The organism is Flavobacterium sp. N3904, assembly GCF_025947305.1.
In the GTDB taxonomy this organism is placed as follows: Bacteria; Bacteroidota; Bacteroidia; order Flavobacteriales; family Flavobacteriaceae; genus Flavobacterium.
In genome coordinates, this window is sequence record NZ_CP110009.1 from 980,418 (window position 1) to 1,038,088 (window position 57,671).

Below are 57,671 nucleotides of genomic sequence, written 5' to 3' on the forward strand. Positions count from 1 at the left end.
CGCCGCCAAGAGTAAAATCTTTGGCGATTCCGCAATCAATCCCAAAATAAAAAGGAACACCCCAGCCTGAAGATCCCAATCCTGCATTCAATTGAACTCGACCTGGTTCAAGAGGACTTTGTGCAAAAACACCAATTGACATAAAACCTAAAGCGACTACTAGAATATTTTTTTTCATGTGAAGTTACTATTTGTTTGTTAATGGGACATAACATCGACACTCGTATTTATCACATCGATTATAGATAATTGGTCTTACATGATTTTCAATTGTATCCACAAGGTTCGGGATGAAATCATGGCGATTATATGATTTTTTCTTTACTAATCACAATACAAACCTACTCCTTTTAGAAAAATTCCATTTTACACTTTTATATTTTTTACTTTCATAATTATCACTTTATACACCGAAAAAGGTTAGAAAATTATTTTTACTACTTTGACCAACAAATCCTTTATGGTTTCTTTTAAAAGAGTCAACTTAACTGTTCTGTTAAAATTCTACTAATTCGAAAAATCAAATTCGATTGCGTCACCAAAGACAAATTTGCAATCCAGTTTGAGAGAATATTGTCCATAAAAAAACCACCTGATAGACTCAGATGGTTTCAATTAACCTTTAATTCTTTAAGGTTTATATTTTATAAGTGATACCAAATTTGGCTGTATTTACAGAGCTACCTCCACCTAATTCAAGATTGACACCAAAATGATTATTGAAGAATACGCGACCACCCACTTGAACTCCAACATTTAAAGGGTCGTAACCTGGATTATAGTCTTTGTTGTCATAATTCCAAATATAACCTGTAACATTAGCACCAGCATAGAAATCAAATTTACTTGGCATATCCAATAATCTATTGAAATGGTAATTTCCATTTGCTCCAATACCTACTGCAGAGTTATGGTTATTGTAGTAATTGTTACCATTGTTGTGATAGTCTTCATTATTTGTTAAAAAAGAAACTTGAGCTCCAAGTGTAACATCTCTTACAAGTCCATAATCGACACCAAAATAAAAGGGAATAAAACCCCTGTCTGAAAATCCAAGACCAGCATTCAGTTGAACACCGCCTTCTTCAAGGGGAGCTTGCGCAAAAACACCATTTGATATACAAACAAAAGCGACTAGTAAAATGATTTTTTTCATGATTTTTTTTATTTATTTAATAGTACAAACGTACCATTTTTTAAATAATTGTTTATTGTAGTTTTATTTTTTTTTGTTTCATAATTATTGGTTTTTGATAATAAAACGATTCGGAAATTAGTTTGGTGACAATTAGAATATAAATTGAATTATTGTAAAATCAAAAAAAACAGCTCAAAACAAACTTTCTCCCGTTGTTAGCAAACATTTCCTTAAATTTGCTTCCATTATTATTAAAGTCGGGATTTAAAAATCAAACTATGTTACAAATCGCATTTATTAGAGAGAATCAGGAGAAAGTAATCAACGCTTTGGCAAAAAGGAATATGGATGCCAAATCAATCGTTGAAGAAGTGGTACAATTGGATGAAAAACGTCGCGCTACACAAGTAGAGCTTGACGGCATTTTATCTGAATCTAATAAATTATCCAAAGATATTGGAGATTTGATGAAAGCGGGAGAGAAATCGAAAGCGGCAATTCTTAAAGAGAAAACAGTTCTGTTAAAAGAAAAAAGCAAAGTTCTAGCCGAAAACGCTGTTGTTTTAGCCAATGAACTAACCGAAAAATTATATACTTTACCTAACCTCCCAGCCGATATTGTTCCTGTTGGAAAAACGCCAGAAGATAACCTGAACGTTTTTGAAGAAGGTGATATTCCGGTTTTGCATGAAGGCGCACAGCCACACTGGGAATTGGTAAAAAAATACGACATCATCGATTTTGAATTGGGTGTGAAAATTACAGGAGCCGGTTTTCCCGTTTATAAAGGAAAAGGGGCTCGTTTGCAACGCGCTTTAATCAATTATTTCTTAGACAAAAACACAGATGCAGGTTACAAAGAAATGCAGGTTCCGCATTTGGTAAACGAAGCATCAGCTTACGGAACTGGGCAATTACCCGACAAAGAAGGGCAAATGTACCACGACGCTACTGATGATTTGTATTTGATTCCGACGGCTGAGGTTCCGGTAACCAATATCTTTAGAGATGTTATTTTATCCGAAAATGAATTGCCAGTTAAATACACAGGTTATACACCTTGTTTTCGTCGTGAAGCAGGTTCTTATGGAGCGCATGTACGCGGATTGAACCGTTTGCATCAGTTTGATAAAGTAGAAATTGTTCGTGTAGAGCATCCCGACAATTCGTATGCTGCATTAGATAATATGGTAGAACATGTGAAAAGCATTTTGCAGGAATTGAAATTACCGTATCGAATTTTACGCCTTTGCGGCGGTGATATGGGATTTACATCGGCATTGACGTATGATTTTGAAGTATATTCTACAGCGCAGGAGCGTTGGTTGGAAATTTCATCCGTGTCTAATTTTGAGACTTTTCAGGCCAATCGTTTGAAATTGCGTTTCAAAGACAAGGACGGAAAAAACCAATTGGCACATACTCTTAACGGAAGCTCATTGGCATTGCCAAGAGTTCTTGCCGGAATTTTAGAAAATTACCAAACTCCAGAAGGAATTGTAATTCCAGAGGTTTTACGTTCTTACTGCGGTTTTGATATTATAGATTAATTTAGTTTTCTCAAAAAAGTAGAAACTTTTTAAACCATTAAGAAATTTAGAAGCCTTCCGCTTCATCAACATAATTTCTTAATGGTTTTAGAATTTTTATTTAAAATGTTTCATTATCGACTGATTCAATATAATCACTTTTACAAATGATTGCATTATGAATAAACTTTTCCTTTATATCGCGCTTTTATTTTCTCTGATTGCCTTTTCCCAAAACGAGCAATTAGCGCAATATTATTATGAAAAAGGAGATTTTGACAAGGCATTGGTCAGTTATCAGGAATTATCAGACGGGATGCCAACCAATCCTTTTTATTTTCAACGAAAGATAGACTGTCTGCAGCAATTGAAACAGTTTGACACTGTCGAAAAATCCATTCTGGAAAGAATAGCAAAATACAAACAAGCCACACTTTTGGTCGAATTAGGATACAATTTTCAACTGCAAAAAAATGAAGCTAAAGCCAAAAAATACTACGACGAAGCAATAGAAAGAATTCGAAAAAGTCCAAACGAAGTCTATGGTGTTTCCAATTCCTTTGAGAAAAAAGTATTGCTAGAATATGCATTAAAATCCTATCAAGTTGCCAGCGAAATGGTTGCTACTTTCAATTTCAATTACCAAATGGCATTGCTTTATGGTCAATTGGGTGACACCGACAAAATGATAACCACTTTTCTGGATGAAACGGTTGCGAATCCTCAAAACTCGATGTTGATTCAAAGTCAATTGGCCCGCTACATGTCTATTGATGGAGATTCAAAATTCAATGAAAGTTTACGAAAAGCTCTTATTCTCAGAGTTCAAAAAAGTCAGGATGTTTTTTGGAATCACTATTTGAGCTGGTTTTATATGCAACAAAAAGAATTCGGAAAAGCATTTATTCAAGAGAAAGCCATTTATAAAAGAAACCCGGAATCTCTTTCGAATATTATAAGTTTGAGCCAAATGGCTATTGAAGAGGATGATTATGAAGTCGCCAAAGAAGTTTTGAATTATGTGCTGGAAAACACGACCGATGTTGAACTGATCGTTCAGGCCAATACCTATTTGATGAAAATGAAAATCGAAAAGGCGCAAGAAAAAGATTTTGTTGCCATCAATTCTCAATTTGACGGCTTGTTGAAGCAATATGGTGTAACTCCTATTACGGTATCTTTGCAGTTGATGCAAGCGCAGTTTGTTGCTTTCAAAATGAAAAATCCTGTTGAGGGAAAAGCAATTGTCAAGCGGGCGATGGAGCTACAACTGAATCCGTACGATCAGGCGCAATGCAAAATGGAGTTGGCCGATATTTTGCTTTCGGAAGAAAAATTCAATCAGGCATTGCTTTATTATTCCCAAATTGAGGAAGATCTGAAAAATGATGTGTTGTCACACGAAGCGAGTCTAAAAGCAGCAAAGACCAGCTATTTCAAAACCGATTTTGAATGGGCTTTGAAACAGTTCAAAGAATTAAAATCGGCCAGTACACAACTGATTGCCAATGATGCGTTGGAATATTTTTTATTAATCAATGATAATACCGTTGCTGATTCGACACAAACCGCTTTGAAACAATTTGCCAAAGGAGATTACCTTTTGTATCAAAACAGAAATCAGGAGGCAATAACGCAGTTTCAGTCGATTCTGAAAAATTTCAAAGGGCAAGAAATTGAAGGGGTAACTTTGCTACGGTTAGGTCGTTTGTATGAAAAACTGGGAGATTACACTTTGGCTTTGACACAATACCAAGATATAATTGACCATCACAGCGACGGAATTTATATAGACGAAGCCTTGTATTACTCGGCAGACCTATACAACAAGCAATTGCAGCAACCCGACAAAGCAAAGGTATTGTACGAAAAAATCATCTTCAGCCATCAGGACAGTATTTATTTTGTTGATGCGAGGAGGAAATTCAGGGAATTGCGAGGAGATACCAATTTGTAGAAGTGAAGTTGAATCGGTTAACCGTTTATTCGTTTAATCGAATCGGTTAAACAAATAAACAGTAAAACAAATCAACAGTAATATGATTATATACAACGTTACCACAAACATACACGAGAGCGTACACGACCAATGGATGATCTGGATGCAGCACAAACACATTCCGGAAATGCTGGCTTGTGGAAAATTTACTGCTGCCAAGTTTGTTCGGGTTTTGATTGAAGAAGAAATGGGCGGAGTTACCTATTCGGTTCAATATACAACTGACAGCAAAGAAACATTAGAAAAATATTATCAGGAAGATGCTCCCAGATTGAGGGAAGAAGGACTGAAATTGTTTGGCGACAAAATGCTGGCTTTCAGAACTGAATTGGAAGTGATAAGTGAGCATTAACAAATAGATTATTCGATTTTTAGATGGTTCGAAAGCTCGAAAAATCTATTGATTATTTAGTATTAAAGATTGCATCCGCATCTGCGATATAATAACCCTCAAATAAAGCGAGATTGCTTCGTGCCTCGCAATGAAACCATGGAAAAAGTAACAGCAAAAAAACACCTCGGACAACATTTCTTAAAAGATGAAAACGTAGCAAAAGACATCGCCGATACTTTGAATTTAGAAGGATATGAAGATGTATTGGAAATAGGACCTGGAATGGGTGTTTTGACCAAGTATTTGTTGGAAAAACCAATCAATACTTATGTTATCGAAATTGATACCGAATCGGTCGCCTATTTGGGTGTCCATTATGATAAATTGCAAGACAGAATCATCTCAAAGGATTTTCTCAAATACAATATCAACGAAGTGTTTGAAGGAAAACAATTCGCGATAATTGGTAATTTTCCGTACAATATTTCGACCCAAATTGTTTTCAAAGCATTGGAATACCGCAATCAGATTCCAGAATTTGCTGGAATGTTCCAGAAAGAAGTAGCACAGCGCATCTGCGAAAAGAAAGGAACCAAAGCCTACGGCATTCTTTCGGTTTTGGTACAGGCTTTTTATGATGCCGAATATTTGTTTACCGTAGATGAAAATGTATTTATCCCACCCCCAAAAGTAAAATCGGGAGTGTTGCGTTTGCGCAGGAAAGAAGACTTTAGTTTGCCTTGTGGAGAAAAATTATTTTTTACGGTAGTAAAAACGGCTTTTCAACAACGCAGAAAGACCTTGCGTAACAGTTTAAAAACCTTAAATTTGTCGGATAATCTGAGAGAAGATGAAGTTTTGAACCTTCGCCCAGAGCAATTAGACTATAAAGAATTTATAGCATTGACCCAAAAAATAGAAGCCGATGGAGTTTAAAATCAGTAAAGAGCTAATTAAGCAAATAGCTCAACTCATCCAAGCAAAGAATAATCAGGAATTGGAAATTTTGTTGAATGATATGCATCACGCCGATTTTGCAGAAATTCTTGACGAAATTGATATAGATGAAGCGACTTATATTTTCAAGGTATTAGATAGTGAAAAGACGGCCGAAATCCTTCTGGAATTGGAAGACGATTTACGGGAAAATATATTAAAACGCCTTTCGGCAAAAGAGATTGCTGAAGAGCTCGATGAATTGGAAACCAACGATGCAGCTGATATTATCGGAGAACTTTCGAAAGAAAAGAAAGCCGAGGTAATATCAGAATTGCAGGATGTTGAGCATGCCAAAGGAATTGTTGATTTACTTCGTTATGACGAGGATACCGCAGGGGGAATTATGCACAAAGAGTTGGTTAAAGTCAATGAAAATTGGAATGTACTCACTTGCGTAAAAGAAATGCGTATTCAGGCCGAAAACATCTCCAGAGTTCACTCGATTTATGTTGTAGATGATGAAGACCGATTGAAAGGGCGATTGTCACTTAAGGATTTGTTGAGCACCTCTACAAGAACACCAATTAGTGATGTTTATATTAAGAAACTCCACTTTGTGGATGTTGAAACTCCCGATGTTGATGTGGCGAGAATTATGGAAAAGTACGATTTGGAAGCCATTCCCGTTGTTGATGAATTAGGCCGTTTAGTAGGCCGAATCACGATTGATGACGTAATCGATGTCATCAAAGATGAAATTGAAAAGAGAGATACCGAAGACATTCAGAAATTTGGGGGGTTAGAGGCACTTGATTTGCCTTATGTACAAACCCGTCTTTTCGAAATGGTAAAAAAAAGAGCCACATGGCTTGTTGTACTCTTTTTGGGAGAAATGTTTACCGCTTCGGCAATGGGTTTTTTTGAAGGTGAAATCAACAAGGCAATAGTTCTTACGTTGTTTATTCCATTGATTATTTCCAGCGGAGGAAACTCAGGGTCACAAGCAGCAACTTTAATAATTCGTGCCATGGCCCTAAAAGAACTAACGTTACGAGACTGGTGGTATGTGATGAAAAAAGAAATTGCCTCTGGTTTTTTATTGGGTTCTATTCTCGGAATAGTTGGTTTTATACGAATCTTGATTTGGCAAACATTACACTTTCATGATTATGGGGTGTATTGGTTTTTTATTGCAATGACCGTTTCTGTTTCTTTGGTCTTTATCGTTTTGTGGGGTACACTTTCCGGCTCCATGATTCCGTTTGTATTAAAAAAATTAAAACTAGATCCAGCAACTTCATCTGCTCCTTTCGTAGCCACTTTGGTGGATGTGACAGGATTAATAATCTACTTTTCGATAGCCATGTTTTTCTTAAGCGGGAAATTATTATAAAACCAATACGGTTTTTAGCGTCATTATCTATTTTGCGGTAAACAAATTAATCTTAAGATTTTTGCTGTCAATAAAATTGAAATTTAACAATTATCCCGAATTTATTTATATTAAAAAATAATAAATTCGGGATTTTTCGTGTACTTTGTAACCTGATAATTTCTGGTCCACTTGCGACAGAATCTAAAATCAGCAGGAATCCCTTTTTGGTATTCTTTATGCTATTAACCAACCAAAGAATAAAAAAAACCGAAAATGAAAGTACACATTATAGGCGGCGGAAACCTTGGCGCTTCTATCGCAATAGGAATAGCAAAATTTACATCCCACAATAAGGTTACGGTAACCCGTCGCAACATAGCCCCTATTTCGCATCTGAAAGAATTGGGAATTACCGTTACCACAGACAATACCAGCAACATTCAGGAAGCCGATGTGATTATACTAACGATAAAACCCTATCAGGTAGATACCGTTTTGGCCGAGATCTTACCTGCAATTACAAACAAAGTCATCGCATCGGCGGTAAGCGGACTTTCGATAGAAAATTTACAAAACAAAATAGGCGACAGTCACAGCGCGGTGCGTATTATGCCCAATATTGCGGCACAATTTGGCGCATCGGCTACGTGTATCGCTTTTAACGAAAAAAGCAAAGACAAAGCCCAAGAAACCGTAGTGCTCTTTAAAGAATTGGGAACTGCCCCTATCATCGACGAAAAACTGATGGATGCAGCAACGGTATTGGCCGCAAGCGGAACTGCTTTTGCGCTCCGTTATATCCGCGCTTCGATGCAGGCGGGAATCGAAATTGGTTTTGACTGGCAAACCGCACTCGCCATATCGGCACAAACCGTAAAAGGCGCCGCCGAAATGCTGCTCGAAGAAAAAGGCCATCCGGAACAATTGATAGACAGGGTAACCACGCCGCAAGGCTGCACGATAGCCGGATTAAACGAAATGGAACTACATGGCTTCAGTTCTTCGTTGATCAAGGGAATCAAGACTTCACTCAAACAAATTAAGGGGTAAAGAATATTTTGGGCGTGCCACCATAAAGAAAATGGGCCAATTCATCGTTATGGTGAGTCGGCCCATTTTCTTTATGCTGTCGGGCTATCCGCGCTACTGTGGTAGCTAGCTTTTATCCCTCACGCAGTTTGCAAGACCTTCAGTAAAAAGAGAAATTTGATCTTAAGAACCAAAATGCATTTAGTGATTGGTGTTGTTAAATATGTATATTTGATTCTCTTAATTTCAAAACGCTTGTATTTGCTTAACAATCAAAAAAAATGAAACAAATAACCGTATTCTGTGGTTCGAGTTCTGGAACCGAAGAAAGCTATACTTCGCAGGCAGTCTTGCTTGGACAAACAATGGCCAAACGAAATATTGCATTGGTTTATGGAGGCGCCAACGTAGGCCTTATGGGAGCCGTAGCCGATGGTGTTTTGAACGAAGGTGGAAAAGTAATTGGTGTACTACCCACCTTTTTGAGGTCAAAAGAAATAGCCCACAAACAACTTACCGAATTGATTCTGGTCGACACCATGCACGAACGGAAAACCAAAATGAATGACCTTTGCGACGGAGTGATTGCCCTGCCGGGCGGTTTCGGAACGCTAGATGAACTTTTTGAAATGCTGACTTGGGCACAACTCGGATTGCATAAAAAACCAATTGCCATTTTGAACATTGATGGCTATTATGACGCTTTGCTTGTTTTTGTACAAACCATGGTCGACAAAGGTCTTTTGAAGGAAGTAAACCAGCAAATGCTATTGGTAAGCGACACAATTGACGAACTTCTGGACAAAATGGAAAATTATGTAGCGCCAACTGTGGGCAAATGGATTAACAAAGAAGACATTTAAAAATAAATTGCCAATTGATTTATCTACAAAAACGAACCTACACCACTTTTACAAACAAATTGCTCGCAATTTTATTTGATATCGTCATTTCGACTCCATTTACCTTAATTTTTAATGATAAATCAAATGCTTCCTTGAAAATAACTTCAATTTTGGAGCCCAACCCTATTTGCTGTTTGTCTAAGTATTTCAAAAAATCGGAAGAATTGTCTTTCACGCCCACGCATACACCCATTTGATTGGCCAATAACTCCGACAGTAATTGTTTTTCTATCGTAATCATTCGCCCTTGCGCATCGGGAATAGGATCTCCATGCGGGTCCTCGGTAGGATTGCCAAGAAAATTATCGAGTTTGTTAATGAGTTTTTCAGATTTGATGTGTTCCAGTTGTTCAGCAATATCATGTACTTCATCCCAGGAAAAACCAAGCTTTTCGACCAAAAAAACTTCCCATAAACGATGCTTTCTAACGATCATTTTGGCGGCAAGTTTTCCTTTTTCGGTCAAGGAAACCCCTTGGTATTTTTTATAATCTACCAAATCTTTTTCCGCCAACTTTTTTAGCATATCGGTTACCGAAGACGCTTTGGTTTCCATCATTTCGGCAATGGCATTCGTGCTTACTTCGCTATCATGACGGGTGGTAAGATGGTATATTGATTTCAGGTAATTTTCTTCAGAGAAAGTCATTTGATTGCAGATTTTAGAATGCAGATTTTAGATTTAGGAAAGAGAAACCTAAGTCGTATGAATCATTATTTAATACAAAATTTAGTTTTTTACAATCAGTAAAGGTATAGATATCTTATGTCTCAATCGGTCTACAGTTGTACCAAACAACAAATCCTTCATACCAGTATGACCATGAGTTCCCATTATGAGAATATCAAAATCACCTTTGTTTACCAATTTCGGAATTACTTTATTTGGCCTACCAAAACCTAATACTGTTTTTACATGAAATCCTTTTTCGCGGAACATTAATTTATATTCTAGTAGCAGCTTTTCGTCAATCGTGGTCTCATGATCGTCTATTTGTTTCCCGTACATCATTGCCCCAACAGATTCTACCACGTGTATAAAAGTATATTTTGCCTCTTTTCCGCCCATTTTGAAAGCGTAATTAATGGCATTTTCATCGGCAAACGAAAAATCGACCGTAATGGCAATGTTCTTATTGTCCTGAACAGGCGTTTCGGTAAATTTTAGGTTCATATCATGTGGTGAATGGTTTTCTATATTCAATCTGGCTTTGGAGAAAAATGGTTTTATAACGATATAAAGCAATAAAAGTAAAAAACTACAAGCCAAAGGAACTACTGTCAACCAAAGAACGGTAGGATTCTCTGAAGTTTCAAGCCAATCTTGAATCTCGGAATAAACCAATTTAGCGTTGAGCGAAACAATAATTATAGCGATTAACCAAGCCGTAACCTGAGTTACTTTGCCAATGTGAAATCCTTTCATTTTTGATTTATCACTCACAAAATGAATCAACGGAATAATAGCAAATCCCAGTTGCAAACTCAAAATAACTTGACTCAAAATCAACAATTTTCCGGTAACACTTTCGCCATAAATCAAAATCACGATGACCGCAGGAACGATAGCAATCAATCGGGTAATAATTCTACGAACCCAAGGTTGAATACGTAAATTAAGATAGCCTTCCATAACAATCTGACCTGCCAATGTACCTGTTACAGTAGAACTTTGTCCGGCAGCAATTAAGGCCACTGCAAACAAAATAGGCGCCCATTTGGTCCCTAATAATGGTTGAAGAAAACGATAGGCATCTTGAATTTCGGCCACTTCATGCATACCGTTTTTGTAAAATGTGGCTGCAGCCAAAATTAAAATAGCGGCATTTACAAAAAAGGCAAGGTTTAAAGCTATTGTAGAATCGATAAAATTGTATTTCAAAGCTTGTCTGATTCCAGCATCAGTCCGACTGAATTTTCTGGTTTGCACCAAAGAGGAATGTAGGTACAAATTGTGAGGCATTACAGTGGCTCCGATGATTCCGATGGCAATATAAAGAGCCGTTTCGTTTGGTATAGACGGAATCAGGCCGTACAAAACCTTTCCCATTTCGGGTTGTGCAAATATCATTTCGAATATAAACGACAACCCAATAATCATTACCAGTGCAATGATAAAAGCTTCCATTTTGCGGATGCCTTTATTAATTAAAAACAGCAATAAAAAAGTATCCAAAACAGTTATAATTACAGCTTGGATTAATGGAATATCAAATAATAAATTGATCCCGATAGCCATTCCCAAAACTTCGGCCAGATCACAAGCAGCAATAGCAATTTCGGCAAGAAAATAAAGTATATAATTGATAAAAGGCGAATAGGTTTCCCTAGAGGCTTGCGCCAAATCACGTTGAGTGACAATTCCCAATCGGGCACTTAAACTTTGCAGTAGTAATGCCATTAAGTTACTCATCAATAATACCCACAAAAGAGAATACCCAAACTGACTCCCTCCTGCAATATCTGTAGCCCAATTTCCGGGATCCATATAGCCCACACTTACCAGATAGGCTGGCCCAAAAAAAGCTAATATTTTCCTAAATACAGTAGTTTTATTTTGCGTTGAAACCGATTGGTTTACTTCTTCTAAAGATTTACTCATTTTAATAATTTAAAAAACAAATATATAAAAACAATTTTATATTAATGAAATTATTTTTTTAGTTTTGTCTAAAATTTAATTTAATACATTCGAAATGAAAAAAATAATAGTACTATTGACCTTGGTTTTAATCCACAGCTATTGTAAAGGGCAGGATTTACCTTCGATCCAAACCGATAGACCCGACCAAACCGAATGCCCATTCATCGTACCGCAAAATTACTTTCAATTGGAAAATGGTCTTTCGTTTGAACAAATAGATGCAAATACCAATCAAATTGTTGCTCCAACAATTTTGACCCGTTTTGGAATTAACGACCATTTTGAACTACGGCTAACTACAGAATACATTGTAAACACAGAAATATCGAATACAGTTTCGGGAATTAGTCCGATTTATGTAGGTTTTAAAACCCGTCTGTTTGAAGAAAAAGGAATCATTCCAGTTACCTCTTTTATTGGTCAGATTATGTTGCCAAAAATGGCTTCCCGACAATTTCAAACTACCAATTATGCTCCAGAATTTAGATTTACAATGCAGCACACATTGAGCAGTAAACAGACTTTAAGCTATAACATGGGCGCCGAATGGGATGGAGAAACGCCTGCTGCCACTTTTTTGTATACGCTGACAACCGGTTATTCCTTTACGGAAAAAATAGGAGGTTATATTGAATTCTATGGATTCTTCCCTCAATTTGAAAAACCAGACAATCGATTTGATGCAGGGTTTACTTATTTAATAAATCCAAACCAGCAATTGGATCTTTCGGGAGGAATCAGTTTGTCTAAAACTTCTCCCGACTATTATGTTTCTGTTGGTTATTCCTTCCGATTCAAAATATAAATTATTGCTTTAAATTGTCTATTTTTGAAAATGATTTCAGCCCAAAGCCAACATTACGACTATATTTTTACCGGTACAGGTTTGGCCGCTTTGATGACAGTGTATAAAATGGTTTTATCAAAAAAATTTGATGATAAACACCTTTTACTGCTGGATCCAAATCTCAAAAAAACCAATGACAGAACTTGGTGTTTCTGGGAAGAAAACACAACCCTTTGGGAGAAAAGCATTTCAAAAAAATGGGATAATGCTCTATTTATTAACGGAAATTATAATCGTAATTTAACGTTAAAACCTTATAAATATAATCAAATTCGAGGATTGGACTTTTACAGACTGATTTTTGATGTGCTGGAAAAACAAAAGAATATTACCATTATAAACGAAGAAGTAATCCACATCAACGAACTCGAGAATCATGTTTTTGTAGCAACTCCATCGCAGAGTTTTACTTCTGAACGGGTGCTTAATAGTGTGTACGATAAAAATACTGTAGAAAATCAACAACGTTATCCAGTCTTACAACAGCATTTCATTGGCTGGTTTATTCAAAGCGAAGAAGCTGTTTTCAATCCAGATCAGGCAACCTTTATGGACTTTTCTGTAGCCCAAAAAGGGAATACGCGATTTATGTATGTTTTGCCAACAACAACCAACGAAGCTTTGATAGAATACACCTTGTTTTCTCAGTCTCTTTTGGAACAATCTGAATACGAATTGGAAATTGCAAAATACATTCAGAAACTGGGCATTCGTAACTATAAAATTATCGAAAAAGAACAAGGCAGCATCCCGATGACCTGCTATCCTTTTTGGAAAAAAAACACAAAAAGAGTACTCAATATAGGAACTGCCGGCGGATGGACCAAATCCAGCACAGGCTATACTTTTAAAAATTCGGACAAAAAATCGACGGCCTTGGTTTCTTTTCTACAAACAAAAAATGACTTTAAAAGCTTTCATAAAACAACAAAATTCTGGTTTTATGATTTGTTGTTACTCGATATTTTGGACAGGAACAACGAATTGGGTTCCCAAATTTTTTCTTCCTTATTTAAGAAAGGGAATCCAGCATTAATTTTTAAATTCCTTGATGAAGAAACGACCTTTCTCGAAGATTTAAAAGTAATTTGGAAATGTCCAAAAACAATTTTTATAAAGGCTTTGTTCCGAGTCCTTTTTCGACAAAAAAAATAACAATCAAACTATAACAAAACTTTATACAACAAATAAAATTCTTGATTTTAAACTTTGTAACTTTGCACAACTTAAAAAAGAAAATAGTTAAACTATCTTAAATAAAAATATTATGTATCCAGAAGAAATGGTAAAACCGATGCAAGCTGAATTGACAGATGCTGGTTTTCAAGAATTACACACTGCAGCCGCTGTAGAAAGTGCTATTAAAGCAGAAGGAACAACCCTTGTTGTAGTGAATTCTGTTTGTGGTTGTGCTGCCAGAAATGCACGTCCAGGAGCAAAAATGAGTTTAGACAATGACAAAACGCCTTCCAATCTAGTAACTGTTTTTGCAGGCGTAGACAGAGAAGCTGTTGAAGCAGCAAGAGTATTTATGTTTCCTTTTCCTCCATCATCTCCGAGTATTGCTTTATTCAAAGACGGAGAATTGGTTCACATGCTAGAGCGTCATCATATAGAAGGCCGTCCAGCCGAAACTATTGCCGATAACTTAAAAGAAGCTTTCAACGAATATTGCTAAATTTTAGAAATTAATACAAAAAGGCCCGAAAAATAATTTTTCGGGCCTTTTTAATTATAACAGCATCAGGTTATTTTGCACTTCTAAGTTTCCACAGCGTTTCTATAAACACATCTACATCCTGACAAGTATTATAAAAAGCTAAGGATGGCCGAAAGGTAACTCCTATTCTTCTTAAAATAGGTTGTGCACAATGATGTTCGGTGCGCACTGCAAATTTTGATTTTTATTGTTGTTGCATACTGTTGAGTTGTTTGTGAAGTGTGATTATTGGATTCTGGTTCAATCGCATGAATCCCATTTCTGGTCGATCAAGAGCCAAAATCAACCACATCACAGAGGCAAAAATAATAGATATAAAAATGGCAAGAAGGTTGTTTTTTTTCCCGGTAATTCCAAACTGATAACCCAATATCAGCATAGAGAATAATGTAATGATAAATAAAACCCATAAAATTGGGACTGGAATACGATATTCAAAAGTAAGCGTTATTCTTTGATTGTATATATCAATCAAATCATTTATAGACCCCATGTATAACGAATAAGCTTCTGAACTTCTGTCTTGTGCTCCCAATGCCTCAGAATAACTCCAAAGTGAACCTAATATTGCTTGAGATCTTATTTTGAGATATTCCACTTTTTCCGGAGTAACATCATTAACTATACCCACTCGCAAATTTGTGTATTCAACTAAAAGTTTTCTGGAATTAGAACGATACGGTTCTGGAATTAATCCTGCTCTTAAATAAGCTGTTCTAATAGTTGTGACCTCATTGAGCAAAAGTTCTTTACGCGAATTGTAACGATTGTCAACAATCTGAAAAGTAAAGGCAAGCATAAAAGCCAATAAACCTAACGATGTTCCTACTACAGAACCAACTGGTGAATCATTAACTTTTCCCGATTTTGATTTTAAAAACAATCCATAACATTGCCCAATAAGAATAGGAATCAGGATGCATAGAAATGGGACTAAAAACATCCCTAAGGTCTGAATTATAATATTGTCTAGCATAGTTCAATATAAATTGATTCGATTTATTTGAAAACAAAATATTAAAATTGAGGCGATTAAATTTACACTTTTTTATAAACAAAATAAAGAAGCAGCAGAATTAAATATTGAATACAGCTGCAATTATGTCAAAAAAATTTACCCTCGATTTAAAATACTTTATCATCGTCTCATTTTACTTAAATTTATATGGGTCGCCTATAACAAAAAAACCACACAAATTGCGTGGTTTTATAATTTGTAATTGATTTTTAATTCCAGCCTCCGCCCAACGCTTTATACAATTTGACCATTGAACTTAATTGTCTTTCCGACAATTGAGAAAGATCCAATTGAGCATCAAATAGGGCTCGCTCAACATCCAAAACCTCAAGATAGGAAACATAACCATTGTCATATCGGGCTGATGATAATTTATAGTTAATTAGGGCTGCATCAACTTGTTTCTTCCGAGCAATCCATTCTTCTTTATACATTTTTACATCTTGCAAAGCTTGTTCTACTTCGGTAACAGCAACTAAGTATGTTTTTTGGTAAGCAAATTTATACTCTTCGGCTTGTTGTCTGTAAATTTCAACTCTGCGCTTGTTCTTACCGAAAGCAAAAAGAGGTCCTGCAACTCCCGCATAAGCGTTTTGTGCGTAGGAACTCCCCAAAAACAAATTGCTCAAATTGGCACTGGCAAAACCAGCAATAGCTCCGATATTGAAAGCAGGATAGCGCATCGCCTGTGCTTCGCCTATTCTTTCATTGGATGCCATATAAAGATATTCGGCTCCCTTAACATCGGGTCTGTTTTCCAATAATGAAGAAGGTACTGATACCGGCACCTGACTTACAATTTGTAATTCGGTGTTTGATTTACCTCTTGGAATTTCAGAAGGCAATTGTCCTGTCAATATAGAAATTGTATTTTCCTGGTAGGTAATCTCTCTTTTAATTCTTGGAATAGATGCTTCGGCAATGGCAACTTGTTGCTCTATTTGTACTTTATCAACTTCGGAAACATATCCGGCTTTGAATCTTTCATTAATAATGTCAAATGATTTTTGTCTGGTTTCTAGTGTATGTTGTGCGATTTGCAGCTGATTGTCATAATTTCGCAACTGAAAATAAGCTATTGCAATATTACTCACAATATCTGAAAGTACCACTTTACGTGCTTCCTCGGTGCCCAAAAGTTCATCTTGCACTGCTTTGCTCTCGTGGCGGTATTTACCCCAAAAATCAAGCTCCCAAGACATGCTAGCAGCAACATTTGAAGGATTCAATTGCATTTCTTTGCTGTTTACAGTACCTTGATATTGAAATGAAGGAAACAAATCAGCTTTTGTAAAACCGTATTTGGCCGTAATTTGGTCGATTCTGGCTACCGCAATTTTCAAATCATAATTATTTTGGAGTCCTTTATTAATCAACCCTTTTAGTACATCGTCATTAAACAAATCAAACCATTTTACATTAGTTACCGCAGCAGAGGTATCCGCATTTGCGCCCTGATATTTAAATGCAGTTGCTTTTTGCTCTTCGGGTCTTGCGTATTTTGGCCCAACCATACATCCCATTGGAAATAAAGCGAGTGCTAAAATAACGACACTTATTTTATATTTATTCATCATGATGTGTAGTATTAGTTTCAATATTATTTTCAGCGAGTACTACCTCATTTTTCTTCTTTCCGATACCTTCAATCATCACATATAAACCCGGAACGATTAAAACTCCAAGAACTGTGGCTATTAACATTCCACTGAATACAGCCATTCCCATTACAATACGAGCTTGTGAACCAGCACCAGTAGCGGATAATAACGGCACAACACCAAGAATAAAGGCAAAAGCGGTCATTAATATTGGTCGAAAACGAAGCTTGGCAGCTGTCATTGCGGCTTCATAAAGCGGGGTGCCCTTTTCATTTTCTTCTTTGGCAAATTCAACAATAAGAATGGCGTTCTTGGCGACTAGCCCAATAAGTAATACCAGTCCAATCTGTGCAAATACGTTGTTTACATAAGCATCACTTACAAATCTTGCCAAAAATAATCCCGCAAATGCACCAAATACGGCCAAAGGCGCCCCAAGCAGTACACTAAATGGCAATTCCCAGCTTTCGTATTGTGCAGCAAGTATTAAAAACACAAAAACCAATGCCATTAAAAATACAGAACTTCCTCCCGGCGAATGTTTTTCCTGATATGAAAGGTTGATATAATCGTAACTCATATCGGCAGGTAATGTTTCCTTGGCGACTTCTTCCAATGCATCCAAAGCTTGTGCGCTACTGTATCCATTATTAGGACTTCCTCCAATTTCAGCAGATCGGAATAAATTCAATCTGTTAGTAAAATCAGGTCCAGTAACTTTTGTAGCCGTAACCAAGGATGATATGGGCAACATATCGCCATGGTTGTTTTTTATATAAATCAAATTCAAGTTTTCGGGCTTGACACGGTCAACCGCTTCTCCTTGTAAAAATACTTTATACTGACGTCCGAAACGGTTAAAATCATTCACATAAGTTCCTCCCAAAAATGCGCCTAATGCTTCGGTAACTTTCGAAACAGGCACGCCTAATTTCATTGCTTTTTCATTATCAATCTCTAACTTTATTTGGGGTGTTGCAACATTAAAAGTAGTATAAATCTTTTTTATCTCAGGTCTTTTTTGAGCAGCTGCAATAAAGGCTTGTGTTTGTTGAGCCAAATATTGTGGTGTATTACCTCCTCTATCTTGTAACATTAAACTAAATCCTTCTGACGCTCCTAACCCTTGAATTGCTGGTGGCCCAAAAGCAAATGCTGTAGCATTTGTAATTTGAGTAGAAAGTTTAGCATTTAATTTATTAACTAATTCTTTTGCTGTTATGCTTCGCTCTTCCCAAGGTTTTAACGAAATAAAAACAAATGCATTGTTAGGCTGATTCGAATTGGTAAGCATACTAAATCCATTTATTGTAGTATAAGACAGAATGGATTCTTCTTCTTTTAAAATACCATCCACTTTTTTAGAAATTTCTTCAGTACGTTGAATTGAAGAAGCGGGAGGTAATTGTATATTCAATAGTACATACCCTTGGTCTTCTTCGGGTATAAATCCTAAAGGTATTTTCTTGCCCAAGAATACTACTGCAAGCAAAATAACTGCAAGTAATGCTACTATACGCATTGATTTTTTGGCAAAAAATGTGGCTCCTTTTAAGTAACCGCCAGTAACTTTTTCGAAAATCCTGTTGAAACCTGCAAAAAATTTAGCCAACCATCCTGTTTGTTCTTCGACTGGTTTTGTAGGTTTTAATAACATTGCGCACAAAGCAGGACTTAGTGACAAGGCACTAAATGCCGAGAAAGCCACCGAGACCGCAATGGTTATTGCAAACTGTTGATAAAAACGTCCCGTAATTCCAGGAGTCATCGCCACAGGGATGAATACTGCGCATAAAATTAAAGCTATTGCAATTACAGGCCCTGAAACTTCTTTCATTGCTTGTATGGTTGCTTCTTTTGGTGTTTTACCCTTTTCGATATGATGTACCACGGCTTCTACAACAACGATGGCATCATCGACGACAATTCCAATTGCCAAAACTAATCCTAATAATGAAAGTGTGTTTATAGAGAATCCTAACAATGGAAAAACGGCAATTGTACCTATTAACGAAACTGGAACTGTAATTAACGGAATTAAAGTAGCTCGCCAATTTTGTAAAAAGATGAATACCACAAGAATAACCAAAAGGATGGCTTCAAAAAGTGTGTGAACAATATCATCAACACCGGCAGTAATGGCAAGTGTAGTATCCAATGATTCTTGATATTCTATGTCTTTTGGAAACTTTTCTGCCATTTCCTTCATGGCTGCTTTTGCTAATTCAGCCACTTCAAGTGCATTACTTCCCGGCATTTGAAATATTGTAATTGCAGCACTAGGCGAGCCATTTCTGCGAGCATTCGTACTATAATTTTCTGTTCCTAATTCGATACGAGAGATATCACTTAGTAAAACTTGAGAACCATCTTCCTTGCTTCGAACGACTATGTCTCCAAATTGTTTTTCAGTAACCAACCGATCCTGAAGCGTAACTCCATAAGTAAACTCTGTACCTTTAGGTGCTGGTTCAGCTCCAAATTTCCCGCCTGGGCTAATCATGTTTTGGGCGTTCAAGGCATTTTTCACCTCTTCAACGGTAACACCCAATTTACTCATTACACCTGCTTTCAACCAAATCCTCATAGAATAATCACTTCCCCAAAGCGTAACTTCTCCAACGCCCTTAATACGTGCCAATCTATCCACAATATTGATACTGGCATAATTATTCAAAAACTTAGCATCATATTTTGGATTTTTAGATGTGATTGTAAATAACATCATCGGAAAAGATAGCGATTTTTTTACCACTACCCCTTGTTGCTTTACACTTGGTGGCATAAAAGGTGCTGACTGCGCTTGACGGTTTTGGGTAAGCATATTGGCATTATCCAAGTTGGTTCCCACATCAAATGTAACTTCGATAGTAAGTGCTCCATCCGAAGTGTTGGTGGATTTCATGTACAACATATTCTCTACACCGTTTACCTTTTGTTCAATAGGAGTCGCAACGGCCTGCTCCACATTCAAAGCATTAGCACCGGTAAAACTAGTCGTGATTTTTACAACCGGCGGATTGATGTCCGGATATTGTGAAATTGGTGTTTTTTGTAATGCCAGTAATCCGAGTATTACTATTATGATACTGATTACCATGGCTACAATTGGTCTTCTAACAAAAAATTCTCCCATAATGATGTTTCTAAATTATTTTTAGTTAGCGCTGATTATTGTTGAGCTTTACCTGGAATCCACTCAGTAATCTTTGGAGTTATAACGCTTCCACTTTTCAATAAGGATGTACCCCCCAATGCAATTTTATCCTCTGCTGTTAATCCATCCGTAACAATATATCCATCTTTGTAAGAAGGTCCGATTTGTATAATTTTCATCTGCACTTTATTGTCTTTATCCAAAACATAAACCTGGCTGATCCCCTGCATTTCTATAACGGCTCTTTGTGGAATTATTAATGCATTTTTACGAATATCCGTTACCAAAAGAATTTTTACATATTGACCAGGACGAATCAATCTGTCAGGATTAGGAAATGAAGCTTCAAATGTTACAGCACCTGTGGTTGGATCAATTTGTCTGTCTGCAAAACTTATTTTTCCTGCTTGTGGGTAAACAGATCCATCTGACAACAACAATGAGACTAATTCTCCAGACCCTTTTAAACTAGAATTATCCTTTTTTATTTCTCTAAAAATTCGAAGAAATTCTTGCTCACTCATAGTAAAACGCACCCTTACATTTCCTATATCGGATATGGTATTCAGTACTGTTGATGATCCAGGCTGCACATAATCACCAACTCTTACTTTTGAAATGCCAATTAATCCAGAAATCGGAGCGATAATTCTGCAATATCCCAATTCTATTTTTGCGTTTTCAAGAGTTGCCTTAGAAGCTTCTATTCTTGCAATTGAAGCATTATAAGTTGACTTTGCGGCTATTAATTCACGTTGACTTACAGCGTTAATTTTAGCCAAAGGTTCAATCATTTCAAAATCAGATTTTGATTTTGCCAAACGTGCTTGTGACTCTGCCAAATCCCCTTTTGCGATATTAACTTTTTCTTGATAGGGTAGCGGATCTATAGTATAAAGCAGCTGTCCCTTCGTTACTGCATTTCCCTCTTTAAAATTGAGACTTTCTATCAAACCATCAACTCTGGGATTAATTTGAATATCGGATTGACCAAAAGATTGTCCAGTATATTCAGACTCAAGCTTCACATCTTCTTGCAAAACCTCAGCTACTGAAATTTCAAGTGTTTTGATTTCAGGTGCTGATTCCTTTTTACAAGAGAACCAAACAGTTGACAATATAAATAAAACAATAAGGGTTATAAATTTTCTTAGCGTATTCATCAATTTTGATTTAATAGTTAATACGCTAATTTAATATTTTTTACATTATTATTATAATTAAAAGTTAAAAAATATCTTTATATTCGTTATACAAATGTTAATATTCTAAATACCTTTAGAGTTCATTGTTTTTTGGGCTCAAATTCATCTTTCTATCGCTTAATAACATATAAATTTAAAATTTGAAGTAAATTTCTTCTTTTAAATTTTGAATCACAGTAATCATTTAGTAATTAAAAAGTAATAATTATGTCAAAAAACAATAATAAAGACGCAAATAATTTTGAAGAAAAAGCACGTGACTTGAGTAATGTGAGCAAAAAAGAGCTTGTTAAAAGAGCCAAGAATTTCTCAAAACAATATTGTGTTGGTAAAAACGAAGATTTTCGACTTAAGGACTATGAAACAAAAGCCAGTTTTAATTTAGGCCCAGAAGGAAAACCGTTAGTCAATGAAACACTGCAAATAGGTGTTGATGCGCTGGCTGCCCTGCAAGACATATTGTATGCACAAGACAAATGGTCACTTTTGATCATTTTTCAGGCAATGGATGCTGCAGGAAAAGATGGTGCCATCAAACATGTAATGTCTGGTGTAAATCCACAAGGTTGTCAAGTCTCTTCATTTAAAGCTCCAAGCCCCGAAGATTTAGATCATGATTATCTGTGGCGTTGTCAAAAACATTTGCCAGAACGAGGACGCATTGGAATTTTCAATCGTTCCTACTACGAAGAAGTTTTGGTAGTACGGGTTCATGAAGCTATTTTAAAAGGACAAAAACTTCCGGAGAAATTGATTACCAAAGATATTTGGGAAGACCGTTTTCAGGATATCCGAAATTTTGAAAAATATTTAAATAGAAATGGAACAATTGTCATAAAGTTTTTTCTAAACGTTTCCAAAGACGAACAAAAAAAACGTTTTATCGAAAGGGTAGACGATCCAGACAAAAACTGGAAATTTAGCGCCGCCGATGCCAAAGAACGTGGTTATTGGAATGATTACATGCACGCTTACGAAGAGTTAATCAAAAACACCTCAACCGAAAAATCACCTTGGTATGTCATTCCTGCCGACAATAAATCGTATGCCCGAATCGCCATCGCTTCAGCCATTATTACTGCTTTAGATGAAATGGACTTGGAATATCCTACTGTAAGTGCTGCCAAAATAGCCGAATTGAATGCCGTTAAAAAAGCATTACTTGAAGAGAAAGACTAATATACTTTATTCTGTTTTGAATGATGATTTCAAAAATTTTTCCTATCAGTGTCTGGATTGCAGCATACAATACCAAAACCTTAAAAAGTGACTTTATTGCCGGAATTACCTTGGCTGCCTATGGAATTCCGGTATCGCTCGCTTATGCAACTCTCGCTGGGCTTCCTCCTCAATACGGAATTTATGGTTATCTGATTGGCGGTTTATTTTATGCACTATTGGGTACAAGCAAGCAATTAGCCATTGGTCCCACATCGGCAATTTCCTTACTTATAGGAACAACCATTGCTGATATGGCCCATGGAGATGTACAGCGTTGGGCCGATATTGCCTCGCTCACTGCCTTAGTTTTTGCAGGAATGGCAATACTTGCTTATCTATTAAGGTTGAGTGGGATTATCAATTTTATCAGCGAAACCGTTTTGGTTGGTTTCAAAGCGGGTGCTGCCATAACCATTGGTTTAACCCAGTTACCCAAACTATTTGGCATAAAAGGAGGCGGTGACAATTTTCTAGATCGCGTACTTACACTTATTCAACAACTACCAGACACCAATATCGCTGTATTTACTTTTGGCATTACCGCCATTTTCATACTAATTGTTGGCGAAAAAAAAGCGCCTGGTCGACCCATAGCTATACTTGTTGTAATACTTTCGATTTTAATTATTTCGACAACATCATTAGGCCTACAAGGGTTTAAAACAGTTGGAGTTATACCTACAGGGCTACCTGAATTTCATTTGCCTTCACTACGAATAAGTGATGTAGACGGAGTACTTCCGCTCGCAATGGCTTGTTTTCTATTATCCTATATCGAAAGCGTATCGGCGGGAAGAACATTGGCGCAAAAAAATGGATACAACATTGACCCTCGACAAGAATTACTGGCGCTTGGTATTGCCAATGCTGCCGTGGCGTTAGGCCAAGGATATCCTGTTGCAGGAGGCTTGTCACAATCTGCTGTAAACGATACAGCTGGAGCCAAAACACCATTATCTTTAGTATTTACATCAGCAGCAATTGCCATCTGCCTGTTGTTTTTAACCGGATTTCTCCAAAATTTGCCAACCGTAGTTTTGGCCGCTATTGTATTGGTAGCCATAAGAGGCCTTTTTGACGTAGTAGAATTAAAACACCTTTATAAGATCAACAAACAGGAATTTTACGTTGCCATGATTGCCCTTGTAGGGGTTCTCATTTGGGGAATCTTAACAGGTGTTTTGCTGGCTGCCATCGTTACTTTGCTGTTATTAATCAAAGCAACTTCAAAACCCACTGTCGCTTTCTTGGGCAGAATTCCCGGGACCAAACGCTATACCGACATTGCCAGACATCCAGACAACGAAAATATAGAAGGCGTATTGATTGTTCGAATCGAATCGGCGATTTTGTATTTTAATTCCGAATTTATAAAAGAACAACTATGGCTCAAAATCAATAGCGAATCTGACTCCTTAAAAAACGTAATATTGGACCTAAATTCCTCTCCCCGAATCGATATTGCCGGAGCTCGTTTTTTGAAACAGCTTTTTATCGATTTGAAAGCCAAAAATATTTCATTAAAAATTGCCGAAGCCCGTTCCGAAGTTCGCGACACATTACGTTCAGAAAATCTGGAAGCACTTTTGGGTCACATTAGCCGTTCTGTTTCGGTAGATGATTTAGTAGTTGAAGCGACAAAAAAATAAGCAAGAGCCAGTTTCTGTAAATCTTAACCAAAATTGGTAAATCACAAAAAAACCGCAAATTAGAACCCAAAAACTCTAAAAATTTACTAAATTTGCGCCCGATTTCGGATGCGTTATTTCGAAATTAACCTATATTTTTCCCAACTTAAATTAGTTTATAGCATGCAACTGTACAACACTTTAAGCGCAGAGGAAAGAGCCACTATGATTGACGATGCCGGAAAGCAACGTCTCACATTGTCTTTTTATGCCTACGCGCAAATTCAAAATCCAACACAATTTCGTAACGAATTATTTCTAGCTTGGAACCCTCTTGAGGTTCTGGGAAGAATTTATGTTGCCCACGAAGGTATCAATGCCCAACTTTCGCTTCCGGCAGATCATTTCTACGAATTCAAAAATACTATTGAACAATACGATTTTATGAAAGGAATCCGTTTGAACATTGCTGTAGAGCATGACGACCATTCCTTTTTGAAACTCACCGTAAAAGTCCGCGACAAAATCGTAGCCGATGGATTGGTTGACGAAACTTTTGACGTAACCAATATCGGAATTCACCTAAAAGCACAGGAATTCAACGATTTACTCGAAGATCCAAATACGATTGTGGTTGATATGCGCAACCATTACGAGTCCGAAATTGGTCATTTCACCAAAGCTATCAGACCCGATGTGGATACTTTTAGAGAATCATTACCAATCATCGAAGAGCAATTGGCCGAGCACAAACAAGACAAAAAACTATTGATGTATTGCACTGGTGGTATTCGTTGCGAAAAAGCCAGCGCTTACTTCAAACACAAAGGTTTCGAAAATGTCTATCAACTCGAAGGCGGTATTATCGAATACACCCGCCAAGTAAAAGCTGAAGGTCTTGAAAGCAAATTCATTGGTAAAAACTTTGTATTTGACCACCGCTTGGGCGAAAGAATTACAGACGACATCGTTTCGCAATGCCATCAATGTGGCGCACCTTGTGATGTACATACCAATTGTGCCAATGAAGGTTGTCATTTACTTTTCATCCAATGTGAATCCTGTAAAGAAAAAATGTATGGCTGTTGCTCCACCGAATGTGTAACGGTAATCCATCTTCCGGAAGAAGAACAAAAAGCCATTCGTAGAGGCATTAAAAACGGAAATAAAATCTTTAAAAAAGGAAAATCTGAGGTCTTGACGTTCAAGAACAATCAAGATCCTTTGGCAAATGTTCCTAATCTTAGCGATTTAGTGAAATCAAAAACTGTAGCTAAAAGAGAGCCCAAAATAAAAAAACAATACGTTGGAAAAGGAACCCACTTTTTTCCAAAACCAAGTATTGCCCAATTTTTGATTGAAGAAAATGAAATCAACGTTGGGGACAAAATCTTAATCAAAGGTTCAACAACCGGAGAGCAACAATTGATTATTGAAGAAATGTTTGTCAATGAAATTGCTTCCGCAAAAGCGATTGCTGGCGAGACTTGTACTTTTAAAGTGCCGTTTCGTATTCGCTTATCTGATAAATTATATAAAATTTTAGACTAATTTATCATGACAACAAACAACAAAATAGAATTAATGGCTCCCGCAGGAAACTTCGAGTCGTTACAAGCAGGATTAGACAACGGAGCCGATTCCGTTTACTTTGGTGTAGAACAATTGAATATGCGAGCCCGAGCAACGGTCAATTTCACGATGGATGATTTACCGGAAATCGCTCGTCGTTGCGAAGCCAAAAACGTTCGAAGTTATTTGACATTAAACACCATCATTTACGATCACGATTTATCGGTAGTGAAAACTTTATTGGCGAAAGCCAAAGAAGCTAACATAACAGCCGTAATTGCTTCCGATCAAGCTGTAATTGCGATGGCAAGAGGAATCGGCATGGAAGTTCATATTTCGACCCAATTGAACGTTACGAATATCGAAACCATCAGATTCTACAGCTTATTTGCCGACACGATGGTATTGAGTAGAGAGTTGAGTTTACGCCAAGTAAAAAGCATAACCTCCCAAATAGAAAAAGAACAAATCAAAGGGCCCAACGGCAACTTGGTAGAAATCGAAATCTTTGGTCACGGTGCTTTGTGTATGGCAGTTTCGGGAAAATGCTATTTGAGTCTGCATTCGAACAACTCCTCTGCAAACCGTGGTGCCTGCAAACAAAACTGCCGTAAAAAATACACCGTTATCGATCAGGAAACCGGTTTTGAAATTGAAGTAGATAATGAATATCTAATGTCGCCAAAAGATTTATGCACATTGGATTTTCTGGACCAAGTAATTGATTCCGGTATTCAAGTCTTGAAAATTGAAGGTCGTGGCCGTGCACCTGAATATGTGGCAACAGTAATCAAAACCTATCGTGAAGCAATTGACTCTTATTACGAAGGCACTTTCTCTAAAGAAAAAGTAACCGTTTGGATGGAAGCCCTTAATACAGTTTACAATCGTGGTTTTTGGGCAGGGTATTATCTCGGACAGGAATTAGGGGAATGGAGCGATGTTTCGGGATCGGTAGCTACGCAAAAGAAAGTATATGTGGGCAAAGGAACCCATTTTTTTCCAAAAGCCGAAATCGGTCAATTCAAGATCGAAGCTTACGATATCAAAGTGGGTGACAAAATATTGGTGACAGGACCAAGTACCGGAGCCCAGGAAATGATTATCAAAGAAATGTACGTAAATGATGTAACGGCAGACAAAGCTACGAAAGGCGACGATTGCACTTTAAAACTGCCTTTCAGAATTCGAATGTCCGACAAATTATACAAAATAGTTGAAGCCTAATGGTTATCGTAACGTTGCAAAGAGACAAATGTATTGGCTGCAATTATTGTGTGGAGATGGCACCCATTCAATTTCAAATGTCCAAAAAAGACGGAAAATCGGTGTTGATCAAAAGTGTAAACGCCAAAGGTTTTTACACGTTGAAATCGCCCGATCATACGATTGTTGAAAGTTGCGAACTCGCTGCCAAAGCCTGTCCCGTGAAAATTATTTCGGTCAAGGAAACCTAAGTAATTTAAATAATTTCATAAAGTTGTATCTTTGATAGAAGTAAACTGTACTAATTCAATTAGAGATATAATGAAAAGCAGTTTTAATATTACAAAAACAATACATTCAGGCGCAACTTATTTGTTGTGCTTGTTGACCTTTAGTTCTTTTTCTCAATCTACAGAAAAACAAACCATTCGCATTGAAAAAATGGAGTATGCCTACAACCCCTCCATTGTAGAATCAAACGGTGGATTCAATTCGTTTTCTAATTCTCGGGTTATTTTACCAATCAATGCTGAGATAGCTGAGAAAATGAAACAAAGTGTTTTAAGAGCCCTTGATAAACGATGGAATGCAGTTGTTTTGAACCCTCAATGGGATTTTAAAGAAATATCACCCTACAATAAGCCTCCAAAATTTAAAACCAATTTAAAAAAAGAAGCACCTGGTAGTTGGCATTTGTTTCTACAGGTAATTGATAATGGTCCTTACCCAATAACCGGTAAGAGCAGTTCTCCTTTTAACCCATACCCCGCCTTTGAAAGCTTGGATTATGCTCCCTATTATTTACAATTCAAAGTATCTCTTATTGATGGAAACAACGAATCAGTACTATTTTCGAATGAGATGACGGTCGAAATGCAACGATCTACTGTTCCCGCAGGGCAAATTTTACTTCGCAAACTTCCTGCACTTACCGATTCTTATCTTCAGGCTTTTGATACAGCCATTCAAACATTATTTGCTGCTTCTCCCCAAAGTGAGTTAAAATTGAATGTAACTCCTGTCTGTTTGTTTTTGGATACCGATAAAACATTGGCGAATGCCAAAAAATTAAATTTCGTCACAAAAGACGATTCCATTATTGAGCTTATTCAACTCAAACAAAAATGGATTATTCAAAATAGCAAAACCCGAAAAACGAAAAGAAAAAATAATTTTGGTTATAATTTATTCAACTCCACACTAACCACTTTAACAGGTTTGAGTACTGATAAAATAAGAGCAATGGGATATGTGACAAAATTTGGTTTTATAGATACCAATGATAATGCTCATTATTTTTGTGAAGTTCATTTTATTGAAGAGACTCGAGAAGAGAAAGAACGTGAAGTAACAAGGGATGCCAATGGAACTAAAGTGTACAGCAATTATCTCAATGGCAATTTAAACGTAAATCGATCGTTGGACTCTAATAAAATGTGTTATTTGATTCGTGAAAAAGACACCATTGCACACTTTAAAATTACAATAGGAAATCGTGCAGATTCCAAAAAACACTTCTCTCAATATTGGGATGGTAAAGACGAATCTACTATAAGCCCAATGCCTGAGCTTTGGAACAATTCGGCTTCGGGACAAAACTGGTATATAAGCCCATTCACCCTTGAAGGAGAAGTAAACAATGTGCCTTTTATCATTGAAAACAGTAAAGCAGGAAACCAAATTGATATTGAAATTAGTGGTCAAGAAATTATGACATTAAAAATATACAATAACAAACCCGTATTCGGCATTTTATATTCGAATTCTGCAGACGAAAAAGTTACAAACCTTTTGATGATGCTGTCGACAATGCCTTTCAATTCTATTTTTTGAAACAACAATTTTTTACTTTTCAATACTATAATCAGCAATATTAGAATCGAAAAAGATTATTTGAGCAGGCAGTATATAGCTAAGTCATATCCTGCAAAAATCATTTCGGTGAAGAAAACATAAAAAAATCCTTAATTCCGTTTAAATACAGAATTAAGGATTTTTTATATCTAAAAACAAATACTAATTAGCCTGAACAATTCCTGGAGGACTCCAGGTTCCAGAACCAGCAGGAAGTATAGAAGGCTGTTCCGTTTTTGGCCAATACAATCGCATTACCAAATAAATTGGCCCGTTTGGAGCTGGCAACCAGTTGCTTTGTTTATCAGTTCCTGGATTGTCTTTTTGAATATAAAGTGTCAACGATCCATCCGCATTTTTTTTCATGTTCGACAACATCGGAGAGTTTATCAAATAGCGATTGATCGGATTCTTAATCAAAAATTGCGTTTTACCATCATACATTGTAACCGACCAAAAAGCGTTTACTGGTGGCAACTGACCTGCCTTGAAAGTAAGAGTATAATTGTGCTTACTGCCGTCTAAAGTTTGGCCTGTAACATCTTCTCGAGTCATTGGGTACATCGCCTCAACAGCGTCATTGCCATAAATTCCACCTTTTGCAGCAGCAGCACGTTTTAGCCAGTCTCCACTATAGAAAGCGCTATCGCCGAAAACAGACCCGACATTCCAGCTATTAACTTTTTTTATTCCAGAACCGCCTTCGGTCAAAAATTTCGAAACTTCAGCATCGCCTGCTTTCATGGCCAACAAAATCGCTGCTTTGTGTTCTAGCGACAAATCGGCAAATTCAAACTTTTTATTGGGACCAATACCTATAGTGGCAAGCTTGGCCAAAATAGCTTTGTTTTCGGCAGTTTCGGGAATAAATGCCAGTGCTGCATCCAAATATTGATAAAAATTAGCCTTGATTCCCGCAGTATTGGCAGGAAGAAAATCAATTTTTGGCGCAGCAGCAGGTGCAGGCTGATTCAAAAATTTGGAAAGCGGTTGTGCTTTATACCCTGACTGCACTTTGACCACATTGGGCATATCGGCAGCATTAAAAAGCTGGGTACGAAAAATAGTAAGTCCAAATGGAGTAGTCGATGTAAACATCTTTTTGATTCCTTTGGGTAAAGTGCCTTTCCAATCTGGACCCACAACAAGATAATTTCCAGCTTCAGTTCCTGTAGCACGGCTGCCAATGTAACCATAGTTGTAGACATTTCCATCGATCAATTGTACCGAGTAATAGCGTTTTTTGTCTACCGCAGGTACCGAAATTACCATAGGTTCTGCGCGCAAATCCAACCATAGCATCGAATAGGGAGTGTCACTATTTGGGGTGACTACAGTTGTATCTTCGTATGTAAAAACCCGATGCTCATTAGTAACTTGATTAAAAGGCCCCTTGTATTGCCCTGAGTTTTTGTCTACACTAAACTCCTGCATCACGGCATAGTTCATTACTATTGGCAATCCGTAAACAAAAGCCTCTTGGGCAATAGCCTTGGTCTCGGCTATACTTGGAACTTCAATTCCCGCCAATTTATCAGCTTGTTCGGCTTGGTTGATCGCATCGTTTTTTTTGCAGGATTGAAATGAAGCGCTCAAAGCCAAACTAGTGAGGGCTAAGTAGAGAAACTTGGTTGTTTTCATGGTTTATTATTTTAAATGTTAACAGTTTGAAAGGCAATTCACCCCAAATTTACTATTTTTTTTAAATCTCACCTACAATGCAAGTTATGAATTTATTCTAAAATTTTAGTTGTGGAAATTACTGTGGTTAAGTAAATACATTTTATAAATTGATAACCAGTAGTAATCATCAAACTCAGAAATTTTAATCCTTCTTTTTTAGTATAAATTTATGATTTTTTGCCCTTTTTTAGCGTTGTAACATAAACCAAAAAAATACTATCTTTACCGATTAAACGTTTTAAGAACTTAAATTGCGTTCGTCGCAATACTACATATAAAATTATGGCATGTACAAGTTGTTCAACTTCTGATGGTGGTGCACCAAAGGGTTGCAAAAATAATGGGACTTGCGGCACCGATAGCTGCAATAAATTAACGGTTTTTGACTGGCTTTCGAACATGAGTTTGCCCAATGGCGAAGCTCCTTTTGACTGCGTTGAAGTTCGCTTCAAAAACGGAAGAAAAGAGTTTTACCGCAATACCGAAAAATTGACTTTGAGTATGGGTGACATAGTTGCAACTGTCGCTTCACCCGGACATGATATAGGAATTGTAACCCTTACAGGCGAATTGGTAAAAATTCAAATGAAGAAAAAGGGAGTCAATTATTTAAGCAATGAGGTTCCAAAAGTGTATCGAAAAGCGACTCAAAAAGACATCGATATCTGGACCGTAGCAAGAAATAAAGAAGAGCCTATGAAAGTTCGCGCCCGTGAACTTGCGATAGCCCAAAAACTCGAAATGAAAATTTCGGATATCGAATTTCAAGGCGATGGGTCGAAAGCTACTTTCTATTACACCGCCAACGACAGAGTCGATTTCAGACTTTTAATCAAAGATTTTGCGAAGGAATTCAGTACCAGAGTCGAGATGAAACAAGTAGGTTTCCGTCAGGAAGCCGCACGTTTGGGCGGAATTGGTTCTTGTGGTAGAGAATTGTGTTGTTCTACCTGGCTAACCGATTTTAGAAGCGTAAACACATCGGCCGCACGTTACCAGCAATTGTCTTTAAACCCACAGAAACTAGCAGGTCAATGTGGCAAGTTAAAATGTTGCTTGAATTACGAATTGGATACTTACATGGATGCCTTGAAAGACTTTCCGGAGTTTGACACCAAATTGGTTACCGAAAAAGGAGATGCCATTTGCCAAAAACAAGACATTTTCAAAGGATTAATGTGGTTTGCCTACACCAATAATTTTGCCAATTGGCATATTTTGAAAATCGATCAGGTCAAAGAAATAATAGCGGAAAACAAATTGAAAAACAAAGTCTCCGCTCTTGAAGATTATGCTATTGAAGTGGTTGCAGAGCCAGAACAAAATTTCAATAACGCGATGGGCCAAGAAAGTTTAACCCGTTTTGACCAACCGAAGAGAAAGAAAAAACCAAGCAAAAAACCTAGAGTTGCAGGCGAAAATGTTATTGTTCCCAACAATGCAAACAAACCAACTATTCAAAAAACAAACGCTGCGATTAATCCAAACGTTGCCAACAAAGAAAATCCAAACAAGGAAAATCCAGGTGGTAATAACAATCGCAACAACCGCAATAAAAACAACAATCGCAATAAGCCAAATCCGAACCGACCGGCTACTGCAGAAAACAAACAACCAGAACAACCCAGAAAACCTATAATTATTAAAAAGAATGAGACTAAAGAATAGTTTTTTACTCCTTTTGGTTGCTGTACTCCTTTTTTCATGTGATAAAAAAAGAGTTTTTGATGAATATAAATCAGTAGGAAGCGCATGGAATAAAGACAGCATCGTCACTTTTGATTTACCCGTTTTGGATTCTACAAAAAGGTATGATTTGTTTGTAAATTTGAGAGACAACGACAATTACAAATACAACAATTTGTTTCTGATTGTATCTATGGAAAGCCCAAATGGATACACAAAAGTAGATACGCTAGAATACCAAATGGCCAATCCAGACGGAACGCTACTGGGAGATGGTTTTACAGACCTGAAAGAAAGCAAACTGTATTACAAAGAAAACGTAAAGTTTAGAGGGAAATACAAAGTACACATCAAACAAGTTGTTAGAGAAACCGGTAAAGTTCCCGGTGTTGCCCTTTTGGACGGAATTACCGAGGTAGGTTTTAGAATAGAAAAAAAAGAATAGTAAACAATTATGGCTGCTAGAAAAAATAATACACAGACTAAAGGCATCGAAAAAGATGTGAAATATTATTCAAAGAAATTTTGGCAAATTTTCTTTTACGGACTGGGAATCATCGCCTTGTTTTTCCTGTTTGCCTCTTGGGGACTTTTTGGATCCATGCCTTCTTTTGAAGACCTGGAAAATCCAGATTCCAATTTGGCGACCGAAATCATCTCTTCAGATGGTGTTGTTTTGGGTAAATATTTCAAGCAAAACCGTTCAGCATTAAAATATTCCGATTTGCCTAAAAATCTTGTAGATGCCTTGGTTGCTACCGAAGACGCCCGTTTTTATGAGCATTCGGGAATTGATGGAAGAGGAACTTTGAGAGCAATTGCCAGCTTAGGAACAAGTGGTGGAGCAAGTACCTTAACACAACAATTGGCGAAACAATTATTTCACGGAGAAGGTTCTAAGTTTTTGCCTTTTCGAATTGTACAAAAAGTTAAAGAATGGATAATCGCCATTCGACTAGAAAGACAATACACCAAAAACGAAATCATAGCAATGTATTGCAACGTATATGATTTTGGGAATTATTCTGTTGGTGTTAGCTCTGCTGCAAAAACGTATTTTTCGAAAGAACCTAAGGATTTGACCATCGATGAATCGGCTATTTTAGTTGGAATGTTTAAAAATTCCGGACTATATAATCCTGTAAAAAACCCAGTTGGTGTAAAAAACCGAAGAAATGTGGTGCTTTTGCAAATGGAAAAAGCCAATATTATTACCGAAGACCAAAAACTTCAGTTACAAAGCCTTCCTATTACATTGCATTTTAAACTAGAAAGCCATAGAGAAGGAACAGCCACGTACTTTAGAGAATACCTTCGTGATTATATGAAAAAATGGGTTGAAGACAACAAAAAACCCGATGGTTCTGACTACGATATTTACAAAGACGGTCTAAAAATCTACACTACCATAGATTCCAGAATGCAAGCCTATGCCGAAGAAGCTGTGGCTGCACATATGGCAAACCTGCAGGAAGAATTTTTTATTCAAAACAAAGACAACAAAAACGCCCCTTTTGTAAATATTTCTGAGGCAGAAACGCAGCGTATTATAAATCAGGCCATGAAATCGTCACACAGATGGAGCGCCCTGAAAGAACAAGATAAAAGCGACGAAGAAATTATCAAAACCTTCAGTGAAAAAACCAAAATGACTGTTTTTACTTGGAAAGGAGAAAGAGATACAATAATGACACCTCTAGATTCTATTCGTTATTACAAACACTTTTTACAAGCTGGAGTAATGTCTATGGAGCCTCAAACAGGCAATATAAAAGTTTGGGTGGGCGGAATCAATTATAAATATTTTCAATACGATCACGTTGGCCAAGGAGCCAGACAAGTGGGATCTACTTTCAAACCATTTGTTTATGCTACTGCTATCGAACAACTAAATATGTCCCCATGTGACTCTATTCTGGATGGCCCATTTATCATTCGTAAAGGGCGCCATCACGTAACCGAAGATTGGGAACCAAGAAACTCTGATAATAAATACCGCGGAATGGTAACCCTAAAACAAGCATTGGCCAATTCGATAAACACCATTTCTGCAAAATTAATTGATAAAGTGGGGCCAGAAGCTGTGATTGAATTAACACATAAATTGGGCGTAAAATCAGAAATTGTTACCCAACCGTCTATTGCTTTGGGAGCTGTAGAAATTACAGTAGAAGATATGGTTGCAGCCTTTAGTACATTTGCCAACCAAGGTGTTTATACCAAACCACAATTTCTATCAAAAATAGAAAACAAAAGTGGCGAAGTAATTTACGAACCCATTCCGGAATCACATGATGTATTGAACAAAGACATTGCATTTGCCGTTATAAAATTACTCGAAGGGGTTACAGAAACAGGTTCTGGAGCACGATTGAGAACTCAAGGAGGTGGAAATGGAGACAAACGTTGGACAGGATATCCATATATGTTTACAAACCCTATCGCCGGAAAAACAGGAACCTCACAAAACCAATCTGATGGGTGGTTTATGGGAATGGTACCGAACCTAGTAACTGGAGTTTGGGTAGGCTGCGAAGACCGTTCGGCTCATTTCAAAAGTCTTACCTATGGGCAAGGAGCTGCAGAAGCATTACCAATTTGGGGGTATTTCATGAAAAAATGTTATGAAGACAAAACCTTAAACGTATCCAAAGAACCTTTTGAAAGACCTAAGAATCTTTCTATCAAAGTAGATTGCTATGTACCTCGTGCAGCCACCGTTATAGACAGCACTGCAACACCCGAACAAGACACCGAAGAGTTTTCATTGTAAAACATTCCATAATTTATTATTCGAAAAACCATTTTAGACAATCTAAAATGGTTTTTTTGTTTAGCGCCATTTATGAAATTTAGAAAAATAACAATATGTTTATTTTGCTAAATTTACTGTATAGATTCATTTTGTTCAATTGAAGTGTCCTTTTTAATGCTTTAAATAATAATACTTCACAGAAAACAAAAAATGACCTAATTTTACAAAATCAAAGAAATCGATATAGTTCTAAATAAATCAGTATGATTAACAAAAAAGTAAATAGCGTTCAAGAAGCGCTACAAGGAATAGAAAACGGAATGACCCTTATGCTCGGTGGTTTTGGATTGTGTGGTATACCCGAAAACTCCATTGCCGAATTGGTTCAAAAAGAAACCACCAATCTAACCTGCATTTCAAATAATGCCGGTGTGGATGACTTTGGACTCGGATTGCTGCTTCAAAAAAAACAAATCAAAAAAATGATCTCTTCGTATGTAGGAGAAAATGCTGAATTTGAACGTCAAATGCTTTCCGGAGAACTTGAGGTTGACCTTATCCCACAAGGAACCTTAGCCGAAAAATGTCGTGCTGCTCAAGCAGGAATTCCAGCTTTTTTTACTCCGGCAGGTTTTGGAACCGAAGTCGCAGAAGGCAAAGAAGTTCGTGAATTTAATGGCAAAATGCATATTATGGAACACGCCTTCAAAGCCGATTTTGCTATTGTAAAAGCTTGGAAAGGCGATACCGCTGGAAACCTCATCTTCAAAGGAACCGCCAGAAACTTCAACCCATGCATGTGTGGCGCAGCCAAAATAACAGTCGCCGAAGTAGAAGAATTGGTCGAAGCTGGAACATTAGATCCCAATCAGATTCATATTTCGGGAATTTTAGTGCAGCGCATTTTTCAAGGAGAAAAATATGAAAAGCGAATAGAACAACGTACAACCAGAAAAAGAGCATAACCACCTCGCTCAGGAATTAGAAAAACACAGCAATCTTAGAATTTTAGATTTAAAATAAAGAAACATGGCATTAGACAAAATAGGAATTGCAAAACGAATTGCACAAGAATTAAAAGACCGTTATTTTGTAAATCTGGGCATCGGAATACCGACTTTGGTAGCCAACTATATCCCGAAAGGAATAGATGTCGAATTTCAAAGCGAAAATGGCGTTCTGGGGATGGGTCCTTTCCCTTTTGAAGGAGAAGAAGATGCCGATATTATCAACGCTGGAAAACAAACCATCACAACCTTGCCGGGAGCCTCATTTTTTGACTCGGCTACTAGTTTTGGAATGATTCGCGGACAACATGTCGATTTGACCATTCTAGGCGCAATGGAAGTGTCGGAAAACGGCGATATTGCCAACTGGAAAATCCCAGGAAAAATGGTCAAAGGAATGGGAGGAGCGATGGATCTTGTGGCATCTGCAGAGAATATTATTGTAGCAATGATGCATGTCAACAAAGCTGGAGAATCGAAAATATTAAAAAAATGCACCCTGCCTTTAACTGGTGTTGGCTGCGTGAAAAAAGTAGTAACCGAATTGGCCGTCTTAGAAATAACTCCAAACGGGTTTAAACTTTTGGAACGCGCTCCCGGAGTAACAGTCGAGCATATTATTGCATCTACCGAAGCCAACTTAATTATAGAGGGAGAAATTCCAGAAATGAAGATTGATTAAGTTTAGAGTGTATTAGAGTCAGAAAAAAACTCAACACTTAAAGGGTTTTTTACAGTATTTTAACACACATTTAGTAATCTATTTGGTTTTTTTATTAAATTTGTTTGAAACAAAAAACAAAAATTATGAAAAATTACAGTTATTTACTAATCGCATTTTTATTTTCGGCAGGTATGATGGCCCAAGACAGAGGATCAGTTGTACTAGATGTTTATGGTAGTTATGTTTTCTCAGACAGGATCAATTTTGATTATGGACATGCTACTATTGGAGACGGTTTTGAATACGGAGGAGGATTGGAATTTTTTCCTCAAAAATCTTCTTCTGTTGAGTTGAAATACCTTCGATTGGACACTTCGATGCCAGCATACAATAATGCAGGTCTTCAACAGAATCCAGGAGACGACAAAGGAGCAATTAACTACATCTTCCTAGGAGGAAATCATTATTTTGATAATGGTAATAATGCAGTTCCTTATGTTGGGGGTAGTATTGGTATGGCTATTGTAGAAACTCCACAACAAGGAAGCAGCACCAATTTTGCCTGGGAAATTAAAGGGGGAGTGAAAATTAAAACAGCTTCAATTGTTTCGATCAGTCTCCAAGCATTTCTTCAATCTATGGTTATAAATACTGGTACAGATACGTATTGGGGTTATTGGGGACCAGTTGCAGTAGATACGTATACAAACTCTTTCCAATTTGGTCTGGGTGCAGTGGTAGGTTTTAATTTTAAGCATAATAATTCACTTTAAAACATTGGTATTCAAAAAAAAAAAGCAACTCAAATGAGTTGCTTTTTTTTTGAATAAAAATCTTTCTAAAGATTCTCAAAGAAATCATTTCCTTTATCATCAGTGATAATAAATGCTGGAAAATCTTTAATCGTGATTTTTCGAACGGCTTCCATACCGAGTTCTTCAAAATCAACTACCTCAACGGAAAGTATATTTTCTTTTGCTAAAATAGCAGCTGGACCACCGATGGAACCCAAATAGAATCCACCATAGGTTTTACAAGCGTTCATCACGGCTTTAGTTCTGTTTCCTTTGGCTAACATTACCATACTTCCACCTTTTTTTTGGAACTCTTCTACATACACATCCATTCTACCGGCTGTGGTTGGTCCAAAACTTCCCGAAGCCATTCCTTCTGGAGTTTTTGCAGGCCCCGCATAATAAATTGGGTGGTTTTTAAAATATTCTGGCATTGGTTTACCGGCATCCAATAATTCTTTGATTTTGGCGTGGGCAATATCACGGGCTACAATCAAGGTTCCGTTTAATTTCAAACGGGTTTTGATTGGGTATTGCGATAATTTTTTGAGAATATCAGCCATTGGTTGATTCAAATCAATTTCGACAGCGGGTTCCAAATGTGGAGCTGTTTCTGGCAACAATCTTTTTGGATTCACTTCCAATTGTTCAACAAAAATACCGTCTTTGGTGATTTTTCCTTTAATATTTCTATCTGCCGAACATGAAACTCCCAATCCAACTGGACAAGAAGCCGCGTGGCGTGGTAAACGAATTACTCGGACATCATGCGTGAAATATTTACCTCCAAATTGAGCTCCAATCTGACTTTCTTGGCAAATCAACTGTACTCTTTTTTCCCATTCCAGATCACGGAAAGCCTGACCGGCCATGTTACCAGAAGTAGGTAAATGATCAAAATAGCCTGCAGATGCTTTTTTAACAGCAGCCAGATTTGCTTCCGCAGAAGTTCCTCCGATAACTAATGCCAAGTGATACGGTGGACAGGCTGATGTTCCTAAGTCCCTAATTTTGGCACGAATGAACTCATCCATAGATTTTTCATTCAACAATGATTTTGTTTGTTGGTATAAATAGGTTTTATTGGCCGAACCTCCACCTTTTGCTAAAAACAAAAACTCATAAGAAGCTCCTTTTTTGGCATAAATATCTATTTGAGCAGGAAGATTAGACCCTGAATTTTTTTCTTCAAACATACTAATTGGTACAATTTGAGAATAACGAAGATTTCTTTCCTGATACGTGTTAAAAATCCCTTTTGATAGCCATTCGGCATCATCAACTCCTGTGTATACGTTTTCGCCCTTTTTTGCCATTACGATCGCCGTACCAGTGTCCTGACATGAAGGTAATTCCCCATCGATAGCAACAACAGCATTTTGTAATAAATTATAAGCCACGAAACGGTCGTTATCGGTCGCTTCGGGATCGTCAAGAATTGCTTTTAGTTTTTCTAAATGTGCAGTTCGCAGCATAAAAGAAACATCTTTCAAGGCTTCTTGAGCCAGTAATTCCAACCCTTTTGGCTCAACAGTTAAGATTTCTCTTTCTCCAAGTTTTTCGACTTTTACAAAATCGGAAGTGATTTTACGGTATTGGGTATCGTCTTTTAAAATAGGATAAGGATCCTGATATATGAAGTCCATAATTTGATTTTTTTTTAAGAAAGCCAAATATAAGAATTGTATAAAGAACAGAAACTGATTTATATCAACTAATGTTTTAGAATTGTTATAAATTAGGCTTGATTATTTCTATTTTTTTAAAATATCTAAAAATTAAATAACCAAAAAAGTAAAAGTAGAAAATAGAAAAATTTGTCCTAATAATAAACCTAAAGAGAAAGCATTAATTTCTATATGCAATTGTCTTATTTATATTTATCTCCCCAATCGGACTATTGACTTTTATAAAGTATCCCATTTAATAAAGAAAATACTTTATTAACTTAACAAACTCGTAATTAAAAATAGAATTACCAATCCGATAGCGATGTATTTCGTGTATTTTGACATTTTTTATTTTTTTAGATTAATATTAAATTTTATAATTTTTTAAAAATGGAAGATTGGATTCTAAAAAAACCAGCTCGCCACAAATATAGCAGTAATCACACATATTAAATCAACTAAAAGCATCGTTCCTAAAGCGTATCGCGTGTTTTTTATATTAACAGAACCAAAGTAAACTGCAATTACATAAAAAGTACTTTCGGCGCTGCATTGAAATATACTACTTAACCTTCCCGTTAACGAATCGGCACCAAAAGTATTCATCGAATCTATTAAAAACCCTCTAGAACCTGCAGAACTGAAAGGTCTAAGCAAAGCTACTGGCAAAGCATCGGTAATTTCTTTGCTTACTCCCATATTAGAAAAAGCAAAAGCAATCCAGTTACTGATAATTTCAAATAAACCACTATTCCTAAATAATGAAATAGCCACTAACATTCCCAAAACATAAGGAAAAATGGTAACACCAGTTTTAACACCATTGTTGGCTCCAACCACAAAAGTTTCGTAAACAGTTGTATTTGCCTCCGTAAATTTCTTTTCCTTAATAAACGATAAGATCAATGTACAAGCAATAATCGCCACTAATATCAATGCTGAAAGATTGGAGGTAAAATAATTTTTACCAATTAAATCCAAATGGTTAACGTACATTAACAAACCTACAATTGCAGCAATTAGAACCATTAATCCAATTACTAATGAAGCACTTTTGAAATTAATTTTTTGTTTAATTCCAACAATAAGAAAAGCAGCAATTGTACCAATAAAAGAAGTGATAATACAAGGCAACATTACATCGGCAGGATTCGCCGCATTGGCAGCTGCACGGTAACCAATTATTGAAGTTGCTATTAGCGTAAGACCCGAAGCATGCAGACACATGAACATAATTTGAGCATCACTGGCTTTGTCTTTTTCGGGATTTATTTCCTGTAAACTTTCCATGGCCTTTAAGCCAAATGGTGTTGCGGCCGAATCTAATCCTAAGAAATTGGCAGCAAAATTCATAGTCATGTAGGATATTGAAGGGTGATTTTTGGGAATGCTTGGAAATACTTTTACAAATACTGGACTCAAAACGACTGATAATTTTTCGGTTGCTCCAGAAATGATTAAAAGTTCCATCAATCCACAGAAAAAAGCCAAATAAGCAATAAGTGGCAAAATTAAATCGAGTAACGTACTTTTACAGGTTGGCAATAATCCATCTGATTTTTGCACGCCACTGAAAATCTTTACCGTTTTGTTTTTATAAACGTAAGTGGTATCCGCATTGATGGTATCTCTGTTGATAACCATCGTTTGGTCGGGCGCATTTTTGATGCTGTCTTTGATAAAAACTGGAACTTGATTAATGTATTTTTCGGAAATTAAAATTGGTTCGTCTTTTTTTCCATTCAAAATAAAATCTATCGTGTAACTGTTACCGGTAAACAAACTAATAACAACAAATACAATCGAAGAAATGAAAATTGCGAGCCAAAATCTACTTAATACCATAATTTATAATTTTTGTAAATGTAATTATTTATAAAAGAAAAGACCTAACAGGTTTTAAAAACCTGTTAGGTCTAGTAAATTTACACATGAATAATCTCTTCCTCAATCAATAAGTCTTCACGTCGAAGTCGGAGGAAAATTTGTGCTACGGCAATAGTGTCTTTTTCGCAATAGGTTACAATACGGTCAATGTCTTTGTCGACATAAAAAACGTGTCCTACCTGACTGCCGTCGATATCTCCTTTTGGAGAAGGGATTCCGAGTACTTTACACATTAATTTTAACGAAGTAAAATGTTTGTAATCGCCAAATTTCCATAATTCTAGTGTATCCAAATGTGGAATCTCCCAAGGTTTTTTGCCGAATAAATTCAGTTTGCTGGGAATGGCGATTTGATTGATAATCATTCGACGGGCGAGGAATGGAATGTCAAATTCTTTGGCATTGTGTCCGCACAAAATGTGTTGCGGTTGGTTGAAGTGATTGTTGACTAAATTATTGAAGTCGTTTAGAATTTTCTTTTCGTCTCCAAAAAAGGAAGTCACCCTAAAATTTCGAATATCACCTTTAATTGTGAAATACCCCACAGAAATACAGACAATTTTCCCAAACTCGGCCCAAATTCCGGCGCGGTCGTAGAATTCTTCACCCGAAAAATCGTCTTTGCGTTGGTATAATGTTTTTTGCTCCCAAAGCGATTGCATTTCGGAATCTAGTGAATTAAAGTTTTCTTCTTCCGGAACGGTTTCTATATCCAGGAAGAGTATATTGTTAAGATTTATTTTTTCGATCATCTTTATAAGTTTTGCAAAACGAATATAAGAAATTTATTCAATAAACACTTAAAACAAACTTTGTTGTGTAGTAGGATTCTCGTGTTCCAACAACCATTTTTTACGCCATAAACCTCCTGCGTAACCCGTGAGAGAACCGTCTGTTCCAATGACTCTGTGGCAAGGAATAACAATCCAAAGCGGATTTTTCCCATTGGCAGAAGCCACGGCACGAATTGCTTTTACATCTCCCAAAATTTTGGATTGTTCGAGATAGGTTCTGGTTTTCCCAAAGGGAATCTCTACTAATGCCTTCCAGACTTTTTGTTGAAATTCGGTTCCTTTTGGGTTCAGTTTAAAATCAAAATCGGTTCGTTTTCCTGCGAAATAATCGTTGAGTTGTGAAACGGCTTCTTGCAAAACAGTTGGAATTTCTGCCGAAACAATTCCTTCATCTAAAACGGAAATTTCTGAAATTCCATTTTCATCTCCTGTGATTGTGGTTATTCCCAAAGGGGTTTTGATATAAACTGTTTCCATAATTTTGAATAAATTGAACTGCAAAGTACACACCCGAGCGAAGGCGAACTGACGAAGTAAAGTTATTGCAAAGTTCGCAAAGAATTAGAAAAGGATGAAAAATAAAAAGAACCACTCGTTTACATGAATGGTTCTTGTTTTTTAGCCCTGATAGTAGTGAAAATCCTTATGTGCCGGTCCCGATAGCTATCGGGAGGCACATAAGATTGCAACGAATTGCTGCGCCTGTTCGGCTTTCAGCCTCGAGTGCGGGAATAGCTCCCGAAAATTATTTTAATGTAGAAAAATATAGGCTTCTAGTGCTTGTAGTTCTTCGTCTGACATTTCTTCGGTAATGGCAAAGTTGGTCTTCATGACTTCGAACTGGCTTGGATCTACAAGAGGCTCGCCGTCACCTTTTAAAAACGTAACAATATTAGCATTTTTTTCTTTGTAGATTTTGGCAATGTCGTGTAAACTTGGACCGATAAGCTTTTTATCCGGCAAATGGCAAGCGATGCAATTTCCTTTGTTTTCAAAAATTTCTTTTCCAACAACTTCTGGCGATTTTATGTTTGCCGAATCGGCTGTAGCTTCTGGTTTTCCGAATGGTTCCTGGCTTTCTTTTTTACAACTAACAAAAACCAAGAGCGTAACAATAATTAATAGCTTTTTCATGTTTATTTATTTAAAAGTATAGCGGCTTCTTTGGCAAAATAGGTCGAAATCAGACTGGCTCCTGCCCTTTTGATACACATTAATTGTTCCATCATGATTTTGTCATGATCCAACCAACCTCTTTCGGCTGCGGCTTTGATCATCGCATATTCACCCGAAACATGGAAAACGGTTACGGGAACATTCACCGCGTTTTTCACCTCTCGAACGATGTCCAAATAAGCAATTCCAGGTTTTACCATGACCATATCGGCACCTTCTTCGACATCTGACAAAGCTTCTTTGATCGCTTCGATACGATTGGCGTAGTCCATTTGGTAGGTTTTTTTGTCTTTTGGTACTTCGACAGGCTCAGCATCAGATGTTGTGTCTCTTGGTGCGCTGTCCAACGCATCACGGAAAGGTCCGTAAAATGCTGAAGCATATTTGGCCGAATAACTCATAATCCCCACATGATGAAATCCTGCAGCATCCAATCCTTCACGCAAACGCAAGACACGACCGTCCATCATATCGGATGGAGCTACAAAATCGGCTCCCGCTTGTGCGTGAGAAACCGCCATTTTTACCAAAGCGGCTACGGTAGAATCATTTTCGACATCGCCATTGGCAATGATTCCGTCGTGACCGTAAATAGAATAGGGGTCTAAAGCCACATCGGGCATTACAATCATTTCTGGACAGGCGGTTTTGATTGCACGAATGGCTTGTTGCATTAATCCGTTTGGATTCCATGCTTCAACACCTGCATTGTCTTTTAAATCCTCGCTTACTTTTACATAAATATTGACTGCTCGTATTCCTAAAGCGTAAATTTCTTTGACTTCCTTTACCGTCAAATCAATCGAACGACGGAAGATTCCTGGCATAGATGGTATTGCGACTTCTACATTTTCTCCTTCGGCAATAAACATTGGGAACATAAAATCGGTTGGACTCAATGTGGTTTCACGAACCAAAGAACGAATGGATTCGCTTGTTCTTAATCTTCTACCTCTGTGTAATGGGAACATATTGTTTATATTTTTTTTGTTTGTAGATTATATATATTAAAGTCCTGTTTTTTGATGAACAGTCTCGAACACTTCTTTTACTTTCTTCGGAGGATCAAAACGATATCCTACCGAAATATTTAAGGTAGAAACATCGTCGTTCAATTGTACCCTAGCATCACTGTTTTGAATAAATGCGATGTAATTTACGTTTAAAAAAGAGAAAAACGAATTGGTATTATAGCCTATTTTCAAACTAGCGCTAGACTCCACAATACCCGAAATATCACTATCGATATTGCTAATTCCTCCACCTATAGAAAGTCCTGCCGATAGTAGCACTCTGTTATTGATTACAAAATTATAATAATAGGACGGCGACAGTGTCATTTCGAAAATATCACTTTCTGAATCGGGATTTCCATCGTTTAAATCAAGATTGGTATAAAAGAATGAAAAATTTGGGATAAAACTCCCAGAACTTTTGGTTTGCCACTCTTTTTGATTTGCTATTGTTCTAAAGGAAAAGTTGGGGTTAAAAATATAAGATGTAACTCCACCTATTTTTGTTGACCTTAAATTTGGGAGAAGAACGGTTGTTGTTCCTTCGCTTATATAAAACCCTTTTTGATTGATAAAACTCAGCGTTTGCATCCATTGTTTTACGATCAATCGCGTGCTGATATTAAACAGTTTTGAATTACCATTGTCTTTATTTACATCAAAAAACTGTGGCGAAAATCCATAAGAGATATCGGCAAATTTATAGGAAACACTCATTCCAATTTGCTCTCTCCTGTTTGGAATTAAGTCCAAAGTCGTTTTGGTTCCATCGGTATTGGTGTTCACAAATTGAAAATTATTGGAAACATCCAAATAATACAAACTGGCAATTACTTTGTCATCATACGTTTTGAAATACGGATTGGTAGCAGTACTTTCTTGAGCAAAACAGTCAAGAATACCACCAATCAGAATCAGGCAAAACGTTTTTACAGCCATTCCTTTGGATTTTCTAGTGTTATAATTAATTTCTCTTCTTCACTTCCCGCTTCCGGATGATGATCATACACCCATTGCACGTGAGGGGGCAAACTCATCAGTATACTTTCTATTCTTCCGTTGGTTTTTAATCCAAATAAAGTGCCTTTGTCGTGTACCAAATTGAATTCGACATAACGCCCTCGGCGGATTTCTTGCCAAGTTCTTTGCTTTGGGCTATATTCTAAATTTTTTCTTTTTTCAACTATTGGAATGTAGGCTTCTAGGAAACTATTCCCAACTTCGCTAACAAAGTTAAACCAATTTTCCATTGACATATCCTCAGTTACTTTGCAATAATCAAAGAATAAACCGCCAATTCCTCGGGCTTCGTTGCGGTGTGCATTCCAAAAATAAGCGTCACATTGTTTTTTGTATTTCGGGTAAAACTCAGGATTGTGTTTGTCACAAGCGGTTTTACAGGTTTGGTGAAAATGAAGCGCATCTTCTTCAAACAAATAATAAGGGGTTAAATCCTGTCCACCACCAAACCATTGCTGAATCACGTTTCCATTATCATCATACATTTCGAAATAGCGCCAATTGGCATGAACCGTTGGCACCATTGGATTTTTTGGATGCAAAACCAAACTCAATCCACAGGCAAAAAAATCGGCTTCGCCTACATTGAACATTTTTTGCATCGCTTCGGGTAATTTTCCGTGTACCGCCGAAATGTTGACACCGCCTTTTTCAAAAACTGCTCCGTTTTCGATTACTCGGGTACGGCCTCCACCGCCTTCTGGACGATTCCAAAGGTCTTCTCGGAATTTGGCTTGACCATCAACGGTTTCCAATCCTGCACAGATTTGGTCTTGAAGGTTTTGTATGTAGGCGTAAAATTTATTTTTCATTCGTATATTCATATAATTCCATATCTAAGGAAAGTTCAAAGGTTGGCGTAAATCCATCAATAAGTGTTTTTTGCCAAACAAAACCATTGTTTTCAGCCACTTTAATACTTCCCGAATTGGTTTTGTGCGCTATGATTTGAAGTGTTTTCAAGTTCAATTCGTCGAAAGCATAATTTGAAACTATTTTCACGGCTTTCGTAACCCAACCTTTGCGTTCATATTCTTTGCCTATACAATATGCTATCTCTGCTTGTTTGGTTTCCCAATTCACTTTTTTGAGAATGACAAGTCCCATTATAGTTTGGGTTTCATTTTCTTTTATCGCAAATGTAAAACCAGATTTGATTTCAAATTCGATTATTTTACTTTCAATATATCTTTCGGTTGCTTCCAATGTCAAATTACTGGAAAGCGTTTTAGGAAAATATCTTTTGAATCTTTCTGCATTAGTAATCATTAATTTACTGAGACTTTTAGCGTCTCTTGGCTCTAATGGGGCTATATGGAAAGCATCTTGTTTAATCATTATTTGCTTTAGCGACAGCTATTTTATTAAAAATTCCAAACGAAAATGTTTTGCTTTCCTGTTGGATATAATTGTATATGGCAATCGCTTTTGGCGAAAAATCAAACTGACTTTCTTTAGAAAAAGCGACTAAAAAATCAGCAAATAACTCCAACTGATTCCAATCCAAATGAAGTCTTTGCAAATGAACAATTAATCCTTCTTCGTTAAATTCAGCAAGACTTTCGACATTCATCGCCAAGTCTTTTAATTCATTTTCCAAATAAAGTAAATCCTCTAAATTCCAAAACTTAGGCACATAAACCAATGACATCAGCTTCTTGAGCAGATTGTCAATTCGAATACTTTCTTGATCTCTTAAGCCTTTGTTGAGCATTTTTTAGATTATTTCTTTTGACTTCTTCCTTGCTGTAAAGGAGAACTGCAAACTGTTTTACTAGTTCCCGTATTCCTTCACCGCATCAATAAATGCTTTGGCGTGGTCTACAGGAATGTTAGGCAAAATTCCGTGACCTAAATTCACGATGTATTTGTCTTTTCCGAATTCATCAATCATTTGGTGCACCATTTTCTTGATAACTGTAATTGGCGAAAGCAAACGACTTGGATCAAAATTTCCTTGTAATGTAATGTCTCCTCCCGAAAGGTATCTTGCATTTCTTGGAGAACACGTCCAATCTACTCCTAAAGCTGAAGCTCTACTTTTTCCCATTTCACCAAGGGCAAACCAACATCCTTTTCCGAAAACAATTACCGGTGCGTCATCGGCCAAGGCTTCAACAATCTGGTTGATGTATTTCCAAGAGAACTCTTGATAATCAACAGGAGAAAGCATTCCTCCCCAAGAATCAAAAATCTGAACGGCATCTACTCCCGCTTTTACTTTTTCTTTTAGGTATAAAATGGTGGTATCGGTAATTTTTTGCAATAAGACATGAGCTGCTTCGGGATGTGAAAAACAAAATCCTTTGGCGGTATCAAAACTTTTTGAACCTTTTCCTTCTACTGCATAACAGAAAATGGTCCATGGTGAACCGGCAAAACCAATCAAAGGTACCTCATCATTCAGCATTTCTTTGGTCAATTTGATGGCATCCATCACATAACCCAACGTTTCCTGAATATTAGGAACAATCACTTTTTCGACATCCTGAATGGTACGAATCGGATTGGGTAAAAACGGTCCAAAACTTTCTTTCATTAAAACCTCAATCCCCATAGCTTGTGGAACTACCAATATATCCGAGAATAAAATAGCAGCATCGGGAGCAATTCTGCGAATGGGTTGCACGGTGATTTCGGCAGCCAATTCTGGGGTTTGACAACGGGTGAAAAAATCATATTTATCACGCAAAGCGATGAATTCCGGCAAATATCTTCCGGCTTGACGCATCATCCAAACGGGTGGGCGTTGTACTGTTTCTCCTTTTAAAGCTTTTAAAAATAAATCGTTCTTTATCATTTTTTTATTCGTTTTTTTAATTCCCCCTTCGGGGGTTAGGGGGATTATTTATATTCTTCAATTACATCTTCAATCACGTCTTCAATACTAGGTTGGTCTGCAACGATGATATTTTTTGTTGTTTTATCTAATGCCTCAGCCGTGGTTTCACCTATGCAAAAGCAAATTTCTTTCTTTATAACATTGTTTTTCAGATAACTTTCAACTCCCGATGGGCTGAAAAACAAAATGGCATCAATTTTCTCTTTAATCTTTATCGGAGTCAATAGCGTTTCGTAAACCTGAATCTCATTAAATTTTATCCCTGCTGCTGCCAAAGCTTTTGGAAGCGTTTCTTTACGGAGGTTTCCACTAAAGAAAGTGTAGCTTTCTTGGCTATAAATCAAAGTAATAATTTCGGCCAAATCGGAAGCGTAACTCGTGTAGGCAACCACGTTAAACCCAGCTTCGGATAATAGAATTTTCGATTTAAGTCCAACGCAAAAAACATTTTTGTTTTTCAAATCATCAACATTCGCATTCTCCAAAACACTCTGTGCCGCATTCTGACTGGTAAAAATCAAATTGTCGTTTATGGAATTGAGTTCGAATTGTTGCTTCTTAGTCGAAATGAAATCTTCCTCGAATACTTCAAAACCGGCATTTAAAAGTTCCAGTCGCTGGATATCCGAAAGTGTTTTAGTAGATAATATAACCGTTTTACTCATTTTTATTGTTTTATAATAGTCTAACCCTTTCAGAGTTTAAAACTCTGAAAGGGTTAACTAGAACTTTACTTTTTTAAACTCTCTTTTATGGTTGTCATCAATTGAGTTCCGCCGTTTTCAAATATTTCTTGGGCGGAGTTATAACCTAATTTCTTCCATTCTTCGATAGGAACGATTTTGTTGACTTCAATTTTTTGTTTTCCGTCAATCGAAAACAGTACTCCATTGAAATGTATGGTATCTTCGAGTTCGTTGTAACGTGCCAAAGCACCAATCGGCGCTGTACAACCGCCTTCAAGAGTTTTCAAAAATTGTCTTTCGATGTGCGTACACACTTCGGTTTCTATATCATTCAACTGTGCAACGGCATCTCGACAAAAATCATCGTTGCCCATAGCTACAACAACCATTGCTCCTTGTGCAGGTGCAGGAATCATCCAGTCCAGATTGATGTAATTTTCGGGTTTTAAGTTGATGCGTTCTAGTCCCGCAGCTGCAAATATGGCTCCGCTCCAATCATTTTCTTGCAGTTTTTGCATTCTGGTATTTACATTTCCGCGCAGGTCAACTACGGTGTGATTGGGATATTTATGCCACCATTGGGCCTGACGGCGCAAACTTCCTGTGGCAATTGTTCCTATTCCTTCTAAAAAATCAAGGTTTCCTTTGTGTACCAAAATGTCCAAAGTATTGGCTCTTTCCAAAACGGCTGCCTGAACAATACCAATCGGCAAAGCAGTAGGAACGTCCTTCATAGAATGCACAGCGATATCTACTTGACCGTTGATCATAGCAATATCCAATGTTTTGGTAAAAATTCCTGTGATACCCAATTCGTACAAAGGCTTATCAAGAATGATATCTCCTTGGGATTTTACGGCGATGATTTCGGTTTTATAACCCAAATCGTTTAGCTTTTTTTCTACCGTGTGGGCTTGCCATAACGCGAGTTCGCTATCACGGGTTCCAATACGTATTTTTTTTTCTGCCATTTTTAGTTTTTTTACCATTAAGATATTAAGGAACATTAAGCTTTGTGTTGAATGTAAGTTAATTAAGTTTTAAAACGTTTGAACTTAATTTTCTTAATCTCTTAATGGTTCAATTTTTTTCATTAAGTTTTAAAACAAAAAACTTAATTCTCTTATTATCTTAATGGTTAAATTTTAGTAGTCGTTGCTATTTGAAATACTTTTTCGATCCAATCGATGCTCTCATCTACCATTGTGTCTTCGTTTTTAAGATGATTGGCAAAATGGGTCGTGATTTTTTGGATGATTCTAGAGCTTATAATTTCGGCTTGTTCTTCATTGAAGTTGGACATCTTTTTGCTTTGAAAATCCAATTCCGAATTTTTTATCGTATTCAACTTCGCTTTCAAAGCATTGATAGTGGGTGCAAACTTTCTTAATTTGGTCCAAGCTATAAACTCTTCTTTGATTTCTTCAATAATCGCTTCGGCAGCAGGAATGTGCGCTTTTCTGTTTTCCAATGTTTCATCTGTCATTTGCGACAAATGGTCCATGTGAATCAAAGTAACACCTTCAAGGTCTTTGACGTTTTCATTGACATTTTTTGGAATGGATAAATCCAAAATCAACAATGGTTTTTTCAAATTCAAAATAGCTTTGTCAATCGTTGGGTTTTGTGCGCCTGTAGCAACAACCACTACATCGGCTTTTTGCAGTTCAAGATGCAATTCTGAGTAATCTTTAACAATCAGATTTAATTTTCCAGCCAATTTCTCGGCTTTGTCTTTGGTTCTGTTGATTAAAGTGATGTGTTCGTTTTTGGTGTGTTTTACTAAATTCTCGCAGGTATTTCTTCCGATTTTCCCTGTTCCGAAAAGTAAAATATTCTTGTTTCCAATATCTGGAACGTTTTTGATAATATATTGAACCGATGCAAAAGATACCGAAGTGGCTCCTGAACTGATTTCGGTTTCATTTTTGATTTTTTTGCTGGATTGAATGACTGCATTCACCAATCGTTCCATAAAAGCGTTGGCTAAACCCATTGCTTTGGCTTCGGCAAAACCATTTCGAATCTGGCTTATGATTTCAAAATCGCCCAGAATTTGGCTGTCCAAACCTGTTCCCACTCGAAATAAATGCGAAATCGCTTCTTGGTTTTTGAAAACATAGGCCACTTTTTGAAAATCTTCAACAGTACCGTTGCTGTTCTCACAAAGTAATTTTATTAATTGAAAAGGGTGTTCGGCATAGCCGTAGATTTCAGTTCTATTGCAGGTTGAGGTCACAAATAAACTTTGAATGCCTTCATTTTTGGCTTGTTCGAGCAGGCGTGTTTTAGCGACAGTGTCTAAACTAAATTTACCCCTTATTTCGGCATCGGCTTTTTTGTAGCTAAGACCAATGGAGTAAAAATAGTGATGCTTTGAACCGTTATGATTTTCCATATATACACTTACACTTAAGGTGGGACAAAACTAATTCTATACTTTTGATAAAAGTAACGCTAGAAGTTCTTTTTGTGTCGCTATCAGCTATTTTAGATTTAAATCGTTGTTTTATCATAAAAACTGTTATTTTTGCACTGTTATCAAGAGTTCATTTGATTTTTATTTAGAGTGGTTCTAAATAAAAACATTAGTGTAAAGACTTTTTTATAATTAAAAAATATCGCTATGAGTTCACAAGAAGTTATAACAATTGAAGATGATTTTACCCTACTTCTTTTTCAGAATGATAGTTTAGAAACGTTTCAAGCCAAACACGAAGTAAGTAATGGGTTAATTCAATTTCATTTTGCATTAAAAGGAAAGGCCAAATTCAACTTTAATCAAGGGAATTACGTTCTGGATTTGAATGAAGAGAAGTCCTATTTGTTCTACAATCCTCAAAAAGAATTACCACTCAATTTAGAACTAACCCCCAATACTTGGGTAATTTCAATTTTAATTTCGATTCAAAAATTTCACGGATTATTTTCTAATGACGCCGGACACATTCCGTTTTTGAGCGAAGAGAATAAAGACAAGAAATATTACAAAGAAGGTGATATCAGTCCTTCTATGGCAATTGTTTTGAGTCAACTGTTTCATTATAATTTAAATCCTTCGATCAAGAATTTGTATTACAAGGGCAAAGGATACGAATTGTTGAGTTTGTATTTTAATCGTTCTGAAGATCCCAATGCCGAACAATGTCCGTTTTTGATAGATGAAGACAATGTTTATAAAATAAAAAAGGCTAAAGAAATCATCATTGCCAATATGGCTGAACCTCCCGGATTACAAGAATTGGCAGACGAAATAGGTTTGACCTTGAAGAAACTAAAAATGGGTTTCAAGCAAATTTATGGCGACACTGTTTATGGTTATCTTTTTGATTACAAAATGGACTATGCACGCCAATTATTAGACAGCGGTTCTTATAATGTCAATGAAGTAGGTCTGAAAATTGGCTATAGCACCGGAAGTCATTTTATAGCGGCATTCAAAAAGAAATTTGCGACAACTCCCAAAAAATACTTGATGTCAATTAATTCGAATTTGTAAATTTTACCTTTTTGAATCAAATGCATCCGATTTCTATATCAAACAATAATTAAAAATTAGTTAAGTCCAATTTATCCAAAAGTAAGTTTAGCTACTTTTGAAACATCAAAAAAAATAAACAAATGAAAGGCGTATTATTAGTCAACCTAGGTTCACCAGAAAGTCCAACTCCCAAAGATGTAAAACCGTATTTAGATGAATTTTTAATGGATAAATACGTGATTGATGTTCCGTATTTGTTAAGAGCATTATTGGTTCGAGGTATAATTTTACAAACAAGACCAAAAAAATCGGCCGCCGCTTACGCAAAAATCTGGTGGGACGAGGGTTCGCCTTTAGTTGTAATTTCCAAAAGAATGTATGAAAAAGTGAAGCCGCAAGTTGATGTTCCTGTTGCATTGGCGATGCGTTACGGAAATCCTTCAATTTTGGCAGGTCTTCAGGAATTGCATGACAAAGGCGTTACCGAAGTAATGCTTTTCCCTTTATATCCTCAGCATGCGATGGCTTCTACAACAACGATATTGGTTTTGGCCGAAGAATTGCGTAAGAAACATTTCCCGGAAATGAAATTTACCATCGTTCCCGCTTTTTACAACAAACCCGACTACATCAAAAACTTGGCTGATTCTATCAAAAAAAGCCTAGAAAACTTTGACTACGATCATTTATTATTCTCTTACCATGGTATTCCGGAACGCCATATTCGTAAAACCGATGTAACCAAATCACATTGCAAAATTGACGGCTCTTGTTGTAATACACCTTCACCAGCGCACGAATTCTGCTATCGTCATCAATGTTATGAAACCACGAAACAAGTGGTAAAACTTTTGGGGATTTCGGAAGATAAATACAGTCAAACTTTTCAGTCCCGACTGGCGGGAGACAAATGGTTAACGCCTTATACCGATGTTGAAGTCAACAAAATGCCAGAGAAAGGAATTAAGAATCTGGCTGTTGTAACTCCTGCTTTTGTTTCGGATTGTCTGGAGACTCTTGAAGAAATCGCAATGGAAGCCAATCACCAATTCAAAGAACACGGAGGCGAAAATTTCTTGGCCATTCCTTGTTTGAATGACAGCGATGAATGGTGCGCTACGGCAAGCAATTGGATTAATGAATGGAGTAAATCATAAATCCAAATGGCCGTAACCTCCGAAGAATTAGGAACGCAAGACATAAAGAAACTCTTGATTAAACAAGCAGTTCCTTCTTCTATTGGTATCCTATTCATGTCGGTTAATATTCTTATTGACACCATTTTTGTCGGACAATGGATTGGTTCACTTGCCATTGCAGCACTAACAGTTGTTTTACCCATAACGTTCCTGATTTCGTCATTAGGAATGGCTATTGGTGTGGGTGGAGGATCAGTGCTTTCCAGAGCTTTGGGTTCTAATGACAGAGAGAAAGCCAAACATGTTTTTGGAAATCAAATCATGATGACTTTTCTATTATCAACTATTTTTGCAATAATTGGGCTCATTTTCAGTGAGCAAATGCTTTTACTTTTTGGAGCCAAAGGAGCCATTATGGAACCCGCACGAGAATTTTTTATACCGATTATTATAAGTGTACCATTTTTGGCACTTTGCATGATGGGAAACAACATTATTCGCGCCGAAGGAAAAGCCAAATTTGCTATGGTGGCTATGATTGTTCCTGCTTTTTCAAATATTGCTCTTGATATTATTCTCATCAAATGGATGAATTTGGGCGTATTTGGTGCGGCACTCGCAACGTCTATTTCCTATTTTATGTGTTTTTTGTTTGTGCTTTGGTTTTTTGTTTCCAAAAGCGAATTGCAATTGCAAGCAAGGCATTTTAAATTTCAAATTCCGATTTTAAAAGAAATCACCGAATTGAGTTTCGTTACTTTCTCTAGACAGGGAGTCGTAAGCATCTTGGCCATTATCTTGAATCACACTTTATATCTTTATGGAGGCGAACATTCTATAACGGTTTACGGAATTATAAGCCGAATGCTGATGTTTGCTTTGTTTCCAATTCTAGGGATTACTCAAGGATTTTTGCCAATTGCCGGTTTTAATTATGGCGCCAAAAACACCAAGAGAGTTCAGGAAAGCGTGATTATTTCGATCAAATATTCAGCTATATTGGCTACCATAATTTTTGTCACAATTTTATTCTTTGCCAAATCGATAGTGACTGTTTTTACAAATGACCCGAAAGTAATTGCCGAAACACCGAATGCATTACGCTGGGTTTTTGCAGCTTCACCTATTATTGCCATTCAGCTGATTGGAGCTGCGTATTTTCAGGCAGTTGGAAAAGCCAAGAAAGCTTTATTTCTTACATTGACCAAACAAGGCTTTTTCTTAATTCCTTTGGTACTTATATTACCACATTTTTTAGGTATTTTTGGAGTATGGATTGCATTTCCTATTTCCGATGTGCTTTCTACCATCATAACGGCCTATTTCCTGAGAAAAGAAATGAATATTAAACCCATAACGACAACCGATGGACTACTATAATTACCTGAAATCCCTACACCTCATCTTTGTAATTACCTGGTTCGCCGGTTTATTCTATATCGTTCGTTTATTCGTTTATCAAATAGAAGCTGCAGAGAAACCATCTCCCGAAAAAGAAATTTTGCAAAAACAATATAAAATTATGTCCTACCGATTGTGGTACATAATTACCTGGCCATCTGCCGTATTGGCTAGCATTTTTGCTTTTTGGATGTTGTTTTTTACCGATTTGGGAAGCGCTTGGTTAAAAATGCCGTGGATGCATGTAAAACTTGGCTTCGTTTTTGTGCTGTATTTGTATCATTTAAAATGTCAGCAAATTTTCAATCAATTACAAAGAGACGAAGTAAAATACACTACCAATTTTATGCGTTTGTGGAATGAAGTGGCCACCATCATATTATTTGCAGTTGTGTTTTTGGTCATCTTAAAAAATGCCGTGAATTGGATTTATGGAGTAATCGGTATTTTCTTGTTTTCGATTACAATTATGCTTGGTTTTAAATTTTATAAAAGAATAAGAGAGCGAAATAAATCGTAATTATGTTTAAAAATTTTAAGATTCCATTATTTTCATTACGCATCCGAATCTTTCTTTCAATGGTTGTTTTAATCATTGCAGCTTCTTCATTGTTAATCACAATTTCGATTATTCAATACAAAAGCGTCGCCAAAGAATACAATCAAAGAAGGATTGAAAATAAAGAGTATTTTGTAAAAAAGCATATCAATTTTATGCTCTCCAACACCTCTCTGCCGTTGACAAATGAAAATATAAAGCTAATTTTTAAAGATAAAATCCATGAGATTTCGGAGATACAAAATGCAGAAATCCAAATCTATTCGTTGGACGGAAAATTGCTAAAATCGTCCAAAGAAGCTTTTTCGGTTGAACCGCAATCTCCTACAATTCAAAAATTCATTCTCCGTTTAGTTCTATCTTCTATTGACAAAAGATATGTAGATATCAAAACAGTCAATAACCAAAAATACCGTTCTTCGTATAGTTTGATTAAAAATAAAAAATTTAAACCTATTGGAGTATTACTTTTACCAAATATACCAGATGACGGTTATTACGAAAAAGAATTAAATAGTTTCCTTATTCATTTGGCCCAAGTCTATGCTTTCATGATTGCGGTAGCTTTTGCATTGGCCTATTTTTTATCCTCCTTTATAACCAAACCCATCAACGATTTTGCCGAAAAATTGAGTGTAACGAGTTTAAATCACAAAAACGAAAAAATACCTTTTTCCGCGAGAATTAAGGAAATCAATATGCTCATTCACGCCTACAATAGAATGACCGACGAACTGGAAAGGAACGCCATAAAATTGGCTCAAAACGAACGGGATTTGGCTTGGCGCGAAATGGCAAAACAAGTAGCACACGAAATCAAAAATCCGCTTACCCCAATGCGGCTTACGGTACAAAGTTTTCAAAGGAGATTTAACCCAGATGATAGTGATATTAAGGAAAAATTAAATGACTTTTCCGAATCTCTGATTCAGCAAATTGACACGATGAGTACCGTTGCTTCGGCATTTTCAAACTTTGCATCCATGCCTGTTCAACACAACGAAGTTTTAAATGTTGTGGAAGTAGTGGAACTTACTTTAGACATTTTCAATGAAGATTATATCGTTTTTGAGAGCGAAGAAAAAGAAATCATTTCGAATATGGATCGAACACAACTGATTCGAATCATTACCAATCTGGTCAAAAATGCGACACAAGCCATACCAGAAGAACAAGAAGAAAAGTTGGTTTTGGTTACCCTAAAAAGAAGGGCAAACGAAGTTATCATTGCTATAAAAGATAACGGCACCGGAGTACTTCCGCAACACATCAATACAATATTTGAATACAAGTTTACCACCAAAAACAGTGGAATGGGATTGGGCCTTGGAATTATAAAAAACATTATTGAAAGCTACAACGGAACCATTACCTTTGAAACAGAAATAAAAAAAGGAACTACATTTACGGTTACTTTGCCAATAATAAACTCATAAAACACCAAAAATGAACTACGAAAACCTTTTGATTACAATAGAAAACAACATTGCAACCGTTGTTATCAATCGACCAACCAAACTAAATGCTTTGAATATTGCAACAATCAACGATTTGAGTAAAGCAATAAAAGTATTGGGTAAAAACAAAGAAGTGCAAGTAATTGTTCTGACAGGCAGCGGTGAAAAAGCATTTGTAGCTGGCGCCGATATCTCAGAATTTGCTCATTTTACGATCGAAGAAGGCACTCAACTGGCATTTCAAGGTCAAGAACTCCTATTTAATTTTATAGAAAACTCAAAAACTCCAGTTATCGCAGCCATCAATGGATTTGCATTGGGAGGTGGACTAGAACTGGCAATGGCCTGTCATTTTAGAATTGCATCGGATAATGCCAAAATGGGACTTCCAGAAGTTTCTCTTGGAGTTATTCCGGGATATGGAGGAACACAACGTTTGCCACAATTGGTTGGCAAAGGTCGTGCGATGGAAATGATCATGACCGCAGGGATGATTACTGCCGAGGAAGCCAAACAATTTGGCTTGGTAAATCATGTAGTGCCACAAGCCGAGCTAACCGAATTTTGCACTACCATTGCCCAAAAAATCATGAAAAACTCTCCATTTGCTATTGGCAGAGCCATAAAAGCTATAAATGCCAACTTTACAGAAGGTAAAAATGGGTACGAAACCGAAATCAAAAACTTTGGAAAATGTTTTGGCACTGAAGATTTTAACGAAGGAACCAAAGCCTTTTTAGAAAAAAGAAAAGCTATTTTTACGGGAAAATAATACTCATCTCTTAATAACCTACATGAATAAATTAATTTTTGTTTTTGGAATCGTATTGATTTCCTTTTCCACTTTAGCCCAAAGTTTTCCTTTTAAAATTCAAAAAAGTGATGTTTTTAAAGATGAATATAAAGAGTCTGAAATTGTACTTTATCAAGATGGCGGCAATGGTGGAATCTTAATCGTTAGGTCATACGTTGCAGGGATTTCTGCTAAAAAAGGATTTTACATTGAACATTATGACAAAGATTTAAAACTAACTAA

53 protein-coding genes (2 of these 53 cut by a window edge) are annotated in these 57,671 nt (G+C 36.7%); 29 read left to right on the top strand and 24 right to left on the bottom strand.

Translation table 11 applies throughout. The features are described 5' to 3' along the window. Positions 1-178, bottom strand: the 5' portion of a protein-coding gene (locus tag OLM57_RS03955) for an outer membrane beta-barrel protein (protein WP_264565943.1). 338 nt of this gene lie to the left of the window's left edge; the window shows 178 of its 516 coding nt (coding positions 1-178); the start codon lies at positions 176-178; its stop codon lies off the left edge, out of view. A 459-nt stretch (positions 179-637) separates the two neighbouring features. After that, positions 638-1,156: a hypothetical protein gene (locus OLM57_RS03960; RefSeq protein WP_264565944.1), complete on the bottom strand. Its 519-nt coding sequence runs from the start codon at positions 1,154-1,156 to the stop codon at positions 638-640. A 260-nt stretch (positions 1,157-1,416) separates the two neighbouring features. On the opposite strand from OLM57_RS03960, the gene serS reads away from it, so the two are divergent. The 7 genes from serS to OLM57_RS03995 all read left to right on the top strand — a co-directional run bounded on the left by serS (position 1,417) and on the right by OLM57_RS03995 (position 9,206). Continuing rightward, on the top strand, positions 1,417-2,688 hold the full coding sequence (gene serS / locus OLM57_RS03965) for a serine--tRNA ligase (protein WP_264565945.1): 1,272 nt from the start codon (positions 1,417-1,419) through the stop codon (positions 2,686-2,688). A 157-nt stretch (positions 2,689-2,845) separates the two neighbouring features. Next, positions 2,846-4,624, top strand: a complete 1,779-nt coding sequence (locus OLM57_RS03970) for a tetratricopeptide repeat protein (RefSeq protein WP_264565946.1) — start codon at positions 2,846-2,848, stop codon at positions 4,622-4,624. Positions 4,625-4,706: 82 nt separating this feature from the next. Continuing rightward, entirely contained in the window at positions 4,707-5,018 is a 312-nt protein-coding gene (locus OLM57_RS03975; protein WP_264565947.1) for a DUF4286 family protein, read from the top strand. A gap of 138 nt (positions 5,019-5,156) precedes the next feature. After that, complete coding sequence (gene rsmA / locus OLM57_RS03980; RefSeq protein WP_264565948.1) at positions 5,157-5,936, top strand: 16S rRNA (adenine(1518)-N(6)/adenine(1519)-N(6))-dimethyltransferase RsmA; 780 nt, start codon at positions 5,157-5,159, stop codon at positions 5,934-5,936. Then, positions 5,926-7,332: a magnesium transporter gene (mgtE, locus tag OLM57_RS03985; RefSeq protein ID WP_264565949.1), complete on the top strand. Its 1,407-nt coding sequence runs from the start codon at positions 5,926-5,928 to the stop codon at positions 7,330-7,332. The genes rsmA and mgtE overlap by 11 nt, the downstream gene beginning before the upstream one ends. 255 nt (positions 7,333-7,587) lie before the next feature. Then, the gene (gene proC / locus OLM57_RS03990) at positions 7,588-8,364 is read left to right on the top strand and encodes a pyrroline-5-carboxylate reductase (protein WP_264565950.1); all 777 of its coding nucleotides are present in this window, start codon (positions 7,588-7,590) and stop codon (positions 8,362-8,364) included. 260 nt (positions 8,365-8,624) lie between these two features. Continuing rightward, positions 8,625-9,206, top strand: a complete 582-nt coding sequence (locus tag OLM57_RS03995) for a TIGR00730 family Rossman fold protein (RefSeq protein ID WP_264565951.1) — start codon at positions 8,625-8,627, stop codon at positions 9,204-9,206. Between the two features lie 37 nt (positions 9,207-9,243). Here OLM57_RS03995 and OLM57_RS04000 read toward each other — a convergent pair whose 3' ends face one another. Both OLM57_RS04000 and OLM57_RS04005 read right to left on the bottom strand, forming a co-directional pair. After that, positions 9,244-9,897: a metal-dependent transcriptional regulator gene (locus OLM57_RS04000; RefSeq protein ID WP_264565952.1), complete on the bottom strand. Its 654-nt coding sequence runs from the start codon at positions 9,895-9,897 to the stop codon at positions 9,244-9,246. An 81-nt stretch (positions 9,898-9,978) separates the two neighbouring features. Next, positions 9,979-11,850 carry an Nramp family divalent metal transporter gene (locus tag OLM57_RS04005; protein WP_264565953.1) on the bottom strand — a complete coding sequence of 624 codons (1,872 nt, stop codon included), beginning with the start codon at positions 11,848-11,850 and terminating at the stop codon, positions 9,979-9,981. A gap of 94 nt (positions 11,851-11,944) precedes the next feature. On the opposite strand from OLM57_RS04005, the gene OLM57_RS04010 reads away from it, so the two are divergent. From OLM57_RS04010 to OLM57_RS04020, 3 genes are all read left to right on the top strand, one after another. Continuing rightward, positions 11,945-12,697, top strand: coding sequence for a transporter (locus OLM57_RS04010; protein WP_264565954.1), 753 nt, complete (start codon positions 11,945-11,947; stop codon positions 12,695-12,697). A 30-nt stretch (positions 12,698-12,727) separates the two neighbouring features. Continuing rightward, positions 12,728-13,894: a lycopene cyclase family protein gene (locus OLM57_RS04015; RefSeq protein WP_264566944.1), complete on the top strand. Its 1,167-nt coding sequence runs from the start codon at positions 12,728-12,730 to the stop codon at positions 13,892-13,894. Between the two features lie 112 nt (positions 13,895-14,006). Continuing rightward, a complete protein-coding gene (locus OLM57_RS04020) occupies positions 14,007-14,417 on the top strand; it encodes a BrxA/BrxB family bacilliredoxin (RefSeq protein ID WP_264565955.1) in 411 nt (136 codons plus the stop codon). 70 nt (positions 14,418-14,487) lie between these two features. On the opposite strand, the gene OLM57_RS04025 is transcribed toward OLM57_RS04020, so the two are convergent. The 5 genes from OLM57_RS04025 to OLM57_RS04045 form a co-directional block, all read right to left on the bottom strand. Beyond that, positions 14,488-14,628 (bottom strand): aminotransferase class V-fold PLP-dependent enzyme, encoded by a 141-nt coding sequence (locus tag OLM57_RS04025; RefSeq protein ID WP_319800269.1) that lies wholly within the window; start codon positions 14,626-14,628, stop codon positions 14,488-14,490. 15 nt (positions 14,629-14,643) lie between these two features. Beyond that, on the bottom strand, positions 14,644-15,435 hold the full coding sequence (locus tag OLM57_RS04030; protein WP_264565956.1) for a hypothetical protein: 792 nt from the start codon (positions 15,433-15,435) through the stop codon (positions 14,644-14,646). A gap of 251 nt (positions 15,436-15,686) precedes the next feature. Then, complete coding sequence (locus OLM57_RS04035) at positions 15,687-17,054, bottom strand: efflux transporter outer membrane subunit (RefSeq protein ID WP_264565957.1); 1,368 nt, start codon at positions 17,052-17,054, stop codon at positions 15,687-15,689. Continuing rightward, entirely contained in the window at positions 17,044-20,214 is a 3,171-nt protein-coding gene (locus OLM57_RS04040) for an efflux RND transporter permease subunit (protein ID WP_264565958.1), read from the bottom strand. Before OLM57_RS04040 ends, OLM57_RS04035 begins: the two co-directional genes overlap by 11 nt. 35 nt (positions 20,215-20,249) lie before the next feature. Next, positions 20,250-21,398: an efflux RND transporter periplasmic adaptor subunit gene (locus OLM57_RS04045; RefSeq protein WP_264565959.1), complete on the bottom strand. Its 1,149-nt coding sequence runs from the start codon at positions 21,396-21,398 to the stop codon at positions 20,250-20,252. Between the two features lie 249 nt (positions 21,399-21,647). On the opposite strand from OLM57_RS04045, the gene OLM57_RS04050 reads away from it, so the two are divergent. The 6 genes from OLM57_RS04050 (at position 21,648) to OLM57_RS04075 (ending at position 28,900) form a co-directional block, all read left to right on the top strand. After that, on the top strand, positions 21,648-22,619 hold the full coding sequence (locus OLM57_RS04050; protein WP_264565960.1) for a polyphosphate kinase 2 family protein: 972 nt from the start codon (positions 21,648-21,650) through the stop codon (positions 22,617-22,619). Positions 22,620-22,639: 20 nt separating this feature from the next. Continuing rightward, positions 22,640-24,310 (top strand): SulP family inorganic anion transporter, encoded by a 1,671-nt coding sequence (locus OLM57_RS04055; protein ID WP_264565961.1) that lies wholly within the window; start codon positions 22,640-22,642, stop codon positions 24,308-24,310. A 162-nt stretch (positions 24,311-24,472) separates the two neighbouring features. Further along, on the top strand, positions 24,473-25,840 hold the full coding sequence (locus OLM57_RS04060; protein ID WP_264565962.1) for a rhodanese-related sulfurtransferase: 1,368 nt from the start codon (positions 24,473-24,475) through the stop codon (positions 25,838-25,840). A gap of 6 nt (positions 25,841-25,846) precedes the next feature. Next, on the top strand, positions 25,847-27,088 hold the full coding sequence (locus OLM57_RS04065) for a peptidase U32 family protein (RefSeq protein ID WP_264565963.1): 1,242 nt from the start codon (positions 25,847-25,849) through the stop codon (positions 27,086-27,088). Continuing rightward, positions 27,088-27,318: a ferredoxin gene (locus OLM57_RS04070; protein ID WP_264565964.1), complete on the top strand. Its 231-nt coding sequence runs from the start codon at positions 27,088-27,090 to the stop codon at positions 27,316-27,318. The genes OLM57_RS04065 and OLM57_RS04070 overlap by 1 nt, the downstream gene beginning before the upstream one ends. Before the next feature lie 70 nt (positions 27,319-27,388). Next, entirely contained in the window at positions 27,389-28,900 is a 1,512-nt protein-coding gene (locus OLM57_RS04075) for a hypothetical protein (protein WP_264565965.1), read from the top strand. Between the two features lie 183 nt (positions 28,901-29,083). Here OLM57_RS04075 and OLM57_RS04080 read toward each other — a convergent pair whose 3' ends face one another. Beyond that, on the bottom strand, positions 29,084-30,562 hold the full coding sequence (locus OLM57_RS04080) for a DUF1254 domain-containing protein (protein WP_264565966.1): 1,479 nt from the start codon (positions 30,560-30,562) through the stop codon (positions 29,084-29,086). A gap of 324 nt (positions 30,563-30,886) precedes the next feature. Between OLM57_RS04080 and OLM57_RS04085 the strand changes: the two genes are divergently transcribed. From OLM57_RS04085 to OLM57_RS04110, 6 genes are all read left to right on the top strand, one after another. Continuing rightward, complete coding sequence (locus OLM57_RS04085) at positions 30,887-32,272, top strand: stage 0 sporulation family protein (RefSeq protein WP_264565967.1); 1,386 nt, start codon at positions 30,887-30,889, stop codon at positions 32,270-32,272. After that, entirely contained in the window at positions 32,256-32,735 is a 480-nt protein-coding gene (locus OLM57_RS04090) for a gliding motility lipoprotein GldH (RefSeq protein ID WP_264565968.1), read from the top strand. Before OLM57_RS04085 ends, OLM57_RS04090 begins: the two co-directional genes overlap by 17 nt. 9 nt (positions 32,736-32,744) lie before the next feature. Then, positions 32,745-35,063, top strand: a complete 2,319-nt coding sequence (locus tag OLM57_RS04095; RefSeq protein ID WP_264565969.1) for a penicillin-binding protein 1A — start codon at positions 32,745-32,747, stop codon at positions 35,061-35,063. A 245-nt stretch (positions 35,064-35,308) separates the two neighbouring features. Continuing rightward, positions 35,309-36,010 carry a CoA transferase subunit A gene (locus tag OLM57_RS04100; protein ID WP_264565970.1) on the top strand — a complete coding sequence of 234 codons (702 nt, stop codon included), beginning with the start codon at positions 35,309-35,311 and terminating at the stop codon, positions 36,008-36,010. Positions 36,011-36,074: 64 nt separating this feature from the next. After that, on the top strand, positions 36,075-36,734 hold the full coding sequence (locus OLM57_RS04105) for a CoA transferase subunit B (RefSeq protein WP_264565971.1): 660 nt from the start codon (positions 36,075-36,077) through the stop codon (positions 36,732-36,734). A gap of 125 nt (positions 36,735-36,859) precedes the next feature. Next, entirely contained in the window at positions 36,860-37,489 is a 630-nt protein-coding gene (locus OLM57_RS04110) for a hypothetical protein (RefSeq protein WP_264565972.1), read from the top strand. A 65-nt stretch (positions 37,490-37,554) separates the two neighbouring features. On the opposite strand, the gene OLM57_RS04115 is transcribed toward OLM57_RS04110, so the two are convergent. The 14 genes from OLM57_RS04115 to hemA all read right to left on the bottom strand — a co-directional run bounded on the left by OLM57_RS04115 (position 37,555) and on the right by hemA (position 50,996). Beyond that, complete coding sequence (locus OLM57_RS04115; protein WP_264565973.1) at positions 37,555-39,156, bottom strand: fumarate hydratase; 1,602 nt, start codon at positions 39,154-39,156, stop codon at positions 37,555-37,557. Between the two features lie 429 nt (positions 39,157-39,585). Continuing rightward, positions 39,586-41,025, bottom strand: a complete 1,440-nt coding sequence (locus tag OLM57_RS04120; protein ID WP_264565974.1) for a nucleoside recognition domain-containing protein — start codon at positions 41,023-41,025, stop codon at positions 39,586-39,588. 80 nt (positions 41,026-41,105) lie between these two features. Continuing rightward, positions 41,106-41,819 (bottom strand): 3'-5' exonuclease, encoded by a 714-nt coding sequence (locus OLM57_RS04125; RefSeq protein WP_264565975.1) that lies wholly within the window; start codon positions 41,817-41,819, stop codon positions 41,106-41,108. Positions 41,820-41,867: 48 nt separating this feature from the next. After that, complete coding sequence (locus tag OLM57_RS04130; protein ID WP_264565976.1) at positions 41,868-42,338, bottom strand: methylated-DNA--[protein]-cysteine S-methyltransferase; 471 nt, start codon at positions 42,336-42,338, stop codon at positions 41,868-41,870. 273 nt (positions 42,339-42,611) lie between these two features. Next, positions 42,612-42,995: a c-type cytochrome gene (locus tag OLM57_RS04135; RefSeq protein ID WP_264565977.1), complete on the bottom strand. Its 384-nt coding sequence runs from the start codon at positions 42,993-42,995 to the stop codon at positions 42,612-42,614. 2 nt (positions 42,996-42,997) lie between these two features. After that, the gene (gene hemB / locus OLM57_RS04140; RefSeq protein WP_264565978.1) at positions 42,998-44,008 is read right to left on the bottom strand and encodes a porphobilinogen synthase; all 1,011 of its coding nucleotides are present in this window, start codon (positions 44,006-44,008) and stop codon (positions 42,998-43,000) included. A gap of 36 nt (positions 44,009-44,044) precedes the next feature. Further along, the gene (locus OLM57_RS04145) at positions 44,045-44,989 is read right to left on the bottom strand and encodes a DUF4421 domain-containing protein (protein ID WP_264565979.1); all 945 of its coding nucleotides are present in this window, start codon (positions 44,987-44,989) and stop codon (positions 44,045-44,047) included. Next, complete coding sequence (gene hemF / locus OLM57_RS04150) at positions 44,980-45,882, bottom strand: oxygen-dependent coproporphyrinogen oxidase (RefSeq protein WP_264565980.1); 903 nt, start codon at positions 45,880-45,882, stop codon at positions 44,980-44,982. Before hemF ends, OLM57_RS04145 begins: the two co-directional genes overlap by 10 nt. Beyond that, the gene (locus OLM57_RS04155; protein WP_264565981.1) at positions 45,872-46,408 is read right to left on the bottom strand and encodes a GNAT family N-acetyltransferase; all 537 of its coding nucleotides are present in this window, start codon (positions 46,406-46,408) and stop codon (positions 45,872-45,874) included. Before OLM57_RS04155 ends, hemF begins: the two co-directional genes overlap by 11 nt. Then, positions 46,401-46,784 carry a hypothetical protein gene (locus tag OLM57_RS04160; protein ID WP_264565982.1) on the bottom strand — a complete coding sequence of 128 codons (384 nt, stop codon included), beginning with the start codon at positions 46,782-46,784 and terminating at the stop codon, positions 46,401-46,403. The genes OLM57_RS04155 and OLM57_RS04160 overlap by 8 nt, the downstream gene beginning before the upstream one ends. 60 nt (positions 46,785-46,844) lie before the next feature. Beyond that, entirely contained in the window at positions 46,845-47,870 is a 1,026-nt protein-coding gene (gene hemE, locus OLM57_RS04165; protein ID WP_264565983.1) for a uroporphyrinogen decarboxylase, read from the bottom strand. Positions 47,871-47,914: 44 nt separating this feature from the next. Continuing rightward, complete coding sequence (locus tag OLM57_RS04170; RefSeq protein WP_264565984.1) at positions 47,915-48,577, bottom strand: uroporphyrinogen-III synthase; 663 nt, start codon at positions 48,575-48,577, stop codon at positions 47,915-47,917. 65 nt (positions 48,578-48,642) lie between these two features. Continuing rightward, the gene (gene hemC / locus OLM57_RS04175; RefSeq protein ID WP_264565985.1) at positions 48,643-49,569 is read right to left on the bottom strand and encodes a hydroxymethylbilane synthase; all 927 of its coding nucleotides are present in this window, start codon (positions 49,567-49,569) and stop codon (positions 48,643-48,645) included. A 167-nt stretch (positions 49,570-49,736) separates the two neighbouring features. Continuing rightward, complete coding sequence (gene hemA / locus OLM57_RS04180) at positions 49,737-50,996, bottom strand: glutamyl-tRNA reductase (protein WP_264565986.1); 1,260 nt, start codon at positions 50,994-50,996, stop codon at positions 49,737-49,739. Between the two features lie 228 nt (positions 50,997-51,224). Between hemA and OLM57_RS04185 the strand changes: the two genes are divergently transcribed. From OLM57_RS04185 to OLM57_RS04215, 7 genes are all read left to right on the top strand, one after another. Next, positions 51,225-52,097, top strand: a complete 873-nt coding sequence (locus OLM57_RS04185; RefSeq protein WP_264565987.1) for a helix-turn-helix transcriptional regulator — start codon at positions 51,225-51,227, stop codon at positions 52,095-52,097. Between the two features lie 122 nt (positions 52,098-52,219). Then, positions 52,220-53,236, top strand: a complete 1,017-nt coding sequence (gene hemH, locus OLM57_RS04190) for a ferrochelatase (RefSeq protein ID WP_264565988.1) — start codon at positions 52,220-52,222, stop codon at positions 53,234-53,236. Between the two features lie 6 nt (positions 53,237-53,242). Continuing rightward, positions 53,243-54,598, top strand: coding sequence for an MATE family efflux transporter (locus OLM57_RS04195; protein ID WP_264565989.1), 1,356 nt, complete (start codon positions 53,243-53,245; stop codon positions 54,596-54,598). Further along, the gene (locus OLM57_RS04200) at positions 54,585-55,139 is read left to right on the top strand and encodes a CopD family protein (RefSeq protein WP_264565990.1); all 555 of its coding nucleotides are present in this window, start codon (positions 54,585-54,587) and stop codon (positions 55,137-55,139) included. Before OLM57_RS04195 ends, OLM57_RS04200 begins: the two co-directional genes overlap by 14 nt. A gap of 2 nt (positions 55,140-55,141) precedes the next feature. Beyond that, on the top strand, positions 55,142-56,614 hold the full coding sequence (locus OLM57_RS04205) for a sensor histidine kinase (protein ID WP_264565991.1): 1,473 nt from the start codon (positions 55,142-55,144) through the stop codon (positions 56,612-56,614). Between the two features lie 10 nt (positions 56,615-56,624). After that, positions 56,625-57,407, top strand: coding sequence for an enoyl-CoA hydratase/isomerase family protein (locus OLM57_RS04210; protein ID WP_264565992.1), 783 nt, complete (start codon positions 56,625-56,627; stop codon positions 57,405-57,407). A 22-nt stretch (positions 57,408-57,429) separates the two neighbouring features. Further along, positions 57,430-57,671, top strand: partial view of a hypothetical protein gene (locus OLM57_RS04215; RefSeq protein WP_264565993.1) — the beginning only. The gene runs 1,360 nt beyond the window's last position; the window shows 242 of its 1,602 coding nt (coding positions 1-242); it begins with the start codon at positions 57,430-57,432; its stop codon lies beyond the right edge, outside the window.

Coding starts and splice junctions, on each gene's coding strand:
- OLM57_RS04055 (WP_264565961.1), top strand. CDS start 22,640: ATGATGATTTCAAAAATTTTTCCTATCAGTGTCTGGATTGCAGCATAC.
- hemE (WP_264565983.1), bottom strand. CDS start 47,870: ATGATAAAGAACGATTTATTTTTAAAAGCTTTAAAAGGAGAAACAGTA.
- OLM57_RS04045 (WP_264565959.1), bottom strand. CDS start 21,398: ATGAATACGCTAAGAAAATTTATAACCCTTATTGTTTTATTTATATTG.
- OLM57_RS04205 (WP_264565991.1), top strand. CDS start 55,142: ATGTTTAAAAATTTTAAGATTCCATTATTTTCATTACGCATCCGAATC.
- rsmA (WP_264565948.1), top strand. CDS start 5,157: ATGGAAAAAGTAACAGCAAAAAAACACCTCGGACAACATTTCTTAAAA.
- OLM57_RS04100 (WP_264565970.1), top strand. CDS start 35,309: ATGATTAACAAAAAAGTAAATAGCGTTCAAGAAGCGCTACAAGGAATA.
- OLM57_RS04110 (WP_264565972.1), top strand. CDS start 36,860: ATGAAAAATTACAGTTATTTACTAATCGCATTTTTATTTTCGGCAGGT.
- OLM57_RS04115 (WP_264565973.1), bottom strand. CDS start 39,156: ATGGACTTCATATATCAGGATCCTTATCCTATTTTAAAAGACGATACC.
- OLM57_RS04030 (WP_264565956.1), bottom strand. CDS start 15,435: ATGCTAGACAATATTATAATTCAGACCTTAGGGATGTTTTTAGTCCCA.
- OLM57_RS04065 (WP_264565963.1), top strand. CDS start 25,847: ATGACAACAAACAACAAAATAGAATTAATGGCTCCCGCAGGAAACTTC.
- OLM57_RS04105 (WP_264565971.1), top strand. CDS start 36,075: ATGGCATTAGACAAAATAGGAATTGCAAAACGAATTGCACAAGAATTA.
- OLM57_RS04135 (WP_264565977.1), bottom strand. CDS start 42,995: ATGAAAAAGCTATTAATTATTGTTACGCTCTTGGTTTTTGTTAGTTGT.
- serS (WP_264565945.1), top strand. CDS start 1,417: ATGTTACAAATCGCATTTATTAGAGAGAATCAGGAGAAAGTAATCAAC.
- hemA (WP_264565986.1), bottom strand. CDS start 50,996: ATGGAAAATCATAACGGTTCAAAGCATCACTATTTTTACTCCATTGGT.
- OLM57_RS04200 (WP_264565990.1), top strand. CDS start 54,585: ATGGACTACTATAATTACCTGAAATCCCTACACCTCATCTTTGTAATT.
- OLM57_RS04185 (WP_264565987.1), top strand. CDS start 51,225: ATGAGTTCACAAGAAGTTATAACAATTGAAGATGATTTTACCCTACTT.
- OLM57_RS04145 (WP_264565979.1), bottom strand. CDS start 44,989: ATGGCTGTAAAAACGTTTTGCCTGATTCTGATTGGTGGTATTCTTGAC.
- OLM57_RS04085 (WP_264565967.1), top strand. CDS start 30,887: ATGGCATGTACAAGTTGTTCAACTTCTGATGGTGGTGCACCAAAGGGT.
- OLM57_RS04195 (WP_264565989.1), top strand. CDS start 53,243: ATGGCCGTAACCTCCGAAGAATTAGGAACGCAAGACATAAAGAAACTC.
- OLM57_RS04040 (WP_264565958.1), bottom strand. CDS start 20,214: ATGGGAGAATTTTTTGTTAGAAGACCAATTGTAGCCATGGTAATCAGT.
- OLM57_RS03995 (WP_264565951.1), top strand. CDS start 8,625: ATGAAACAAATAACCGTATTCTGTGGTTCGAGTTCTGGAACCGAAGAA.
- proC (WP_264565950.1), top strand. CDS start 7,588: ATGAAAGTACACATTATAGGCGGCGGAAACCTTGGCGCTTCTATCGCA.
- hemH (WP_264565988.1), top strand. CDS start 52,220: ATGAAAGGCGTATTATTAGTCAACCTAGGTTCACCAGAAAGTCCAACT.
- OLM57_RS04005 (WP_264565953.1), bottom strand. CDS start 11,850: ATGAGTAAATCTTTAGAAGAAGTAAACCAATCGGTTTCAACGCAAAAT.
- OLM57_RS04070 (WP_264565964.1), top strand. CDS start 27,088: ATGGTTATCGTAACGTTGCAAAGAGACAAATGTATTGGCTGCAATTAT.
- OLM57_RS04095 (WP_264565969.1), top strand. CDS start 32,745: ATGGCTGCTAGAAAAAATAATACACAGACTAAAGGCATCGAAAAAGAT.
- OLM57_RS04020 (WP_264565955.1), top strand. CDS start 14,007: ATGTATCCAGAAGAAATGGTAAAACCGATGCAAGCTGAATTGACAGAT.
- OLM57_RS04010 (WP_264565954.1), top strand. CDS start 11,945: ATGAAAAAAATAATAGTACTATTGACCTTGGTTTTAATCCACAGCTAT.
- OLM57_RS03960 (WP_264565944.1), bottom strand. CDS start 1,156: ATGAAAAAAATCATTTTACTAGTCGCTTTTGTTTGTATATCAAATGGT.
- mgtE (WP_264565949.1), top strand. CDS start 5,926: ATGGAGTTTAAAATCAGTAAAGAGCTAATTAAGCAAATAGCTCAACTC.
- OLM57_RS04210 (WP_264565992.1), top strand. CDS start 56,625: ATGAACTACGAAAACCTTTTGATTACAATAGAAAACAACATTGCAACC.
- OLM57_RS04015 (WP_264566944.1), top strand. CDS start 12,728: ATGATTTCAGCCCAAAGCCAACATTACGACTATATTTTTACCGGTACA.
- OLM57_RS03975 (WP_264565947.1), top strand. CDS start 4,707: ATGATTATATACAACGTTACCACAAACATACACGAGAGCGTACACGAC.
- OLM57_RS04075 (WP_264565965.1), top strand. CDS start 27,389: ATGAAAAGCAGTTTTAATATTACAAAAACAATACATTCAGGCGCAACT.
- OLM57_RS04090 (WP_264565968.1), top strand. CDS start 32,256: ATGAGACTAAAGAATAGTTTTTTACTCCTTTTGGTTGCTGTACTCCTT.
- OLM57_RS04000 (WP_264565952.1), bottom strand. CDS start 9,897: ATGACTTTCTCTGAAGAAAATTACCTGAAATCAATATACCATCTTACC.
- OLM57_RS04155 (WP_264565981.1), bottom strand. CDS start 46,408: ATGATTAAACAAGATGCTTTCCATATAGCCCCATTAGAGCCAAGAGAC.
- hemC (WP_264565985.1), bottom strand. CDS start 49,569: ATGGCAGAAAAAAAAATACGTATTGGAACCCGTGATAGCGAACTCGCG.
- hemF (WP_264565980.1), bottom strand. CDS start 45,882: ATGAAAAATAAATTTTACGCCTACATACAAAACCTTCAAGACCAAATC.
- OLM57_RS04060 (WP_264565962.1), top strand. CDS start 24,473: ATGCAACTGTACAACACTTTAAGCGCAGAGGAAAGAGCCACTATGATT.
- OLM57_RS04125 (WP_264565975.1), bottom strand. CDS start 41,819: ATGATCGAAAAAATAAATCTTAACAATATACTCTTCCTGGATATAGAA.
- OLM57_RS04130 (WP_264565976.1), bottom strand. CDS start 42,338: ATGGAAACAGTTTATATCAAAACCCCTTTGGGAATAACCACAATCACA.
- hemB (WP_264565978.1), bottom strand. CDS start 44,008: ATGTTCCCATTACACAGAGGTAGAAGATTAAGAACAAGCGAATCCATT.
- OLM57_RS03970 (WP_264565946.1), top strand. CDS start 2,846: ATGAATAAACTTTTCCTTTATATCGCGCTTTTATTTTCTCTGATTGCC.
- OLM57_RS04080 (WP_264565966.1), bottom strand. CDS start 30,562: ATGAAAACAACCAAGTTTCTCTACTTAGCCCTCACTAGTTTGGCTTTG.
- OLM57_RS04160 (WP_264565982.1), bottom strand. CDS start 46,784: ATGCTCAACAAAGGCTTAAGAGATCAAGAAAGTATTCGAATTGACAAT.
- OLM57_RS04035 (WP_264565957.1), bottom strand. CDS start 17,054: ATGATGAATAAATATAAAATAAGTGTCGTTATTTTAGCACTCGCTTTA.
- OLM57_RS04170 (WP_264565984.1), bottom strand. CDS start 48,577: ATGAGTAAAACGGTTATATTATCTACTAAAACACTTTCGGATATCCAG.
- OLM57_RS04120 (WP_264565974.1), bottom strand. CDS start 41,025: ATGGTATTAAGTAGATTTTGGCTCGCAATTTTCATTTCTTCGATTGTA.
- OLM57_RS04050 (WP_264565960.1), top strand. CDS start 21,648: ATGTCAAAAAACAATAATAAAGACGCAAATAATTTTGAAGAAAAAGCA.